This is a genomic window from Pseudovibrio sp. Ad5, assembly GCF_001623095.1.
In the GTDB taxonomy this organism is placed as follows: Bacteria; Pseudomonadota; Alphaproteobacteria; order Rhizobiales; family Stappiaceae; genus Pseudovibrio.
This window is the reverse complement of record NZ_LMCH01000061.1, coordinates 114,735-170,957: the sequence shown is the minus strand read 5'-3', so window position 1 is coordinate 170,957 and position 56,223 is coordinate 114,735. Positions and strand designations below refer to the sequence as shown.

Genomic DNA, 56,223 nt, shown 5'->3' with positions numbered 1-56,223 from the left:
CTCATGGCGCTTGAAACAGATAAAAACGCAATTGTCCTCCTGTTACCATCGGACCATCTGGTCGCTGATGACAAGGAGTTCTTGTGTGCTGTCGATGCCGCTCATGCAGCTGCTGAAGCTGGTCAGATCGTCACATTTGGTATTGAGCCAAGCGAACCCAACACCGGATACGGCTATATCAAACTCTGCGAGGGGGCAGCATCTGTCCGCAAAGTTGATGCCTTTGTCGAGAAACCGGATCTGGCAACGGCTGAAGAGTTCCTCAAAGACGGCAACTACCTTTGGAATGCTGGCATCTTCATGTACTCCGCAGCTGCCATGCGCGATGCTTTCTTAAAACACGCGCCTGACATCTGGGAGCAAGTTGCTAAGGCCTCCAAAAACGCACGACGCGATCTGGACTTCCTGCGGCTTGAAGAAGAATCCTTCGCTCAGGTGCGCAACATCTCCTTCGACTATGCGATTATGGAAAATGAAGAGAACGTCGCCTGTGTTCCAACTGATCCGGGGTGGAGCGATCTTGGCTCATGGCCTGCCATTTGGGAGTCTATGGCGAAGAATGATGAGGGTAACTCGGCTTTGGGCGAAGCGATCTTCGAACAGTCCAAAAATTGCCTCGTTTATTCTGAAGATGCCCTCGTCAGTGTTGTAGGGCTTGAAGACGTAGTGGTTGTCAACACCAAGGACGCGCTTCTGGTTGCCGCAAAAGATAAGGCACAGGACGTGAAGAAGGTGGTGGAACAGCTGGACAAGGCCAATAGGCCGGAAACCGTACAGCACCGCCGTGTATACCGTCCATGGGGCTGGAGCGAGCGCATTTCAGAAGGCGAGCGCTTCCGCGTCCAGTCCATGATGATTGAGCCCGGCAAGGGGCTGACCTTGCAGCGCCACATCCACCGTGCAGAGCACTGGGTTGTTGTAAGTGGCACGCTGGAAGTGACCATTGATGGAAAAGATGAGCTGATTTCAGAAAATCAGTCCGTGTTTGTCCCGCTTGGCGCAAGGCACAAACTACAAAACCCGGGTAAAATCCCGGTTCGTATGATCGAAGTCCAGTCCGGCGCATACATCGCCGAGGATGATATCCTGCGAGTATAACGTGAGTTTGAAAACCGTTGGGTGAGAAACGTCTCACAACCAAACGGAGTTTGATAAAAGCGTCACGTCTCTGCATTACCAGTGACCTGAAGCTTGTCTAGGAGAAATTATGTCAGTTAAGCCGGTTTCACAGCTAACGCCAAACACCTTGGCCTATGAAACGACACCGTTGGTCAAGCCGACCGGTTTTCGCGAGTACGATGCACGCTGGCTCTTTGAAAAAGAGATCAACCTGAAGGGCATTCAGGCGCTGGGCGAGGGACTTGGAACCCTCATTCATGAACTTGGCGTACGTCCTGAGATCGTTACTGGTCACGACTTCCGCGGCTACTCCGCATCCATCAAGATGGCACTGATCACCGGCCTGATGTCTGCAGGCATCAAAGTGCACGACATCGGCCTCGCCATGTCTCCAATGGCCTATTACGCGCAGTTCGATCTGGATGTCCCATGCGTTGCCATGGTCACCGCGTCTCACAACGACAACGGCTGGACTGGTGTGAAGATGGGTGCAAACCGTCCACTGACGTTTGGTCCGGAAGAAATGGGCCGCCTGAAAGAGATTGTGTTGGAAGGGGCCAGTGACCTACGCGGTGGCGGAGCTTACGAATACCATCCTGATTTGACCGATCGCTACATCGCAGACCTCACAGAACGCGAAAAGTTCAAGCGTCCAATCAAAGCTGTCGTCGCATGTGGCAACGGCACCGCAGGTGCGTTTGCTCCGCGTATTCTCGAAGCGCTGGGCGTAGATGTTATTCCGCTGGATTGCGAGTTGGATCATACCTTCCCGAACTACAACCCGAACCCGGAAGACATGAAGATGCTTCATGCGATCCGTGACAAAGTGCTGGAAACCGGTGCTGAAGTCGGTCTGGGTTTTGATGGTGATGGTGACCGCTGTGGTGTGGTCGACAACGAAGGCGAAGAGATCTTCGCTGATAAAGTCGGCGTCATGCTGGCTCGCGATATCTCCGCTCTTCATCCGGAAAGCCAATTTGTGGTTGATGTAAAATCAACCGGCCTGTACCACACCGATCCGGTCCTCAAGGCCAATGGTGCAAAGACTGATTACTTCAAAACAGGCCACTCCTACATCAAACGCCGTGTAACTGAGCTTGGTGCTGTTGCTGGTTTTGAAAAGTCCGGCCACTACTTCTTCAATCCGCCAATCGGTCGTGGATATGATGACGGTGTTGTCTCTGCGATTGCCATTCTGGATATGATGGACCGCAATCCGGATAAGAGCATGGCTGACCTGCGCCGTGATCTGCCAAAGACCTGGGGCTCCCCAACCATGGCCGCCAAATGCGCGGACGAGATCAAGTACGATGTAGTTGATCGTGTGGTTGCGCGCTTCAAATCCATGCATGCTGACGGCGCGAAGGTATCTGGTCAGGATATAGCTGATCTGATCACCGTGAATGGTGTCCGTGTTGTGTGTGAAGATGGAACATGGGGCCTTGTCCGTGCATCCTCCAACAAACCAGAACTGGTTGTTGTTGTTGAAAGCCCGGTCTCAGAAGTGCGCCTGCACGAGATGTTCAAAGCAATGGATGCAGTTCTTCGCGAGAACCCAGAGGTTGGTGACTACAACCAGACACTGGCAGAACTCGCTTAAGATACCACCTTAAAAAACAGACTAAAAAACGCCGACCTGTATGGGGCGGCGTTTTTTGCTTTAGGCGCTCTGCTTACCTTGGGCAGGTTAGTAACCAGCGAAGTGGAGCAGGTCCACGATGTATTTGCGCATTGCAGGGCCATGTGGTGCGGGTAGGCCAACAAGAGCATCGTAAAGGCGGACCTCACTATCACACAGCTGTTTATCGGTTGGATCAGCAGCGAAAATGCGGCTTAGGGAATCCATTGGATACACCTTCATCAGCGTATCAAATGCCGGGTTCGCAGGCAGATACAAATCTGCATCAGTCGGCTTATCCGCAGGCTTGCCAATCACACGCACTTTCTTCTGCGCAGGCTCAGCGGTGTAATGGATCACGAGCCCATCGTCCTTGGCTTTAACCTGAGCATCCGCGAGCAACTGGAACAGCGCGAGCCCTTCCTGCGTACTTTCGCTCTCCACCACGGCGTAGCTGTCCAGAAACGCACCAGTGGAACCGGAAAAAAACTGAGCACAAACCAGCTCACCTTTGCTTTTCTTCAGTTTTAAGGTGAGAGCACGTTTGGCCTTGAGGACGGTGATGATCTTATCGTCATCAGCATATTTTAGCAGTGGGCGATAAACCTGAAGTGCGCGGTAAAGCAAGTCATGCAGACGCTTAGCCAGCCCGCGCTCATCTGCCCCTGATTGAATCTCTTTCTCAATCTGGCTCTGCAGGTCCTTGTAAAGATTCGGAAATTCAATCTTGATCACAGGCAGGGAAGGGATATCCGGTGCAAGAGTATCTAGGAGAACCTGCTGACCTTTGCCATCAGCTGCATGGCTTTCCTGTGTGAGGGATCCGCCAAAATCAAAGTAAAGCAGGGTCGCGACAATCGCGACAACAATCATAGGAACGCCAACGAACTCCGCAAGCTTACCAATCATCTCATTTTGCCTTCAAGTTACAGTCGGGAAGTGATCCGCACTGTATATTATAAATTATCAAAAATGACAATTTATAATTTTAAAGGCTTAATTCGGATTCCAAATCAAAGCGTTACAGATGATTTCTAAAGAGATCTTTCTCCTGCTTTACCAAGTCACCAATGAAATCAGAAACCGCTTTAATACGGCGCAGGTGCCGTGCGCTTTCATGGGTGACAAGGTAATAGCTGCGCGAAATACGACGTTTGGGAAGCACTGGAACGAAATCATCATTGCCATCTGCAATGAATCCGTGAAGGATTCCGATCCCGCTACCAGCTCGTACTGCTTCAGTCTGGCCAAGTGCACTGGCACATTCCAGGCGAGACTGCCAGTCCTTGGAAAATTCTGCGGAGTAGTTGAGCGAAGAGGCAAAGATCAAATCGTCCACATAGCCAATCAGGCGATGTTCTTTCAGCTCTTCCTCGTTCTCCGGCAGCCCGTAGCGTTCGGCATAAGCGCGAGATGCATAAAGACCCAATGAGTAGTCAGTCAACTTGCGGCTCACCAGACGTCCGTGTTCAGGTTGGCCAACCGTAACTGCCAGATCAGCTTCGCGCTTGGAAAGAGAGAAAGCCCGGTGCAGCGGCACCAACTGGAGCGTAAGGTCAGGATAGCGCTCATTCAGTGCACCCAGACGCGGCGCCAGAAAAGCCACCCCGAAGCCATCGGGTGCACCAATGCGCACAGCACCGGAAAGCTCCACATCCGTCCCACCGATCTCGGCGCGGGCGGAAAGCATCTCCGTTTCCATCGATTCAGCAAACTCAAAGAACCGCTCACCTTCGCTGGTCAGCGCACACCCCGTGGTGCGCCGATCAATGAGCTTGGCCTGCAGAGCAGTTTCAAGCGCGGAAAGGCGGCGGGCAACCGTTGCATGGTTGAGGCCAAGCCGCTGTGCAGCGCCCAAAATCTGTCCGGAGCGCGCCACAGCAAGAAACACTCTTGCATCATCCCAGTTCATGATTTTTGATAGCTCCCAGTCCACATGCTGCACGGATCGTACTTTAATTTTTGCACAACGGTTTCGGATATTATCTCATTGATATGCGAAAAATATAGTTCATGCTAGGGGCATAAAGAAATTCGCTCGCAGACCTGTAAAACGCATGTGTTTGCGGGCCGCAAGAATAGACCTGGAGAGGGAGGACCTCATGGAAGAGATCGGTCATTTTATCAATGGTAAGCGCGTTGCTGGCAAGTCCGGCCGCACTGCAGACGTTTTCAACCCTGCAACCGGTGAAGTAACTGCAAAGGTTGCTTTGGCAACTGCAGCAGAAATGCAGGAAGCTGTCGCCGTCGCTGAAAAAGCGCAGCCAGCATGGGCTGCAACCAACCCACAGCGCCGCGCTCGCGTAATGATGAAGTTCGTGACTTTGCTTCACCGCGACATGGACAAGCTGGCATCCAAGCTGTCTGCTGAGCACGGTAAAACACACCCGGACGCTAAAGGCGACGTGATCCGTGGTCTGGAAGTTGCAGAATTCTGCATCGGCGCACCACACATGATGAAGGGTGAGTTCACCGAGGGCGCAGGTCCTGGCATCGACATGTACTCCATGCGTCAGCCACTGGGCGTTGTTGCTGGCATCACGCCATTCAACTTCCCGGCAATGATCCCGATGTGGAAGTTCTGTGTTGCGATCGCAGCTGGTAACTCCTTCATCCTCAAGCCATCCGAGCGCAACCCGTCAGTGCCAATGATGCTGGCTGAGCTGATGCAGGAAGCTGGCCTGCCAGACGGCGTTTTGAACGTCGTGAACGGTGACAAAGAATCCGTAGACGCAATCCTTGATGATCCAATCATTCAGGCTGTTGGCTTCGTTGGTTCCACCGCGATTGCTGAGTACGTTTACACCCGTGGTACAGCTTCCGGTAAGCGCGTTCAGTGCTTCGGCGGCGCGAAAAACCACATGCTCATCATGCCGGATGCTGATCTGGATCAGGCTGCTGACGCTCTGGTTGGCGCAGGCTTCGGTGCTGCTGGCGAACGCTGCATGGCGATCTCCGTTGCTGTTCCTGTTGGTCAGGAAACTGCAGACCGCCTCATCGAGAAACTCATCCCACGCGTTGAAGCTCTCAAAGTTGGCCCTTACACTGCAGGCGACGACGTTGACTTCGGTCCGGTCATCACCCCACAGGCACGTGAGCGTATCCTCGGTCTGGTGAACTCCGGTGTTGAGCAGGGTGCAAAGCTTGTTGTTGACGGACGTGACTTCAAACTGCAGGGCTATGAAAACGGTAACTTCGTTGGCCCTTGCCTGTTCGACAACGCAACCAAAGACATGGACATCTACAAAGAAGAAATCTTTGGTCCGGTTCTGACTGTTGTACGTGCAGAAACCTATGAAGAAGCTCTGAGCCTACCAATGGATCATGAGTACGGCAACGGCACTGCAATCTACACCCGTGATGGTGACACTGCACGTGACTTTGCAAGCCGCATCAACATCGGCATGGTCGGCATCAACGTTCCAATTCCTGTGCCGCTCGCATACCACACCTTTGGTGGCTGGAAGCGTTCTGGCTTTGGCGATCTGAACCAGCACGGCCCAGATGGCTTCAAGTTCTACACCCGCACCAAGACAGTGACATCCCGCTGGCCTTCAGGTGTGAAGGAAGGTGCAGAATTCTCTATCCCAACAATGGGCTAAACCTTCGGATTGACAGTTTGAAAGGCGCTCTTTGGAGCGCCTTTTTTATTCGTTGCTACCAAGAGGATAGGCGCAAGGTGCGGCACCAACCGCGCGGCAGGGTTCATAATAGACAGTGTTGCTGGTGCTTCCGTCATCCCACGTCAGTTGCACTGCAAGGGCTTGCACTGTCCCACCAGGGAACTCCATGACGTACGGCTTATGAATGCTCTGTGCTTCTACGCGGAAGGGGTATTCAGGATCGCAATCAGGAATAGGAAAGCTCTTATCCAGATCCTTGGAGTCAATCGAATACTTAATTTCTTTCAGCCTGCAGCGCAGTGACATGATGGGGGCAAAGTTGATGATCTGCTTGTTGTCCAGAGTCTGGAAGGTGATCCAGCCCTCAGGCTCCAGATCACTTGCCATCGTCTTGAAAATGTCCAATGGCGGAATCACATCATCCCGTTCTGCAGTAAATCCGGCTTTTTCAGAGGCAAAGGATGAGGAGGCAAGGCCCAGGCCCCAAATTGCCGCCAGACACAGGCGGCGAAAAGAGCAAAACATGGCAGGTTCTCTCCTTTTTGTTGTTATTCAGCAATATCAACTCGTTAGTTCGATGTAGGCTGAGAGCTATAAGAGAACTCGGGGACCCTAGCGGAAAGCAGTTAATATTCCCGAAAACTCGGGGATCCATGAGCCATTTTGATTTTTATCGTGGCAGCTCTTCGGTAAAACCCCGTAAACCTCGGCGAAGCAACGCTCTGCGGGGCACCTATGATCTCTCAATATGCGCACCTGTGCGCTTATGTCCCATACAAATTGGGGGGTCTTCGCCTCTGAGTTTGTTGCGATTTATTAAAAAACTGGAGTAATTCTAACGAGCGTGTTGCAATCACAGACCGGACGGGTCGATTCCATTGCGCAAGCAAGTCTAGGCAATTGAAGAGTTTTTTCGGAAATTGTCTTTATGAATTACAGGCAGATGCCCCGGCGAAGAGGGAACCGGACAAGCGGAATGACTGAAAACCTAGCAAACGTAACAGAGCTATCTGATGCAGACGTCGCGGAGGCAAATGCCCCCGCTAAGAAACGTGGACGCAAAAAATCCGTGGGTCAGGTTTGGCTGCAGGATGCGGTTCGCCCGGAAATGAAACTGGTGAAACGCGGTGCAATGTTACAAGGCCTCTCGGAACTCCTTTGGATTCCGCAGGCAGCATTATTGGCATTGGCAATCGCTGGCCTGATCGATCCACACGGACCGGGCCTTGATCCATTCTATGCAACAGCCTCTATACTTATCTTAGCCGTGATCCGCCATTTTCTGCGCATCAGGGGCGGTGAGATCGCAGTTCGCGCAGCCTCTAAGGCGCGCCACAGACTGGAAACCAGTCTGCTGAGCAATCTAACCAACCTGTCACCGGCAACCGAACTGCCTGCAAGTGGTAAAATCGCGTCCATCGCGGTGGAGCACATTCAGGCAATCGGCCCTTACCTTGGCCGTTTTCTCCCAATTCAGGCGCGCCTTTCACTCGTCCCTCTCGTCTTGATTGCGTCTGTCGCCTATGTCAGCTGGTTCGCAGCGCTGTGTCTGCTGATCTTTGGCCCGCTGGTGCCGGTCTTCATGGCAATCGTTGGTATCCGCGCCAAGAAAGCCAGCGACCGTCAGCTAGGTGTTCTTGCCGATATGGGTGGGCTGCTGCTGGACCGCCTCAGAGGCATGGAAACCCTGCGTCTGTTTGGTGCGGTGAAACGCTCTGAGGACGATATCCGCAAACTGGGTGGTGACTTCCGCACATCCACCATGCGTGTTCTGCGTATTGCCTTCCTCTCCAGCACTGCGCTGGAACTGTTCAGTGCCGCTGCAATCGCCATCACCGCAATCTATGTCGGCTTCTCTCTCCTTGGAGACTGGAGTTTCGGCACATATGGCTCACCGCTCACACTGGCCGGTGGCCTGTTCGTTCTGATGATCGTTCCTGAATATTTCGCACCACTTCGTGCATTTGCTGCAGCGTATCATGATCGCGCCGCAGGCCTTGCAGCAGCAGATCATATCGTTGAACTGCAAAAACAGCTGGAGGACGACGGTCAGGCAGATATCATCGGAACTGGCCTCGATGTTGTGCCACTGCCAGCAACCGGCGCACTGACGATCCGAAACCTGAGTGTTTCACGCGGCCATCGCAAGATCCTCGCTGACGTCAACTTGTCTCTGGGAGAGCCGGAACTGGTCGTTGTCAAAGGCCCAAGTGGAACCGGTAAATCAACCCTGATGGATTGCATTCTCGGCTTTTTGCCAGCTGATCAGGGCCAGATTGCTTATGGCGGACTGCCGCTCACCTCATACGGCTTGACCAACTGGCAACAGTCTATCTCCGTCCTTTCGCAAAATCCTGAGCTGTTCCACGGCACGTTGCGGGCAAACCTGCGCCGCGCTGATCAGTCAGCAGACGATGCGACACTCACACAAGCTTTGAAGCTTGCTGCAGTTGATGAGTTGCTCGCCAAAATCCCGGGAGGCCTCTCAGGCCAGATCGGTGAAGACGGCAAGGGCTTGTCATTAGGGGAGCGTCGCCGCTTTGCGTTGGCACGTGCTGCCCTGCGTGAGGATGCTAGACTGATCATTGCAGATGAACCAACTGCCGATCTCGACGGTGCAACCGCGCAAAAGGTTGTCGCGGCTCTTAAAAAGCTGGCACACAACAAGCCAGTTCTGGTCGCAACTCACGATCCGCGCGTTGTCGGCTCAGCCGACCGCGTGTTGACCCTGAAAGAAGGTGTGCTGGTTGAGCTGAATGAACGTGAAGGAGAAGAACAATGAGATCGTCCCTTCGCATCATCTGGCTTTTGCAAACAGAAGAACCGCTCGCATTCTGGGGCGGCTTATTTCTGGCATTCCTACCAGCCGCTGCTGGCATCGCCTTGCTCGCCGTCTCTGGTTACTTTATCACCGCAACAGCAATCGCTGGCCTGTCTGCAGGCGCAATCGCATTCAACACATCTTCTGCGGCAAGCAGCATCCGTCTTTATGCCTCCATGCGCATCTTCGGTAGATACATCGAGCGCGTGATCACACACGATGCGACCTTCCGTTTTCTGGCAAACCTGCGCTCCGGCGTATTCCGTGGTCTTGTAGCCCGTGAAAGCAACGGCACACTGAGCCAACGCTCCGCAACGGCACTCTCCCGCGTGGTGAGTGATGTGGACCAGCTTGATGGCTTGTTCCTGCGTCTCGTTGTACCTCTTGCCTCAGCAACCATAATCACTGGCCTGACACTGGTTATCCTCTGGCAGTACTCCCCAATGGCATCCATTGCTTTGGGCGCTGTTCAGGCAGCAGGCCTCACTGTTCTGGCAAAATCTGGTGGTCACCGCCAAAAGGCACAGGCACGCAAGCTCAATGCAGCCCGTGACGCCCTGCGCGTTCGTGTGTCAGATCTGGTGCGGGGACGTCGTGACCTTTCCGTCTTCGGCGGTCTTGAACAGCAGCGTGTTGCTGCACTCAAAGCAGTGAACCAGCTGGATGATGTGCAAGAGCAGAACGAACTGACAGACATGCGAAATCAGGCTGTGGTGAGCACCATGAGCCAGGTGATGGTCGCTGTCACGTTCCTGTTCGCCGCCTATTCCTATCAGCAAGGCCAAATGGAACTGAAGCATATAGCTCTGTTCGCGTTTGTAGCTCTTGCTCTGCCAGAACTGCTCATCTCTCTCGCCAACAGCGCAGGCAGCTGGAGCAAAATGTCTGGGGCTGCTGATCGCGTCCGCTCCCTGCTCACAGTAGGGCAGGACAGCGAAGCACTTCAGAACGCCCGCAGTAATTCTGAAACGCCCTCTTTTGAGGTTGGCAAAGACGCATTGAACCTGAAAGACATCCACTTCGCCTACACACCAAAGGCAGCTGCTATTCTGGACGGTGTAGACCTCGCTCTACCAACTGGCAGCCGTACAGTCGTGATCGGCCCAAGCGGTGCTGGTAAGTCTACGCTCGCAGCTATTGTTGCACGCCTGCAAACTCCGCAATCTGGTGCAATCCAGATTGGCGGCGTCGAGCTGAACGGTATGGCAGAAGATAAATTGCGTGCTGCTCTGACAGTTGTCGGTCAACGCACGCAAATCTTCCATAGCACCATCGCGGAGAACCTGCGCGTTGCCCGTGAAGACACAACTGATGCAGAGCTTTGGGAAGCACTGGCCCACGCTGGTTTGAAGGAGCTTGTCGAAGGCAGACAGGAAAAACTGGAAACCCGTCTGGGCGAAGGTGGTCTGGGTCTGTCTGGTGGTGAAGGTCGTCGTCTGGCATTGGCCCGTGCCTACTTGCGTAATCCGGAAATCTGGATTGCGGATGAGCTGACGGAAGGACTGGACCACGCAACTGCAGACAAAGTACTCGCATCCTTCCGCGTCATGACCAAAGGTAAAACAGTCCTCATGGTCTCCCACCGTGCCAGCGAGCTGGAAGGTGCTGACCGCGTTCTGGTGCTTGAAGACGGCAAGCTGGGGGAAGTCACCCTGCCATTGTCTGAGGAGATCAAAGGTCGCCTCCGCGACGATTGATCCGGGAAACCGAGTTTAAAAGAAAAGCGCAGCCTCAGAAATGAAGCTGCGCTTTTTTGTTCTCTCAAAGATTGCGGAACGGATCAGATAAACAGCATCAAGCTGCGATCTGACGCCCCGGTGTTTCGTGATCAGAACCACCGTTGTTGTAAAGGCCGCCGAAGCGATTGGAGAGGAAGTCATCCAGGTTGATGCTCTCCTGCTTCACAAAGCCTTTGGCGTTCAAACTACCATCCATGAGCAGATCCAGCGTGGCACAGATGCTGGCTGCCGTAGTGATCTGAATACCGCTCCAGTGCTTGCCCATGATCTCGCGGTCATTGACCACGTGAGAGTAGGACTTCTGCTGGAACCGACCATCTTTCATGCCTGTGGCGGTGATGAAGATGAGCACGCGGTCCTGCATGGTGACCGGAATGGAATCTTCCATCACTTCTTTCAGCAAATCACGCTTGTTGATGAAACCCAGATCCTTCAGCAGCAGCTCCATGATGTCCCGGTGCCCCGGATAACGGATGGAGAGATAACGCAGGCTCTGCACCTTGTCCTTCAGCGTCTCAGAAAGAGAGCCTAAGCCACCAGAGGTGTTGAAGGCTTCATAATCAACGCCATCCAGAGAGAAATGCTGCAGACCGGCCAAAGCTGGCACCTTGGTCAACTCACCGTTCTCGATGGCGAGGCATGGATTGCAGTACTCGTTGATCAGGCCATCGGTGGACCATGTCAGATTGTACTTAAGCTTGTTGGTCGGATAGCGGGGCAGGGCGCCCACACGCAGATGCAAGTCTTCAAGACTGTCAAACTGCTTTGCAAGATCATATCCGGCAATGGATACAAAACCGGGTGCGAGGCCGCATTGCGGAGCAAACGCCTTGTTGGCGCCTTCTGCAATCTTCTCCACTTCAGCAGTGCTGGCCACATCTTCGGTCAGGTCAAGATAGTGACAGTCTGCATCTTTTGCGGCCTGCGCAATCACCGGCGTCAGGAAAAACGGTGCAGCTGAAATAACTGCGTCGCATCCTTTAAGAGCTTCTGTGAGTTTTCCCAGATCACTCACATCCAGTGCTTCTGTTGTCACATGCGGCACGTCCAGCGCACTCAGCGCTTCCACACTCTGGTCCAGTACCTTGATCTGATAATCACCTGAACCTTGTAACAATGCAGCGATCATCCCACCGATCTTACCTGCACCCACAACAGCAACATGATGTCGGCTCATAAGCCCCTCCAAGCTTGTTTCGATTGACGAGAAGTCTACGTGAAAACACTGCCGGAGTTTATGGGGCAACTTGACGAAATGACGTTTTATTTCGTGTAAATGACGGTAACTATGTCATATTGACATTAAAATTGTAAATATGACGATTTTTACGTGCGGTGCTCACACGATTCGTGTTTGAGAAAACATGCGAGGAGTGCCAATTAAATCGAATGGGTGAAGTATACGAATGCGCAGGAGCTGTTATTTCTCAAGGCTATAGGTATTTTGAGGCATGAAAGGCCGTTGCCTCTCAAACTTCTTCGTCAGCACGATAGAGGACCGCGTGCGCTCAACACCTGGAATGGCGGCAATTTCGTCCAGCACGGCATCCAGCTCTTCCAGACGGTCAGGCTCCACAATCAGGCAGAGGTCAAATTCACCAGAAATCGTCAGACAGCTGCGGATTTCAGGGTAGGACTCCAACTGCGCAATCAGTTCGCGTGAGCGTTGCTGCGCTACGGAAAGCATCACAAGAGCTTGAACCCGCTTCTGGTCTTCTTGGTCTCCCAAAATCGCCGTATAGCCGATAATGATGCCTTTGCGCTCAAGCCGGGCAATGCGCTCTTGAACCGTTGAACGGGCAACGTCCAGCCGGCGTGCAATAGAAGACACCGGTTCCCGAGCGTTTCCCTGCAAGATGGCAATTAGCTTGCGGTCCAGCTCATCCTTAATCTCGGCCATAGAAAGTCCTTTGAATTTTGCGGCAATATAACAGGCATCTCGTTAATTTGGCAGTAGGATCAGGCAAAACTAACAGTTTACTGGCTGAGAGCTGAGTGAACCTGCTGAGATTAATAGGGTATTTACCCCGTCATTTTGAGTTTTGCCCAGTCTTGCATAAATCGCAAAAAGGCCGTTGCACTCCAAAATATGTGACGTTATAAAGTAACAAATCGAATGTAATATTATAACAAAGTGGTTGTGGGACGTATGAAGCATCTCTTAGGTTCACTAAGCATTCTCGGTCTTCTTGCCGGAAGCGTATCCTTTCCTGCTCTGGCTCAGGCCGAGGTCAATGTGGTGGCATCTATCAAGCCAATTCACTCTCTTGTAGCAAGCGTGATGGAAGGCGTGGGCACGCCTGATCTGGTGGTGGAAGGGGCAGGCTCTCCGCACACTTACAGCTTGCGTCCGTCAACAGCTCGCAAGATCGCCAACGCAGATGTGGTTTTCTGGGTAGGTCCTCAGTTGGAAAGTTTCCTTGAAACCCCGCTTGAGAACCTTGCCGACGGCGCAACCATCGTGACACTGAAAGATGCCCATGGTCTCACGCTCCTGAACTTCCGTGAAGGTGGCAACTTTGAAGGTCACGACCACGGTGATCATGCTGGCGAAACCGCTGAAGAGCATGCCAAGCACGCTGGTGAAACTGCAGAAGAACATGCAGAACACACCGACGAAGGACATGAAGATCACACCGACCACGATCATGAGAAGCACGAAGAACACGCTGATCATGAAAAGCATGAGGAACATGCTGACCATGAGGCGCACGATGAGCGTGGTGATGAAGCCGTAGACATGCACATCTGGCTGGATCCGCAAAATGCGATCGCCATGCTGCATGAGATTGAAGAAACTCTCTCCAAGGCCGACCCTGCAAACGCTGCCAAGTATGCAGCCAATGCAAAGGCGGAAGCAGAGGAGATCACCAAAGTCTCCGAGACGCTGAAGGCTGATCTGAAAAGCAACCGGACCAAGCCTTTCGTGGTGTTCCACGATGCCTACCGTTATTTTGAAGAGGCCTATAACCTTAATGCGGTTGGCTCAGTCACAGTCAGCCCGGAAGTGCTGCCGGGAGCAAAGCGTTTGTCTGAAGTTCGCCAGAAACTGGAGGGGCTGGGCGTCAGCTGTGTCTTCTCTGAAGTTCAGTTCAATCCGCGCATGGTTGCAGTGCTGAAAGAGGGAACAGGCGTCAACTCTGCAGAACTCGACCCTCTTGGATCAACGCTGGATTCAGGCCCACAGCTATACACCAAGCTGCTTAAGCAAATGGGTGGTGCCTTCAACACCTGCCTTTCCGGCAACTCATAATTCTAAGAGATAACAAGAACAATAGGTCAGAACAGGCAGTGCAATGTGAACGAGCACTGTCTGTTTTGTATACCCCCAACTCAGCCACAGGCGGCCAGCGCAACTGCAAAGACCTCACCAGTTTTAGCAAGTGCCAGTTTTAGCAAGTGCCAGTTTTAGCAAGTGAATGTGCTAGAAAGAAACGTGCGAAGGCAGTTTGCCTGCCCCATGCTTAAGGCAGATTACATCGTGCCGTTTTCTTCAAGCCTGTGGCTCCATCTTTCCAAAATACCCTCAAGCGCGTCCCGGTCTTCTGGATCCAGAATCTTGAGCATCTCTGCTTCCATCTCAAAGTGCGCGGCGGCTGCTTCCTCCACCAGAGAGCGGCCTTTGTCCGTTAAATGGATCATCAGAGCCCGGCGATCTTCCGGATTGGGATTACGGCGCACCAACCCCAGCTTTTCCAGCTTATCGAGGCGACTGGTCATGGTGCCAGAAGTCAACATGCTGGATTTGGTCAGCTCGGTCGGGCGCAGTGCGTAAGGCTCACCGCTTCGCCGCAGCGTTGCCAGAACATCAAAATCACCCGTTGCCAGACCAAACTTCGCAAAGTTTGCAGAAAGATCTTTGTTGATCTGCATGTTGAGGCGCATCATCCGGGCCAGCACATACATCGGGCTGGCATCCACCTCAGGATATTCGCTCTTCCACTGGCGCACGACGCGCGCAACGTGATCAGTCATGGTCACTCTCAATAATCTGGCTTGCAGCATTACAGAGGTATATTGCAGAGGAATTACTTGAGATCAAGATACTTGACGGATCTGCGTATATATCCTAAGCATCAGATTGAATTAATTTGAGATCAAGATAATTGAGGTCGAAATATATGCTTGTTCAGCTGCGCACGGCGCTTACGCCCGCCATTTGGGGCACCACCTACGCCGTTACAACGTTGCTCTTGCCAGCAGAAGACCCTGTCTGGATGGTGGTCTACCGCCTGTTGCCCGCAGGCTTGTTGTTATTGGCGTTTGCTCCGGGCTTGCTTAAAGGTCCTTGGGTCAAGAGAGCGATGACCATCGGCCTGACCAATCTCTCCATGATCTTCTTTGTGTTCATCGCCGCTTTCCGCCTTCCAAGCGGAATGGCCGGAACTCTTATGGCAACACTGCCCTTGCAGATCATCTTTTACATCTGGATTCTGGACGGCAAGACGCCGGTTGCCCGCCAGCTCATTGCATCTCTCATCGGTTTGTTCGGTGTTGGCATGCTGCTGCTGGGCGCTGTTGAACTGGACTGGATCGGCATTGGTGCGGCAATGGCCGCCTGCCTGAGCACCTTCACAGGCGTTTACCTCAGCGGCAAATGGGGCAGACCAGATGTCAGCATGGTAACGTACACAGGCTGGCACGTCACATTAGGCGGCCTCTATGCCGTACCAATCGCACTTGTTTTGGAAGGCGCAGCTCCTGTGCCGGACCTGAACATGGCACTGGCATTCTTCTGGATCGGCATTTTGGGAATGGGTCTGGCTTCGGTCAACTGGCTGAAGGGGATCGTACAGCTCAACCCAACAACCATTGGCTTCCTGTCTCTGGTCAATCCGGTATCCGCGGTTTTGTGCGGTCAACTGTTGGTTGGGGAGCAGTTTGGCTTACGCCAGTGGGTCGGCATTCTCATCGTATTGGGAAGTATCGTGTTTGCGCTGAAGACACCCAGCGCTGCAAAGGCCGCGGCACAAACCAAAGATGCGGCTGCAACCAGTTAGAGCGCATTCCCGAAAGGGGACTCTGATTTTCAGATAAGAATAAGCGCTCCAAACTGAAAAACTAAGGATTAGCGCAGGTAAGCGATATAAGCATCCTGCGCTTTTTGCATGGCCTCAACCTTGTCGTTGACGTCTCCTTTGCACACAACACCATTGTGATGCAGCTCCCACCGCCATGGCTTACGGGCTTCATCATCACCTTCGCGATGAACCCGCATGCTCATCTCGGTATTGAGAACGCCTGTCCCTACAGTGTGATCCGGAACATTTCTCCAAAGCTGTCGCCACTGAAACTTCTTGGACATAGTTATCTAACACCCGATGTTCTTACTATGTTCTCATTGTGAAATGATTCCATTAAAATTCTCCTAACGGATGTTAAGGATTAAATCTGAGAGGGCATGAAAACAGCCCAAACACGGGGTTGGGCTGCTCATTTTTTGATGAAATTTTCTGTTCCCAAACACCACGTCTTAAGCGATGTCTTGCATGGAAAACCAGATTATCTGCTCGGTTTTGGTGGCGCCTTGACCTTACCGTCTGGGGAGACCGTACCTTTGGAACCGCCTTCCAGATCGAAGCGGTAGGCGTCTCTGTTCACGGCATCCTCTTCGGCTGTTTCCAGCTTAGTCTCAAGCTGATCAACAACTGCCTCACTGGAGATCTCAAAGCCCTTGCCCTTGATCGGCTCGGAGAACGGTTCGGTATAAAGATCAGACCCCCATTGAGGCTTCAAACCGTGGTTGGCAGCACCCAGGTTTACCTCAACAGCAGAGTGGTGCTCATCGCCAACCAGATATCCGGTCGCCAGCCATCTGCCCAGTTCCTTCACCTGGTTCTCGGCATTGTCACCTTCCAGCCCCAGTTCCTTCATCACCCCTTTACCCAGCAGGCGAATGCCGGTGAGGAAGCGGTCTGTGGTACCGGACGGACCAGCAACGGTTGGTTTGTTGTGCAGGTCCGCATCCTTGGCAAAGCCTGTGCCGTCTTTAACATCCCAAACAGAAAAACCGGGCTGGTGTTCAACAATAACCTTGTCCTTCGGCATCTCACCGGCTTTGACAGGTTTGTTTTCTTTGAACTGGTAGTCTTCTCTGTCGTGCCGATTACGCGGGTTGGTCTTCGCAAAATTAATCTCGCGTTCTGTCAGGCGTTTGTTCGCTTCCAGATCAGCAGCCGTTGCCCACGCACCATCGCCGCCTTTCTTGCCGCGCTCACGATACTTCCGCTGGTTCGCTGTCAGGCTCTGACCTGCCAGTGCATCATTCTGCGGAACGGGTCCGTCAACTTGGTCACTGCCCGGCACTTCGCCGTAGAGCTCTGGGTTCTCCGAGGCGTTTTGCTTGTTCTCGTTCCGATAAGTGTAAAGCTTCAACTCATCTGGAGCAGTGCTGTCCGGTCCAGCGCCACGAGGGCGGCCAAACTTGAAGCTGTGCAAGTAATCGATGTCGATGATGTCTTTCATCTTCTCCTGAAGTTCGGGGGAGTGATAGATCTTCTCCATGGCCTTTCGGAAAGCGGGGGAGTTGGACAAATCGAAATAGGCCGTGCCTTTTTCGCGGATTGTCACGTCGCTATCTTCTTTGCCCTTCTTGGCACCGTCGACAATCTTGGTAAAACCACCAGCACCCAGCTGACCGACAACACCGTATTTCGGATTGTCGCCCGTATAAGCCTGCATGGCATCCATCATACCTTTGAGCTCGTCGTCACCTTCAAGCCGCGTGAACACGGTCACAATGCTCTTGATCAGACTGTCAGCTGTCTTGTGTGCTGCCGGACTATCAGAAGCAATCTGCGCCATCGATGCTTCAACGGCTTTGTTGTCAGCAACGCTCAGCACATCAGCCTTGGGCATGCTGGCTTCTATTTGCTCAGCCTGCTGCACACTATCAGGAAAATCGATACCAAGATGCTGACATACGCGTTTCGCCCAGCTCAGCTCGTCTTGATTTCCTGAACTCTCAGGTTGTTGTTGTGCACCACCCAGCATCGACACACTCCTCAGACAGATGACCATTTATTCTCATCTCACGACAATGTCTGGGCCGTGTTGCATGGGGTTTAAAATAATCGATAAAATGTTGAGAGGGGCGTTCACAAAGATCACAATGGTTATATCGGCATTGTTATGTTGCAAGTGGTTTGATTAAAACGCCGCTGATCACCGTTTAAAGGTGGTTCTCCAGCACCTTCAGCAAAACTGAAGGCACTGGAGAGACATTTAGAGATTATACGCGAGAAACAACCATTTAGCGCTACAGGCTTAACAGATGACGGTGTCTCACGATGTTGTTATTGTGCAAGATACTGCGGAGCTGACTTAAGGTAACCCCCATAGGCTTGCGCATTGGGATAAGAGAACTGCTCCGCAACAGGATTACTGCGCTTGCGTTTGGCCGCTCCAATATCTTCCAGCAGTTCGTCAAAATGCTTGAAGTGGAATGGAGCTGAGCACAATCCGCCATAAACCTGAGCTGCAGGTCGGTCATCGCGCCGCCAATCCAGCATCTCATCAATATTCTGACGCATCTGTCCATCCGTTGGTTGCTTCTCCAGCTGCCCATCCGCATAGCGCACCAGCCAGTTGGCAATCATCTCTGCAGAAAGCACCGTGCAGAAGCTGGAATTGAAGCCCACAAACCCCATTTCTGGCAGGTCAGGGTTTACAGAAAGACGGTAGGTCCGATACTGCCCGTCCTCTTCAATCAGCTTGTCACGAAACTCTTTTGCCAGATACGGAATGCCCAGCTTCCACCCCACAGCAAGCACCGAAACATCACAGCCCACTTTATCGCCGCTTGTCAGTACTGCCTGACCATCTTCATAATGATCAATCGTGCCTTGAACCGGCTTGATAACGCCGCTCTTGAACCCTTCAAATAGCCCGGGAGTGACAATGGGAATAGAGCAGGAAATGTCCTTCTCAATCGGCACTTTCGGCACCATATCCCACTTCTTCAGCCCCAACTGAAGTTTCAATAACATCTCAAGACCACGGAAATTCGCCCAAATCAACGGTTTCGCAATCGCAGCCATTGCCTTTTGCAGCGGATTTCTGCCCCAGCTGTTGAACTGCAACTCCTGTGCCCGCATGTAAAGCAGCCGTTTGAAGTTGATGCCACCCACAAAATACGGCACCCGCCACACTGGCTCACGATACACCAATGTCACCTGAGACGCCCCGTTTTTCGCCGCGTTCACCGCCACATCTGTTGCTGACTTGGACCCGCCCAGCACCACCACCCGTTTGCCCTTAGCAACGGAAGGGTCGGTATAGTCGGATGAGTGCATGACATGTCCGCCCTGCGCTTCAAAGCTGTCCTGTCCCGGATGGCTGATAATGTTCTTTTCAGAAAACTGTCCCGTTGAGATGACGACAAAATCGAAGTCTTCTTTGCGAACCTGCCCCGCAGCATCGAGCGTAAGTGTCCATCCTGGCTGGCCGTCCTCCCGGCGGTCCATGGAAAGGACCGACGTATTCAGCTGAAACAACCGATGCAGCTTGTGCTTGCGAGCATAGGAATGCAGATAAGCATGCACTTGCGGCCCCTTGGGCCATTCCGGATACTCCTTGGGCATAGGATGATCCGTATAACAATACAGATCTTTTGGAGACTGGGTCTGCACCCCCGGATAGGATCTGGAAAGCTCCCAGACCCCGCCAAAATCGTGGGTGCGCTCATAGCCGAACACCCGGTGCCCACGTTCGTCAAAGGCTTTGGCAGCCGCAAGACCGCTCACGCCGCCGCCAATGACGGCAACTTTCTTCTTCTTCACCATGTCAGCCACCTTTATTCCGCTGGTGGCGGTAAGAAGTCGACTTCATGCAAGGTAGAGATGCGCACAAGCTCTTCTGGATCTGTTACGCCGTCCAGGGCCTCAAACAGATCATAAAGCTTGCGGGAAGGGGCCACGCCAAACACACAGGTTGCTTCATCGCCGGAGCGGTTGAAGATCCCATGCGCAATTCCGCGTGGCATTCTGATTGTGTCTCCCGGTCCGGCTTTGTGGCAAGCTTCCCCAAACTCCACCTCAAGGGCACCAGTCAAAACTGTGATCCACTCATCCTGTGTTGGATGAATGTGCGGTGGCACAAAGGTCCCGTCCGGAATAGTTGCATGCCAGATAAACACGTTCTCGGTCAGCACTTTAGGTGTGTATGTATGGCCAACAACATTCCAGCTGGTGTTGTCATTAAGGCCTTCCCCCACAAGCGTCACACCTTGCGAAGCACCTTCTGGCATCAAGACTTGATCAGACATAATTTCCCTCCTCATCAATAGAATAAAGTGGCTGCTTAGCTCTGATTATTTATTTTGAAAAATTATCAATCTATCTCCGCAATACCTTCGTCATGAATACATAGAAATACTAGGAAATCAGGCGGCGTTGGTCAGGTTTATCTCGCATCTGCGAGATAAATAGTTACCTGGTCTGGATAGATTCTTTTTTAAACTTAAAACAATGATATCTGCGAAGGGAGATAGTTCAAGCTTAAAATGTTGTGGGGCTCTACAAACTATCGATTTTGGAGGATGAAATCAAAAATGTAGAACGCATAGGGAAGGACGTAACCAGCGGGATTTGCTGGGATTCGTCTGAGAAGGTTTCGGTTTTTACAATGTGCGATAAAATTATGCAGAGCCCTCACAACATTGGAAAGACTCTGCAAAATACTCGTAGCAGCTGTTAGATGCGTGTCATCTCGTTCACAGTAAACGCGTCAACGGCGCCCTCTGTTGCCACCATGTAAGCAGCCAGATGCGGGGCATTCATGTGCTCCTGCCACAGCTCACGGGTCTCCCAGTTCTCATAGAACATGAAGTGACCAGAATTTTCATTATCCACGTGCAGGTCATATTGCAGGCAACCAGCTTCAGCGCGCGTTACCGCAATCAGCTTCTCAAGCTCTGCCTTCACAAGATCTTCTTTGCCCTTAGCGGCATGGATATTGGCGACGATGGTCAAGGTCATAGGAGCAATCCTCTCTTTGTTTTGCTGGCAGAGAACCTATATAGTCGCTATATTAATAACAAGTACGCACAATTTTGGCCTATAGGTACAAGAAGTATACTAAGGCGTGCTCCCGAAAAGTGGTTCCGGTTTTCGGATAAGAGTACGTGCAAAAAAGGCTTAGAGCCTGTTGCTTGAATGCATATGAAAGCAACCTGCTCTCAGGAGATAATATGAGTGATAAAAACCAACGCTTCGAGCAATACAATTGCAGTCAGGGATGTCCGGTAGAAGCTGCACTGGAGCTGATTGGCGGCAAATGGAAGGGCGTTATTCTCTACCATCTGATGGAAGGGACACAGCGCTTTGGCGAGTTGAAAAAACAAGTCGGAACAGTCACTCAGCGTATGTTGACCAAACAATTGAGAGAGCTGGAAACCGACGGTCTGGTCTCCCGCAAAGTCTTCGCTGTGGTTCCGCCTCACGTAGAATACTCACTCACACCAAAGGGCGAAACTCTACGCCCCATTATCATCGCACTGCGCGATTGGGGCATCGATCATGCTGTACGGGAAAAGGAAGAGGCCTGAACGACGAAGAAAGAGCATATCAACCAGAATGAACATGGCGTTCAAGCCGGGATACGCTCAAAACATAAGACATAATATGGCGTAGGGGTAATCTGGCTTCTTTAATGGCCCTCACCAAACGGCCATGAAAATGGCCAGAAAAACGGCCCAAGCCCAACCGTGCAGAAAAACAGGAAGTAAGCACCAACCATGCGCACCAGATCCAGCTTATAAAGCGCCAGCGCCGCCTCATAAAACACGTAGGCACTAAACACCATAAACCCAACCCCAAGCAGCACTTGCACGCCCAGGATCACCAACTCCTGAAAAGACCGCGAAGCCTCCGGTTGTGTCACACCACCACCCATATCTCAGCCTTTCTCCATTCCAAACACACCCAAAACCCTACCAGATCCCACAATCACTCACACCCCACAATGTTGTGTGTGGGGAGGATATGACCCGGTGATGTTTGATAAGGACGGCAGCCCAAAAGTGATGCCCCATTCATTCCGTCATAGCAGTCCATTCCTACGTTTCTGGTGGGGCTGACTTGCCAATTTGGTGCAGAAAGGGCAAAAGACTGCGACTTGAGGCAGTTTGAGACCGTCGTGAATGACTGAAGCAACAAAAAAACTCTATAATATCAACCAATCCGTCTTTGCAGTCGCGCCGATGCTTGACTGGACGGACAGGCATTGCCGTGCGTTTCATCGTGTTCTTTCAAAGAACTCGCTGCTTTATACCGAGATGGTCACCACTGGCGCCTTGATCCATGGCGACAGGGACCGTCATCTTCGGTTTTCTAAAGATGAGCAACCAGTTGCCTGCCAGTTGGGAGGCTCTGATCCCCAAGCACTGGCCGAGTGTGCCAAGATGGTGGAAGACTGGGGCTATGATGAGGTCAACCTCAACGTGGGCTGCCCGTCTGACCGGGTACAGTCCGGCAAATTTGGTGCCTGCCTCATGCTGGAACCTGAATTGGTAGCAGAGGGCATTGCCGCCATGAAGGATGTGGTGTCTATTCCCGTCACCACCAAATGCCGCATTGGGGTGGATGATCAGGAACCGGAGGAAGCGCTGAATGCGCTGGCAGATAAAGTCATCGCAGCTGGCACGGACGCACTGTGGGTGCATGCCCGCAAGGCCTGGCTGAAAGGCCTGAGCCCGAAGGAAAACCGCGATGTGCCACCGCTGGATTACGACCTTGTCTACCGGCTGAAGCAGCGCTTGCCGAACGTGTTTATCGGCGTAAACGGCGGTGTAGCCACATTGGAAGAGACCTCAGCGCATTTGGAAAAGCTGGACGGCGTCATGATGGGCCGCGCAGCCTATCAAAACCCTATGCTGCTGGCTGAAGTGGACCGCGTGGTCTACGGCGAAGCCATCGACACAATCTCGCCGGTTGAAGCGATGGACATCTACCGCAGCTATATCGAGGATGAGTTGACGGCTGGCACAAAGCTGGCGTCAATCACCCGCCATATTTTAGGAACATACCAAGGCGTTCCCGGTGCTCGTCATTTCCGCCGTATCATGACGGTGGATGCAAACAAGACAGGCGCTGGCATTGAGGTGCTGGAAGATGCACTGGCCGCCGTATCACACCATCAAAGTGTAATGCGCGAAGCACGCGAGCAAAAAGAGGCCGCATTGATTTAAAGCGCACTCCCGAAAAGTGGCTACCGGTTTTCGGACAAGAGTGCGCTTGAGGGATGCGTATTCCCGAAGAATGGACGCTAGTTTTCGGACAAGGGTACGTGTAGAAAAATTCGTTTGGAATTGAGGAGGGGGCAGCATGGACATGATTTCAGCGTCTATGCTGGGTTTCGGAGCGGCATTGGTTGCCTCCGGCGCACTAGCAGGTTTTCTGGCAGGATTGTTTGGTATCGGAGGCGGCGCAATCCTTGTGCCGGTTCTCGTGACCATTTTAACAGAAGTGGGCGTTGATCCTGACGTCGTGGTCCACATCTCGGTAGCATCCTCTCTGGGAGTGATCGTACCAACGTCTCTACGGTCTTTCTTCGCACATAAAAAGAAGGGCGCCGTGGATCTGTCTTTGCTGAAAAGCTGGATCATTCCGGTGCCTATTGGCGTGCTGCTGGCATCTTATGTTGCTGCGCTCGTTTCAGGGGATACGCTCAAGGGCATCTTTGCAGTGATCGCGTTCGTGGTCGCCATGCGCATGCTGTTCAACCGTGAAAGCTGGAAGCTGGGCAACGATATTCCGGGCAATCCGGTGCGTGCGCTCATTGGCGTGCTGATCGGCTTCTTCTCAACGCTCATGGGCATCGGCGGCGGCGTTATGAACAACACCTTCATGACCTTGTTTGGTCGCCCAATCCATCAGGCTGTTGCAACATCCTCCGGTGTTGGAGTGTTGATTTCAATTCCGGCTGTCTTCGGCATGGTTGCCGCAGGGTGGGGCGCACCCAATCTGCCGCCGTTCTCTGTTGGCTACATCAACCTGCTGGCCGTGGCGCTGATCATTCCAATCACAATCTATGTGGCCCCACTGGGCGCGCACTTCGCACACAATCTGCCAAAGCGCAAGCTAGAGGTCGCGTTCGGTGTCTTCCTGCTCATCGCTTGCGCCCGGTTTACCTTCAGCCTGCTGTAAGCCAGCCCCTCTTAGAAACAAGAAAAGCCGCTGACAGTGATGTCAGCGGCTTTCTTTTATCTGATATCAGATGATTGTTTAGCGGGCCTTCAGGATCAGCTGATTGCCTTCTACGCGCCAACTGGCAAACGTGTTCAGGGCGCTCATGCCCAACAGGCTGGTGGAGAGCATCTCCTCCTGCGCCACAAAGGCAGGCACATCGTTTAGGTCCCAGTCTCCAATCTGCATGTCCTGCAAGCGCACACGGGCCACAAAACCCATGCCGTTGGCAGTCGAAACCGGTGTTGTGAAGGACAGGTTTTGCGTATCGATGCCAACCCGGCGGGCATCGCCATAAGACAGAGTGATATGGGAGGCACCTGTATCCACCAGCATATCGACAGAGGTGCCATCCACCTGCGCATCAATGAAAAACTGATGGTTGATGCCGCGAGAAATCACCAGTTCGCCGCTTGCTGTTTGCGAGATGGAGCCGGGGAACAGCTCGGACATCACACGGTCACGAACGGTCATCAGCTCATAACGGTACGAGTAGCCGATAATCAGCAGCAGAGCCAAACCACCCCAGAAGATGACTGCGCCAAAAACTTCGCGGAATTTTGGACGGCGGATGAGCACGCCCATCCCAATCACAATCCCCATGGCGAGCAGGGCAACGAGGCGCGGCCCGTCCTCCTGAAACTTATCGCCCAAAAACTCAGGTGTTCCAAGGTAACCAGTCGCAACGCCAATCACCATTGCGCCAATAAGGATGACAAGGCCTATCGTCCAGCGCATTGCACATCCTCCTGTGTTACTGTGAGAAATCTGGCTTTCCGGGCAGGGAGCTTTGCCAGCACATCATGTTGAGCTTGCGTGGAGAGGGAACCCCATCCGGAAATCTCACTCAAAAGGCGCCAACAGCTCACGCACATCCTCCGGTCTTCATCCAGCTTACACAGTTTTAAACAAGGGCTGGCGGGTGGTTCTAAAGTGACTGACAAAATAAAGTCCTACAAAATCGCTGGGGCTCCAACGCGCGTCTTAAGGGCGCGTTGAAACTGATCCGGGTGTGCTCACCACAATCTTGGCTGTGTGGCCAAGGAACTCGGTAAAGCTGCGTCCGGCATTGCCAAGGCGCCCGCCAATACCTTGTTTGTTTCTGTTCTGCTTGCCCTGTTCAAGCGCTTTGACGAGTTGAGGGCCAAACTGAGCAAGCTGCGCATACTTGTCATGGTTGATCGAATCTTGTGACTCAACCTCTGTCAGATCAATAACAACAATGCCAAGTTTGGTCAGCCTTTCATCGTCTTCCACATCACCAACACGCGCTTTACCACCCGCAAGCCTGCGAGAGAAGCGCAGTGCCCGGTCATCACGCGAGACCAGAACGAAAACAGGGTTTGCTCTGTACCCAAGAGAGGTAATCATTGTTTCGAAAACATCAATATCGATGTCAGGAGATGCCATGACAACGGTGACTTTTTTATTCTTCAAAAGCCCTTTGCCCTGAAGCTCCATTTGCCTCAAGGTCTCCAGAAGCAGCAGGTTTCCAAGAGAATGAGCCACAATCGTGATACGCTGCGCATTGGAATTGGTCAGATCAATGAGGACTTTCTCCAGTCCATCTCGCGCAATGGCAACACTGTTGGTGTCATAAATATAGTCTGTGAGATAACCCGCTGAGGCCCAGGTGAACAAAATGGGCAAGCGGTTTGCTTTTGCATCAGCTGCCATTTGCGCCAGTCTGAAAACACCTTCAGAAAAGCGGGTGTTGTACCCATGAATAAACAGCACTGCCTCACGCTCTTTCCCGGTGCGGGTTGCAAGCTCGCGGTTTATCTCTTTCTGAAAGGCGGCATTGCCATCAATGTAAGAGGCTTGGCGCACCACAAAATCAGTGTTCGGGTCGCCTGGAAGGGACGAAGGCCATGCAATCCGACCCGGTTTATGGGTTGGCGGAATGGAGATGGTTGCCGACCCAAAGTCCACGCCTTCAGAGCGTTCTGAAGAGTAAAGTTGGTGAGGAACGTCAGAGCGTGCGCGTGTGGTGGCGATGAGCATGCTGACTTCTCTGGTCCCCGGCGCTTCCTCTAAAGAAACGCGCAAGGCATCTGGTCCGGGCCGGGAGGCACAACCAGCAAGGACGGCAGCGGCCAGTGCAACAGTGGCAGCGCGTTTTAATGCAGACAGTGCGCAAGCAAAAGAAAGCTTCATGATTTCTCCGAGCCCGTAAGGTTCAATCAGTAAGACAAACGTGTTCTAGGCAATCAATGCGCGTAGAATAAAGCTAAAATGCTAGCAAAAGATTGCACAATGATGGTTTCTTAAAAGCGCCGCTCCGGTTTTCAGGCAAGAACATGCAGCAGGCTCTAAAGAGCAAGGACGCCCAGCAGGAAGCCCAGTGAACCAACTTGTTGCGCAGCCCCCAAAACATCACCAGTGATGCCCTTGATTTTTGCCAGAGACAGTTTTGCTAAGGCACCCACCACCACAAAGCTGAATGCTGCCCCAAACGCCACCTGCCAGAAGCTGAGGTAGAACAAGCTTATGATCAGCAGTGGCAAGGCAAAGCCCGCAGCCCAGGAGACGGCACTGTTCTGGGGGATGCCAAAGCGGGTGGATAGTCCGCCATGATAAGCAGGTGGCATCGTGTTCCAGATCCAGATCATCCCAACCCGGCCAGTCGTTTCCGCTGCCAGATAGCCAAGCGCCGCGCCCATGCCGCCAAATCTCTCCAGCAACATGGAAAGCAGCAGCCAGCGCAGGCTCAGGGAAAGCACAAGTGCCACTGTGCCGAAAGCCCCGATACGGCTGTCTTTCATGATCTCAAGCCGCCGCTCAGCCGTATGACCTCCAAAGAACCCGTCAACCACATCAGAAAGGCCGTCTTCATGCAGGCAGCCCTGCACAGCCGCCGCCACAGCCACCGCCAGCAACGCAATAATGGCAGGCGACAGAGCGCTCTGGGAGAGTATGAGCAACACCAGCATGCTTGGCAGTGAAATGACAACACCCGCCAGCGGAATGCTGCGTGCGCGCGTACGAAAATCCGGTGCTGTGTTCAAATCATCCCAGCTCCCAAGTTTCGGCGGGGGAATGCGGGAGAAGAAGCGCACCAGTTCCGCCACCTCGGCCAAAATGGAGGAAGGTGTGGGAAGAGAATCTTCTGAATGTTTGTCGTCGGACATGATGGGTTCTCACAGAAATGAAACAGGCATGAAATACCGCTGGATTCAGTTAGAACAACAATTTGTAGTTTGCAAAGCCGTGGAAACCACAAATAGTTGATAAGTCTCATTTGTATTCTGCTTCCGGTGGCTTATAGATCTGCGCAATCAACAAAGCGCAAAAATTCATTTTGCGGGTCAATTAATGCGTATCTCCGAAAACTGGAAACCGGTTTTCGGATCAAAGATACGCGGAAACAAAAGCTAAAGTAGTTCAACCGATCCAACCTGAATAAGAACTGCTTTAAGTTCGGAGAAGCGTATGTCTCTTGCAACGTCTGCACTGCCATTCGATGATATCAGAAACCTGGTGGGCGCAATGCCCGGTCCAAGCCTTGAAGCGATTGAGGCGGTGAAGAAACGCGATGCGCAGTTGACGAAGCCTCAAGGCTCTTTGGGCCGTCTGGAAGAGTTGGTGGAATGGCTGGCAGCCTGGCAGGGCATGCCAATGCCAAAAGTCACCCGCCCACTGGTTGCTGTGTTTGCCGCAAACCATGGCGTTGCCGACAAAGGCGTTTCTGCTTTCCCGAAAGAAGTGACCGCACAGATGGTCTCCAACTTTGCAGCGGGCGGCGCAGCCGTAAACCAGCTTTGCATTGCGTATGACCTTGGCCTCAAAGTGTTTGAACTGGCGCTCGAAATGCCAACCCCGGACATCTCTGAGGAAGACGCCTTTGAAGAATCCGAGTGCGCAGCAACCATGGCCTTCGGCATGGAAGCGATCTCCGGTGGGACGGATCTGCTCTGCCTTGGCGAAATGGGCATCGCAAACACCACTGTAGCTGCTGCCATCTTCTACGCGCTGTTCGGCGGCACTGCAGAAGAGTGGGTTGGCCCAGGCACTGGTGTTCAGGGTGATGCGCTGAAAAACAAGATTGCTGTTGTTGAGCAAGCTGTGCAGCGGATCGGCGGACCGGGCAAAGTTGAGCCTCTGGAAGTTCTGCGCCGGATCGGTGGCCGCGAAATCGCAGCAATGGCGGGTGTTATTCTTGCAGCGCGCATGCAGCAGGTTCCTGTCGTTGTTGATGGCTTCGTCACCTCCGCCGCAGCTGCCATTCTTTACAAGATGGACAAGACTGCGCTGGAGCACTGTGTGTTCTCTCATGCCTCCGCAGAGCCTGCACACCGCCGCGCCCTGACCGAGATGGGTGGCAAGCCTCTTCTGGATCTGGGCATGCGTTTGGGTGAAGGCTCCGGTGCAGCCATCGCAGCTGGCATCATCAAAGCAGCAGCAGCAACGCATGCAGGCATGGCGACCTTCGCTGATGCAGGCGTTGCAGCTCAGGACTAATTTGAGAATAGCCCCTCCGCCGAGGAGGGGAATAAATTGAAAAAAAAAGGCCGCCTCACTCAGACGAGTTGAGGCGGCCTTTTTCAATTTCAGCAAATAACGCAGGAAAAACGCTTTCCTTTCAAACCAACGCACATAGCAACGCAAACGTGGGTTTGATGAGCTGCGCTAATCGACAAAGCGCCACGTATCCGCGCCATCAAAGTGGCGCACACGGATGTCTTTCACATCCTCAGCAGGCACCAGCCGTGTGTTCACCGCCATTTTATCCCCGTCAGGATCAACCGGCGCCCAGTGCGTGGTGTTCCCGCACGTTTTGCAGGTATGGAACTCAAGGCCCTTGTCGCCCCACAAATACGTAAAGGTCGCGTCCGGCTCTTTCTCAATACTCACGTTCTTGGGTGAACCATGCGCCCAGATGGTGCCGTAGCGACGACAGGCAGAGCAATTACACTCCGTCAGCCACTCTGGTTTTTCACGAAATTCAAACTTAACTGCACCGCAATGGCATGAGCCACGTAACATGTGTTTCTCCCCGTAAATGAATAGGTAAATGAATAGAAGTGTCGATCCGCAAACCCAAAGCAAAGCAGGGTGCAGGATCACGATGAAAAGGGAATGGGTTAATCCAGAAACTGCCCCGTATCAGCACCGTCAAAATGTCGGATAGGGATATCTTTCACATCCTCAATCGGCACTAGGCGTGTGTTGACTGCCATACGGTCATAGTCCTCGTCCAGATCGGACCAGTGAGTGGTGTTTCCGCAGGTTTTACAGGTATGGAACGCGATCATCTTATCACCCCAAATATAGGTGAATGTCGCATCAGGAGCTTTTTCAATGCTCACATTCCTGGGTGATCCGTGCGCCCAAACAGTGCCGTAACGACGACAGGCAGAGCAATTGCACTCTGTCAGCCATTCTGGATTTTCACGAAATTCAAATTGAACTGCACCGCAATGGCATGAACCACGAAGCATACATCCCCCCAATATGCGCACCTAGAACAAATTAGGAACGTATACCCTTAGCCTGCACGAAGCAAGGGCTCTCTATCCTTGCGTGTACTCGGGTCTGGAGTGGGGATCGGGTCGATATGGCTCAGCACGCGCTTGGCTGGCAGCGAGATTGTCGCCTGCGTTCCTTCACGCAATTTGGAGGCCAGCTTGAACTCGCCCTCATGCATATGCGCCAGCGCTTGCACAATGGAAAGGCCAAGGCCGGTGCCTTGCTCCGCATCCTGAATGGCCTGCGTGCCCTGACCAAAAGCCTGCAGCACCACAGGGATCTCTTCCTCAGGAATACCAGTACCTGTATCGCTTACACTGATGTACTGACCGCCTGAATTGTCGATGCCCACATGAATTGAGATTTCTCCCTCAGGAGGCGTAAACTTCACGGCATTGGTCAAAAGGTTCAGCACCATTTGGCGCAGGGCTTTTTCATCGGCCCAGACTTTGCTCAGACCACTCTCGTAGATCTCATGAATCTCGATGTTCTTCGCCGCTGCCCGCATATGCATCATGTGCTTGCAGGCCGCTGCCACGTCACGCAGACAGACTGGTTCCTCCTGCAACTCATAGCGGCCTGCCTCAATGCGCGACAGGTCCAGAATCTCATTGATCAGATTGAGCAGATGCTCACCAGACTGATTGATATCCTTGGAGTAATCCAGATAGGTTTTATTATGCATCTGGCCAAGAACTTCGTCTTTCATCACCTCAGAGAACCCGAGAATCGCATTCAGAGGTGTGCGTAATTCGTGACTCATTGTCGCAAGAAAACGTGTTTTAGCCAGGTTCGCTTCCTCAGCACGCCGCCGCGCTTCCTGAGAAATTGCATTCACCTGTTCCATCTCGGAGATCAGATGGTCCTTCTCTGCACGGTATTCCAGCAAGGTCAAAGCAGAGTTATGCAACTGTTTGCTGAGGATATAAAAGAACAGCTGCGCCCCAATCGCCATCATCCCCATCGCATAATGAGGCATGCTGTCATACTGCCAGAAACTGAAGATCAGTGCGCCCGTAATCGGGGCCGTGGCAGCCAGCAAAGCGCCGGGGAGAGGGGACGACAACATGGTCGCCATGGCAATGACAATCAGCATGGTCGCAAACTGGAAAACGCCAAACCCGTAATCCGTGTTGAACTGCAGGTTTCCGATGAAAAAGATAGCCCAAACAATGCCATAGAGCATATCACCAGCAAAAAGTTCTCTGCGAATTGAGCGCAGATCACCTTCCTGAGCTAAGCTTTTTTCCATCCGTTTTGTAGAAAGAAGAATAAGGGAGTGAGCGATCAGCATGGCGGCTAGCCAGCCTCCGGCCACTTCCACAGGAAGCCATACACTTGAGATGGTCGCAGCCACAATGGCGATCATCGGCATGGCGTAGGCCACGGACAATCTGTTCTTCACGAACATCAAAATAAGATCAGCATCAAAACTGGGTCTCACGCCCTCAACGGTGCCAAGACGTTCGCGAGCATCCGTTACGGTACGTGCAACCTCGCGCCGGCGATTTGCTCGGGCACGATTAATAGTTGTTTTGTCCTTACTATTCTGCGACGATCCGTTGTTCATGTATTCTCGGCCTCTGTGTGCCAATAGATTGACGGGATACTTGCTCTTTTGACCAGAATGAACATGATCTCTTAAGATTGCTCTGATTCATAAGGTTAATGTTGAGTTTACAGGGTCTAAAAAATGCTAGGTTTTTGCCCCATTTTGGGACAGATTCTCTTTTAGATTGTAGGGGCAACAGCTCGTGGTTGTTGGGAGGCACCGTTGAAACTTTATAGCCATAGGCAAGCACCTAACCCTTTTCGCGTCACTCTGTTCCTTGCTGAGAAGGGCGTTAAGGTTAACACTGCCTACGTAGATTTCATGCATGGCGAATTGAAGGCAGATGAGTTTAAAGCGATCAATCCGTTTCAGCGATTGCCCGTGCTCGTGCTGGAGGATGGAACAGCGATATCCGAAAGCTGTGCCATCTGTCGCTACATAGAAGAAATGAACCCACTCAAGCCTTTGCTGGGCCAGACGGCCAAGGAAAGAGCGCTGATTGAGATGTGGAACCGGCGCGCTGATCTGAGGCTGTTAAGTCAGATTTCTCAGGTATTCCGCCACACCAATCCGGCCATGGCTCCGCTGGAGCAGCCGCAGATCAAGGAATGGGGAGAGGCGAACAGACCTAAAGTTCTGGAGACACTGGCCATTTTTGATAGGCAACTGGCAGACAATCAGTTTGTTGCCGGTGACCGGTATTCAATCGCTGACATCACATTGTTCGCAGCAATCAACTTTGCTCGCGTAATTAAGCTGCAAGTCCCTGAGGAACTTGGTAATCTACGCAGATGGTATGCAAAGATGACAGAGCGCCCGGGTGTGCAGGCAGCCCTTCAGGTGATGAAAGAGACCTCCAGCGCTTAAGAGAGCGCATTGCCGCGTGCAGGGTTTGTGTAGAGCAGCCCATCCGCCAGCCATTGCCACACGAGCCAAGGCCCGTTGTTGTGCTGTCCTCAACAGCACGTATCGCCATATGCGGTCAGGCACCGGGAACGCGCGTCCACGCCTCTGGTAAACCGTTTACAGACCCGTCAGGAGATCGTCTGCGCGACTGGATGGGCATAGGTGAAGAGGTTTTCTACGACCCCGCCAAACTTGCAATTATCCCCATGGGCCTGTGTTTTCCGGGATTGGACACAAAAGGGGGCGACAAGCCGCCGAGGCCGGAATGCAAGAAGACTTGGCATCAAGAAATATTCAGCAATATGCCACAGATTGAAACACTGCTGGCAATAGGTGGCTACGCACAGGCCTACCACATGCCCGAGCTGACCAAAAAACGCCTCTGGGAAACAATTGCTGATTTTCGATCAATCTGGGACAGGACAGTCGAGCGCCACGCCCAGGGCCTCGGCCCTTGCGTTCTCCCGCTCCCTCATCCGTCCTGGCGCAACAATGCCCACATAAAAAAGCATCCCTGGTTCGAAAATGAGCTGCTTCCGCTCCTGAAAGAAGAAGTAAGCCGTCTTTTGAGCTGATTTGAGAGATTCTTTTTTTATGTGCCTATAAATATGAGAACGGTTTTCTTTGGCTCCCGCTAAAATCCATCTTGATGAAAATAAATTTCATGAATTTAATTATACGTAGAACGAAAACCTATATTCCTGCATAAATCTTGCTGTTTGAAGCTGGAATAACATTTCACATGACCTTATGCTTCCTGCAATGATTTTGCGCCAAACAATAATTCCGGTGGGAGATAGGGGTATAATATGATCGATAGGATCGACCGTCGCATTCTGTCCATTCTACAAGAAGACAGCACCATTCCCGTAGCTGAGATCGGTCGCCGCGTCGGCTTATCAACCACCCCATGCTGGCGCCGTATCCAGAAGATGGAAGAAGACGGCGTCATCACCCGCCGCGTTGCAGTGCTTGACCCAAAGAAGGTCAACGCCAAAGTGACCGCTTTCGTCGCCATCACCACCAACGAACACACCGACGACTGGCTCCGCAAATTTGCAGATGTCATCCGAGAGTTCCCGGAAGTGGTGGAATTCTACCGTATGGCCGGACAGGTAGACTACCTGCTGCGCGTTGCCGTGCCAGACATTGATGCCTACGACGATTTCTATAAGCGGCTGATTGCAAAGGTAAATATCGCAGACGTGTCCACGTCCTTTGCGATGGAGCAGATCAAGTACACAACTGAACTGCCACTGTCTTACATCATCGCCGAAAAGCCAAAAGCGAACATGTCATAGGACTTGTTCGGCAAAGCTGAGAATTAAAAAGCCCCGGTCATCTGATCGGGGCTTTGTGTTTTCTTACTTCTTGTCGGCGTTGTTCAGCCGGGCAATCAGGCTGGAGGTATCCCAGCGATTACCGCCCATGCCTTGAACCTCTGAGTAGAACTGATCGACCAGTGCTGTCACCGGCAGGCGTGCGCCAACCTCGTCAGCTGCCTCAAGACAGATCTTCAGGTCCTTGCGCATCCAGTCCACCGCAAAGCCATGCTCAAACTCTCCCTCACGCATAGTCTCCCAGCGGTTCTCCATCTGCCAGGACTGAGCAGCCCCGCCGCGCACTGCTGAAATAGCTTTCTCAACATCAAGGCCGGACTTCTGCGCAAAATGAATTGCCTCAGACAGACCCTGCACCAGACCAGCAATGCAAATCTGATTGACCATCTTGGTCTGCTGACCAGCGCCAACGGGACCCATCAAACCGGCAAACTTTGCAAAGCAATCGATGAACGGTTTTGCGCGATTGAAGATGTCTTCCTCACCGCCAATCATAACGGTCAGAACGCCATTCTCAGCACCTGCCTGCCCACCTGAGACGGGCGCGTCAAGGAAGGAAAATCCCCCCGCACGCGCTGCCTCATCCAGCTCGCGAGCCACCTGAGCCGAAGCTGTGGTGTGGTCCACGAAGATAGCGCCAGCTTTCATGCCGTGAAAGGCGCCGTTCTCGCCAGTCGTGACAGAGCGCAAATCGTTGTCGTTGCCAACACAAGCAAAAACAACGTCACAACCCTCAACGGCCTCCTGAGGGGTCAGAGCGAAGGAGCCATCGTATTCTTTGGCCCATGCCTCTGCTTTGGCTGTTGTCCGGTTGTAAACGGTAACGTCATGCCCACCACGTGAGGCCAGAAAACCCGCCATTGGGTATCCCATAACACCCAAACCAATAAACGCGACCTTTGCCATCGGACTATCCTTATAATCTTGAATCAGAGCGCAGCAACACTACCAGCTTCACCAGCAGATACCACGTAAATTCACGAGCGCGCGTTCCGTTTTATTGTATTCAATCCAACGACAAGAATTCGCTCCACCAAAGATGCGGGAGCGCGATGCGTGAGCGTTACTGAACGCAACGTGCTCTAGGTGTGCCAATGAAAAAGGCGCAGGCTTTTGGACCCGCGCTTTCAAGTATTCATCTCTGCCTATTGGCTTATCTTTTTAGGTGACGCGTCAAACGAGCCTCAATGCGATCCCATGCCCGGCGCAATGTCTCCACCATCACCAGATAAGCAATCGCTGCCCAAACATACGCCTGGAAATCATAGGTCCGTGAGAACGCGCGACGCGTTTCACCCATCAGATCGTAGATGGTGATGATCGCTACAATCGCGGAGCCTTTGATCATCAAAATAATCTCGTTACCATAAGGGCGCAGAGAGACGATCAGAGCCTGCGGTAGAATAATTTTCCAGAAAGTCACCCACTTCGGAAGACCAAGCGCAGACGCAGCTTCCCACTGTCCTCTCGCAATGTTCTCAATGGAACCGCGCAGGATTTCGACCTGATAAGCGGCTGTGTTCAGCGTGAACGCTAGAACAGCACAGTTCCACGCATCACGGAAGAACCACCATAGATCAACGGATTCCAGTGGCTCACGGAACGTACCCGCGCCATAATAAATCAGGAACACCTGCGCCAGCAGCGGCGTGCCGCGGAAGAAATAGACGTAGCCATACGCAATGCCGCCCAGAACACGGTTCTTGCTCATCCGCATGAAGGTCATCGGAATGGAGAGCAGAACGCCCAGCAGCATGGAAACGCCAACAAGCTTCAGCGTAATGATGAAGCCTGAAACAAATTTCTCACCATATTTGGTCAGGAACTTCGCATTGTGGGTGAGGGAAACAGGCAGCAGACCTTCACCGCCAAACACCAATGCAACGCTGTTTGAATTCAGCAGGAACCATACAATGCCCAGTCCGCTGACGATCCAAAGTGTCAACCAGGTGGTGCCGACAATACGCGTTGGCGTCCACGGACGGGATGTTGGAGATGGAGGAGGGGCTTTCGCCTGAATGGCCTGAGATTGAACGTAGCTTCCCGGAGCGCCGATAGATGTATCACTCATCTGGAGATCTCCCCGCGTTTAGCCCATGCATCAAGGCGGGAAATGCCACCGGAAGAGATCACAGCCAGAACGAGATAAATCACGCAAGCAACCGAAAAGAACAGGAACGGTTCTTTGGTGGTCCGCGCTGCCATATTGGAATAGCGAATAATGTCCGCCAGACCGATAATGGAGACCAGAGAGGTCTCTTTCAGCAAGATGAGCCATAGATTGCTCAGCGCAGGCAAGGACAAGCGGACGAGCTGCGGCAGGATAACCAGACGCATGGTCTGCACGTATCCCAGACCGAGCGCATTCGCGCCTTCATACTGGCCTTTGTTGATTGCGCGGAAGGCAGAAAGGAAAGCTTCGGAAGCGTAGGAAGAGAACACCAGCGACAAGGCAATCATGCCTGCGATAAAGGCGTTCACCTCAAAGTAGATATCCCCAAACAGCGAGAGCACTTGCTGAATGAGGATCTGGCCGCCGTAATAGACGAGAAAGAGCGTAAGGAGCTCTGGAAGCCCCCGGAAAATTGTTGTGTAAACGTTGGCTGCAGCGCGCAGAGAAGGTTCTTGAGACTTCTTCGCAAGCGCCAGCAGAAAACCCAAAAGCAAGCCAATGGGAAGGCTTGCCAACGCAAGGGAGACGGTCATAACAACGCCAAGTGCTATCTCGTCGCCCCAGCCCATGTCCCCAAAGGACAAGAGTGTGAAAATTTCACTATTTACTATGCCAAGACCGATCTCGGCAGCCCAGTTGGGCAAGAATGCAAAAAATTCATTCATTACGGGGATTGCCCCTATTCTTTTTAGAACGGCGGGAAACAAGTCCCGCCGTCAGAGTGTATTGCAGCTTGACGCCATCACTCTCCGTAGGCGTCAAAGTCGAAATATTTGTCGTTGATCTCTTTGTACTTTCCATTCTCGCGTAAAGCAATAACCGCTTTGGAGAATAGGTCTGCCAAGTCTTGGTCGTTCTTACGAACGCCTACACCAACGCCTTCACCATGTATCTCTGGAATAGGTGACATGGTACCGAGCAGTTTACAGCAATTGCCTTCCTCTGACTTCAACCAGTCAGAAAGAACAACTACGTCATCAACTGCAGCGTCAAGTCTACCACTTTCCAAATCGAGTTTATATTCATCAGCAGTAGGGTACAGAGACACTTCTGATTTAGTCAAAATGTCTTCAGCAAACACTGCGTGTGTCGCGCCAACCTGCGCGCCGACAAGAGCACCAGACATTCCTTCAATGGAGGCCTCAGTGATCTTGCTATCGTTTGGTACTGCCACTCCCGGAGGGGTCTGGTAGTACTTTTCAGAGAACTGAATGCGCTGCTTCCGTTCTGGTGTGATGGACATAGATGCCATGATCGTGTCGTACTTGCCTGCAACGAGGCCAGGGATCAATCCGTCCCAGTCAACCGGCATCCATTCACATTCAACCTTCAGTTCGGCGCAAAGCGCGTTGCCCAGTTCAATCTCAAAGCCAACCAGCTTGCCATCGGCAGTGGTGTAGGCAAATGGAGGGTATGAGGCTTCAGTACCAATTCGGACTTTGGTCCATTCTTTTGCCTGAACCTGAGTTGAAGCAAGAAGTGCGAGTGTTGCAACAGTGGCAAAGCGCATAAAGCCCATTTGTATTCCCCTTTGTAAATTCTTGGCAGGGGTCATCAAGATGGCTCCCTGCACAGCCGGGGCGCATATTTAAATGGAAGAAATAAGATTTCAACCTATTTGAGTAGGGGTGTCAGCAGAAAATAGCCAATTCATTCCATCTTGAGAGGAGTAAGTTTCCATTCTGATCAGTTTTGGGCATGGTTGTTCCACAAAACGGTGATGCATCACAGAAACTTTCCCCAGCTTCGAATCTTTCTTGGCTCGTTTCAGCTGTTACTCGCCAAACGCATCCTGAGAGAAATACTTGTCATTGATCGTCTTATAGGTGCCGTTTTCACGAATTGCGAGAATAGCCTGAGAGAAGCGATCTGCCAGCTCTTCCTGACCTTTACGAACGCCAACACCGATGCCCTGACCGTGTAACTCAGGCTGGATTGGCAAAGAGCCGATGATTTTACAGCAAGAACCTGCTTCAGAATCCACCCAGCTCTGCAAAACACCCAAATCATCAATCACGGCATCCAGACGACCGTTTTCGATATCCAACTTGTACTCTTCAGAGGTCGGATACAGCGACACATCAGCGTCGGAGTAAATCTCTTCCGCCACAACAGAGTGCGTGGTGCCGCCCTGTGCCCCAATCAGCAGGCCTTCCAGAGCATCTGGAGTGATATCGGAAACGGGAGAATCCTTAGGCACTGCAATGGTTGATGGCGTGTTGTAATAGCTGCGAGAGAACGAAATGCGCTCTAGCCGCTCTTCCGTGATGGACATGCTGGCGATGATCGCATCGTATTTGCCAGCGACCAGACCTGGGATCATGCCATCCCACTCCTGCGTGCCCCATTCACACTCAACCTTCAACTCAGCGCAAAGTGCATTGCCAATCTCAACATCAAAGCCAGTCAGAACACCATCTGATCCTGTGAAGTTGAATGGAGGGTAAGCACCTTCTGTCGCAATACGCAGTTTGGTGATCTCATCTGCCTGAAGGGCTGAAACAGCAGTGAAGCTCATAAGTGTGGCAAGCGCCATACGGGCAAAAGACATCCGTGTATCCTTATTCTTTTTGGCAGAGTGGCCATTTTGGTTGTGCTCTGCATTTGTTGCCAAGGACACTATAAAAAATGCGCAGGACTTCAACTGAAATAACGGAGGTATCGGAAGAAAAATGTGCCATGTGCCGTTATTGTGAAGTGATATCCGTTAATTCGACGGGTTGTGTGGAAGAAATATTTCTCCCGCTTTCTGAGCTAAGTGAGAAAACTATGTCCCTTCACACTCAAAAGAGCGGGTTTAAGCTTTCCCGGAATCAATTACAATTTGCCATTTTGAGAGACTAAATGAGCCATTCTGCCAAACTGGTGACTTTGACTGGTCAAATTAGCAAAATAAAACCCTCGGGTGCAAAAATACCCGAGGGTCTCAAAAACCGTCAGCTGATAAGTCAGCTAAGTGTCAGGTTACTCTTATTCGCCGTAAACGTCGAACTTGAAGTACTTGTCGTTGATTTCTTTGTATTTGCCGTTAGCACGCAGAGCAGCGATACCCTTGGTGAACAGAGCAGCAAGGTCTTCGTCGCCTTTACGAACGCCGATGCCTGCGCCTTTACCGTGGATCTCTTCAACGGACTGCATAGTGCCAAGGATCTTACAGCAAGAACCCTTGTCAGAGCTGATCCACTGTTCCAGAGCCATCACGTCGTCAACCACAGCGTCAACACGGCCATTTTCCAGATCCAGCTTGTACTCTTCAGAAGTTGGGTAAAGAGCAACGTCGGAGCCGTTCAGGATCTCTTCAGCGAACTGAGAGTGCGTGGTGCTACCCTGTGCGCCAAGACGAACGCCTTTGAGGCCTTCTGGAGAGGCTTCGCTCAGCTCGGAATCTTTGCGTACTGCGATGCCTGGAGGAGTGTTGTAGTACTTCTCAGAGAAGGAAATCTTTTCCATACGCTCTGGAGTGATGGACATGGAAGCAAGGATGGTGTCGTACTTGCCAGCAACCAGACCAGGGATGATACCGTCCCAGTCCTGAGTAACCCATGTACATTCAAGCTTCAGCTCGTCACAAAGAGCATTGCCAATCTCAATGTCGAAGCCAGTCAGTGTTCCGTCAGCGGTGGTATAGTTGAATGGAGGATAGGCGCCTTCGGTGCCCATGCGAACCTTTGTCCATTCTTTTGCTTCCGCGCCAGAAACTGCTGCCAACGCAATTGCTGCTACTGCTGCCAAACGCATAATACGCATATTATGTCCCCGAATTAATTATCTTGGCAGGGTTTCTTTAGGTAGGCCCCTGCATAACCGGAGCTTATGTTTCACTAAAAGTATCCGTAGATCAACCTATATACTGGGCATATTAGGCTAATTAATAGCAAAATGACGATGCTTCGCGGTAATATCTTGCAATATTTCGCAGCTTTGAGGGCAAACTTGTTAAAATTGCAACCAGTGATCTAGGCGTGGAAAAATGGCTCGCACGCGATTCTGAAAATGCGAGCCAGCAGAGTTACCTAAGGCCAATTTCATCAAAGCTGATGAACGGAACAAGATCACCCTTGCGAACAGAAGTCATATCTTCTGTCAACTCAATGAAACCATCGCCGAAAGTTAGAGAAGATAACAAGGCTGATCCGTCACTGTGATACTTGGTCAGTTTAAGAGTGCCATCTTCAACCACCCGGCGCCCGCGCAAAAACTCACGGCGTCCGGCTTTGCGGCCAGAAATCTCAAAATCCGCAGCGATGTATTGGCGCGGCGCTTCAATGAAGTCAGCCCCGGCAAGCGCTTCAATCAACGGGCGCGCAAGGAATGCGAAGGCGACAGTTGCGGCCACAGGATTGCCCGGAAGGCCGATAAAGACGCAATCAGGCAGTTCGCCCACCATGAACGGGCGTCCAGGCTTAACAGCTAAGTGCCAGAAGGTGGTCTTGCCAAGCTTGGAGAGCGTTGCAGAGACAAAATCCTTATCACCACCCCCAGCACCGCCAGAGGTCAGGATCACATCACATTCTTTGGAGGCAGCTTCTAACGCAGTTTCCACAACATCACGTTGATCTGCCAAAATGCCGAGATCAACCAGTTTAACCGGCAAATTGGCAAGCATACCGCGCAGCAGGAAGTGGTTCGCGTCGAAGATTTGCCCGTCCTGCCGCGTTGTTCCCGGACGGATCAGTTCATTGCCCGTTGAAAAAACACCAACCTTCAGCTGGCGGTATGTTTGCAGTTGGCCAATACCGATAGAGGCAGCCGCAGCAATCTCCTGCGGGCGCAGCACAGTACCTGCTTTCACTATAGGTGCGTCTTTGGTCTGGTCTTCACCTTTGCGACGGATATTACAGCCAGTCGGATAGTTACGAGAAAGCTGAACCAAACGTATTCCATCGCTTTCACTCTCAGAGCAATCTTCTTGAGGAACAACAAAATCGGCTCCTGCAGGAACCGGTGCTCCCGTAAAAATCCGCGCAGCTTCTCCCGGTTTCAGCGCGGCTTCCGGCATGGAGCCAGCAAAGACTTCCATGACCACCGGAAAGGATGTCTGCTCGGACGCACTTTGAGCGATCGCGTAACCATCCATTGCAGAGTTATCAAGCGGAGGAAGGTCGCAGATTGCAATGATGTCGTTGGCAAGAACACGGCCATACGCCTCGTAAAGCGATGTTTCTTTTGCAGTGACTTTGCAGTGACCTAAACCTCGCAAATGAGAAAGGGCTTCGTCAAAGCTCAGACTGGGCGTTTTCGTGTTCATGTCTATTCCGGAAACTTGAGTGCGCGTGTTTCTTTATTTACCAGAGTCACGCCTTAGGATTTGGCAAAAATCAAAGATCTCACAGGCATCTGATCGTTTTGACGACTATTGCACCTGTAATTGAGCAAGATGCTCAAGTGCGACAGGAACATCTTCTGGCGTGTTGATGTTAAAGAAGGGATCAACAGTATTCTGAAGTTTGAATTCCACGATGACTGGCGGATGGTTTTCAAAAAAGCCTTTGATGCTACGACCACCCTTCAAAAGGTACTCTTTCAAAGGGTCTGCTAAGGCCACAGGCCACAAGCCAAATGCAAAGTGGTTGCGCCCACCGCTGGAGCAAATGATTGGGGCGCCTGCATTCGTTTTTCTGCTGGCAGCAAGCGTCTCCACCAGGTCCGTTGGAAAAAACGGCGTATCAACTGCCACAGTCACAACATCGGATGTGTCAGGAGCGTTTTGTCTTACCCAGCTCAATGAACTGTGAACACCAGCCAATGGCCCTAGATGACCTTCAAGCTCATCTGAAAGCATCGGCAGTCCCAAACTTTCGTGAAGGTCACTTGGCTCATTCACGCTTAAAACACTCTGTGCGACTTGCCCATGCAAGCGGGAAGCAACATGTTCCAGCAAAGCCGTGCCATTCAGGTCAAGTAATGCTTTATCAGAGCCGCCCATGCGTTGGGACTTCCCACCGCAGAGGATACAACCGATCACTTTGTTTCGCTTCTCTGTTTCAACAGACATACCTGATTTCCCACTTAGGCCTAGAGCGCGTTCCGTTTGATTGGATTCAATTAAACGAGAAGAATTCGCTCCACCAAAGATGTTAGAGCACGCCGCGTGAATGTTAATGAACGTGACGTGTTCTAACACACAAATCATCAGCGCTACTTGTGAAGCAGGATAGGGCAGGGTGCAAAGTGGCATCCAGTCGCAAACCACAAGAAAACGCTCCTAAAGGCAGTGGGAGGAGAGGTGCCTTTAAGAGCGTCTGGGAGCGGTGGTCATGCCACCTTGGGGAACAAGTATTGGGACTACATGAGTGCAAGGCGGCTGGTCAGCTGACTTTCGCTCATGTTCATTGAGAGCAGAAGCAGCAACTCCATCACTTCCTCGCTACAGGTGCGGTCAGGATGGGCAAGGAGATTGCCGAAAAACTTGGGATACTGACTATCTGCTTCCTCACGAAGATCGCAGAAATGCATCCAGCAATTATGAAAGAGCCTGAAATCCTGCTCTTCATTGGAGAGTACGGTCAGATCAGAATGCCGCTTATCTTCAAGCACACACTCAAACGTTCGCTTCACTAAGGGCCAAGGGCCTTCCAAAAGCTGAAAAACATGATTGTCTGTCAGGATCAAAGCGCCGGTAACACCTGCCATCGAATTGACGCGCCGAATACGGGTCAACGACCGCTCGACTTCCTCATCGAGGCTATAGCGAAGCGCAGGCCAATGAATGCGGCTGCGATAACATAATTGCGTAACACTCATTGTCAGATCCTCCGGTTCATGAAAGCCTGACAGTAAATTCTTCTAAAAATGTAAAATACAGCGTTTAAAACACTGATACTTCTCGTTTTTTGCGAAAAAAGAAAAGGCGGAGCTCATGGCCCCACCTTCCCAAAATCATGTAAGTCATTCAGACTTAGAGCGTATCGCCGCGAAGTGGTTCCGATTTTCAGATAACGCTACGCCCCAGTCAAAATCAAAGCGTAATGCGGTACATGGCAAAACCGTCTTTGCCTTCACCCGCAGCCTCAATCTGAACGCCCTTAACGCCTTTCATGTGCTTTTCAGCAGCAGGTCCGGTCTCAAACAGAACAGTCGTGTCAGCTACAGGTGTGAACTTCCAGTTCGCATCAGCAGACGGGTTGATCGTTCCCTGATCTACAATGTAGCGAACAATCACATCGCGGTTGGTGTCTGGACCAACAAAGATGATCACATCATCGTTGATGCCAGGGAAATTACCGCCACCGCCAGCGCGATAGTTATTGGTTGCAACAACAAACTTCTGATCCATATCGATTGGCTTGCCTTCGAATTGAAGGTTCACGATACGGTTAGAATCTGGATGCGCGACATTGCCTTTACCGTCATACTTAGAAGGCTGTGTCAGGTCGATTTCGTAGGTCACACCGTCAATCACATCAAAGTTGTAAGAACGGAACTCAGCGTCCAGCAGCACCTGGTCTTTCTTACCTGCTTCGATCTGGTTGAACATACCAGCAGAACGCTCAAGCCATTCCTTCACGTCTTTACCGGTGATCAGCACTGCACGTGTTGTGTTCGGGTAAAGGTAAAGGTCAGCAACGTTCTTAATTGCGATATCACCAGCAGCAACGTCAGTATAGTAATCCGCACCACCGCGACCACCTGCTTTGAACGGAGCTGCAGCAGAAAGTACTGGCAGACCAGCCCACTCGGTGTCCTTAAGCATTTCCTTGGTGTACCAGGTTTGTGCCTTGGAAACGATCTGAACAGACGGATCATCAGCCACCAGTGCGAAGTAGGAATGCAGCGGAGCAGAGGATTTGCCCACAGCGCGGCGCACATAAGAAAGTGTCTTTTGGTGATCATCCTCAACCGCTGCCAGCACTTCTTCATCGCTGGAAACAAGAGGAATACGCTTACGACCTTCTTTCTTATAGATAGACGGTACGTCTGTGGTGAAGTTTGCAATGCGCCAGCCGTTGTTGCCGTCGCGCTCAATCATCAGATCGATGACACCAAGGTGAGAACCCCAGAAACCACCCATAGCAGCTGGTTTTCCTTGCAGCGTGCCTTTGACAGCATCAACGCCAGGAATGCCTTCATAGCTAGGACCCGGGAAGACATCGTGCTGGTGACCCGTAAACAGAGCATCAATGCCTTCAACACCAGCGATGTGTAGTGCAGTGTTTGCAGCGCCGTCTTCATGTTCGCCACCAGCGATACCACCATGGCACAACGCGATGATGAGGTCGCAGCCTTGTTCCTTCATTTCTGGAACCCATGCACGCGCAGCATCCACCATGTCACGAGTGTTCGCTTTGCCAACCAGGTGACGGGAGTCCCAATTCATGACCATTGGAGGAACGAAGCCAACAAAGCCCACTTTAATCGTGTGCTCGATGCCAGCACCGTCTTTGATCTTCTTCTCAACAATTGTGTACGGCTTCAGGAAGAGATCATCCTTACGGCCATTGGAAGCCAGGGTGGTGCCTTTGGACACGTTGGAGGAAACAACAGGGAAGTTTGCTCCGGAAAGAACCTTCATCATGAAGTCCAAACCGTAGTTGAACTCATGGTTACCCAATGTACCAGCGTCGTAACCCAGCACGTTCATGCCTTTGATGACCGGGTGCACATCACCTTCGCGCATGCCGCGCTCGTAAGCAATGTAATCCCCCATTGGGTTGCCCTGCAGAAAGTCACCATTGTCAACCAACATGGTGTTGGTTGCTTCAGAGCGCAGCTTTTTGATGATAGTTGCTGTGCGAGCAAGGCCAGCTGTGTCCATTGGGCGGTCAGCATAATAATCATATGGAGCGACGTGGACGTGGAGGTCGGTTGTTTCCATCAAACGCAAATGCGCTGTGTTCTCTTTTGCAAGAACAGAATATGGATGCACCATTGCAATGGCACCGGTAGCGGCCATGCCTCCCAGCACGCTACGACGATTCATCAAAATAGGATTAGACACGATTGCCTCCTAGCCCGTGGAAAATGCAGAACATAATTGTCAGCATGAATTTTGCCCGCCCCTCAAGCTTCTGGTCGCAGCAGCAAGAGGGTTCTTAGACCCCTAAATACCATGCATTCCCCTCAGTTTGTGGGCCTAATGTATCAGGAGCATGAAACAGGTTCTCCAATGCGTAAGGCAGATCCCCTAGGTGGCGCGCTAATCCTCAGAAGACGTTAGGTTTTATCTGCAACGAAAGATTTTGCGCCAACCGCAAATATCTGTGAATTTGTGTTGGTGAGCTCAACTTTGCGTGAACTTCGCTCAACTGATGGCGCCCAGTTTTGGCAAAACGGGTTGCGAATGCGCAAAGGACAAATAACGTCTTTGATGAATTCTGTATTGCTCTATTCATCTTGAGACGTATACCAAGATATAAAAGAACCATAGGCAAAAGCTTGTACATTCAGTTTGCAGGCATATTTACCTTCAAGATCATATTATCCCTCTCTGCAATGCAGAGCTTCACAGGGTGTGCACAATGGACAACGACAAATCTAAAGGATTGTGGGGGCGCCTCAAAGGCGGGTTCACATCAGGCAAGAACCATAAGGATACTGAAGAGGCTATGGCTGGGTTGACGCAGGAGCGCGTTCTCGAAGTGCTCAAACAGGTTAAATCGCCTGATGGCAAGAGCAATATTGTTGATCAGGATCTGGTTGCAGACCTGTTTGTATCAGATGGTCGTGTCGTCTTTTCTATCAGAGTACCTGCAGAGCGAGCTTCAGAACTTGAAGGGCTTCGTCAGGCCGCCGAGAAGGTTGTGTCGGTGCTTCCTGGTGCTGAAACGGTCCTCGTTGCACTTACAGCAGAAAAACAACCTGGTTCTCCATCTACGCCACCACCTGCTGCACGCAAAGCCCCGCCGAAAGGTGCCCCAATGCCAGCAAAGCAGGAAGTGCCTGGCGTAAAACACATTATTGCTGTTGCATCAGGTAAAGGTGGGGTTGGTAAATCAACAACATCAGCCAATCTCGCACTTGCTCTTTCTGCAATGGGCTTGAAGGTTGGTTTGCTGGATGCTGATATCTACGGCCCATCCATTCCAAAGCTTATGGGAGCATCTGGGCAGCCGGAAGTTCTTGAAAATCGTATTATGAAGCCTCTGGAAGCCCATGGCATCAAGTTGATGTCTATTGGTTTTCTTGTAGAAGAAGAAACAGCCATGATCTGGCGCGGCCCAATGGTGGTATCTGCCCTCAATCAGATGTTGCGCGAAGTTGACTGGGGTGAGCTGGATGCACTTATCGTTGACCTCCCACCTGGAACGGGTGACGTGCAATTGACTATGGCTCAAAAAGTACCTCTTACAGGTGCACTGGTCGTTTCAACACCACAGGACCTTGCGCTTCTGGATGCACGTCGTGGTATTGCTATGTTTGAGAAAGTCGCGATCCCTGTATTGGGTATCGTAGAAAATATGAGTCACTTTGTTTGTCCAGATTGCGGTGGCACGCATGAGATCTTTGGTCATGGTGGTGCAAAAGCAGAAGCTGAGAAGATGAAAGTCCCGTTCTTAGGTGAAGTGCCTTTGACGATGGAAATCAGAGAGCAATCTGATACAGGCACCCCAATCACAGTGAGTAATCCAGATAGCCCAATCTCAAAGGCATACGGCATCATTGCTGCTGGCCTGTGGCAGGGCGTCCTTCAACCCACTGGAGATGCAGCAAGGTCCGCACCCAAAATCGTTGTTGGTTGATCAGGATTAATCTGTTTCTTTGAAAAAGTTTCGCTTAGACGGCAGGTAGTCATTTCGTTGACATCTGCCGTTTCTGTTTGCAGTGCTCTGTTCTACGAAATGCAATTATGAAAGGCAGAGTTCATCAAGTTCCGCCTTTATCCATTCAATGAATGCCTTGGACTTATGCTTTTGAAATGAACTTTCCAACCCAACCAACATATAATGAGCAGTTGCGGGAATTTCAAAATCGAATGGGTTGGTTAACAGACCTAGTCGAGCGTCATGCGCGCATAAAACTTTTCGACCCAGAATAACACCAGCCCCCTCAATAGCAGCATCCTGAGCGTGATCAATTTGAGAAAAGTGCATTCCTTTCTCTGCCCAAGAGGCTCTGGAAACTCCTGCAGTCTTCAACCATTCCTTCCATCCCGGTGCGTTCAAGAAGGTCGCCATGCTGTCTTCATGAAGCAAGGTAAATTTCTTTAAGTCGGTGGGCTCACGCATCTCTTTCGCCAGCCGAGGTGCGCACATGGGCGTAAGAAAATCCTCAGCAAGAAAATCAATATGCAAACCCGGATATGGTCCTCGCCCGAAGCGAAGCCCGAGATCAACATCGTCCTTGTAAAAAATCCACAAGCTTCAAATTGGCAGAGATGCGCAGTTCAATTGCAGGATAAGCCTCCATGAAACGATAAATCCGAGGTGCAATAACTTTGGACGCCGTTCCTGGGCCCGTGGATATAACGAGGACTTTATCCTGATCTAATCCTTTAATGCGAGCGACAGCCTCGCTGAAGTTTTCTAACCCAGCTTCAACGCCTGGCAACAGCCGGTGTCCAGCTGAAGTAAGCTCAATCGCTCGGTTCAGACGTGTAAATAACTGGGCCTGCAGCTGATCTTCAAGCATTTTGATCTGATAACTCAAGGCCGACGGCGTTAGCCCAAGCTCATTGGCCGCCTTAGCAAAGCTCATGTGACGCGCCACGCATTCAAAGGCTTTGAACGAGTTGAGAGGAGGAAGAGAGTAACGCATTTCACCTCAAAAAAACTGATCCGATTGCTTGAAATTACTCGTTTGTCAGTATCTTCGACACAAGACTATTGTTCAACAAAATGCGATAAGGAGCATAAGGCAATGAGCTATCTGGCGAAAGAAGCCTTCCAAGATGAAAACGAAACAACTGAACTGCTAATGCATCGACTTTTAATGCAAGGCCGCTACGCACGATCACACGCATTTCACCTCTTCTGGCGAGGTTTTTGGAAAGACTCGAAGCTGCAGAGAAAGGGGAATTAACGATTTAAACTGAAGAAATAAAACTATGCACTGTGAAAACTGACAACTATCAGACAAAGTAAACGAATAGTAAATGCATTATTATAAATTTTACTTAATGAAAAAATTATTTAAATCAATAAGTTAATGGCATTATGTGCGTGTTGAATTTGTAGTGTTAAACATGCGCTGCTGATAATAGTGCTTATGCCCAACAAACTTAAATTGCTCCGCAAATTTGATTCATAAATTGGCAAGAAATGAAGGCCTAGGTTGCAGCTAGTCCCGATGAGGAGTGGGGCTTCTAGGGTTCAATACGGAGTTTAAAACAATGTTCGCTAAATTTCTCAAAGACGAGTCCGGCGCAACTGCAATTGAGTATGGTATTCTTGCTGCATTAATTTCTGTTGCAATTATCACAGTCGTGGGAACGCTTGGAGATCAGCTCGGTAATGCTTTCCAGACGGTGTCCGATGAATTGACTGCTGAAGGAATCGTACAATAAATCGTTGAAACTAAGCCCACCGACAACGCTGGTGGGCTTAGCCAATCTTAGTTTTCACCCGCCCGTCATACTCATATGACGCGTTCCAGTTGCAGACTTGTTATCACGATCGATAATAAAGTCATGCCCCTTTGGCTTTCGTGCAATCGCTGATTCAATCGCTTCCGAAAGCACTTCATTTCCTTCAGATGCTCGTAGTGCCGCACGCAGGTCTTTTTGATCTTCCTGGCCAAGGCACATGAACAACTGCCCAGTACAGGTCACACGAACGCGGTTACAGCTTTCACAGAAGTTGTGCGTCATCGGGGTAATGAAACCAAGACGCCCACCAGTCTCTTCAATCTGCATATAGCGGGCAGGGCCGCCGGTCTTATATGGAATATCTGTCAGTGTGTACTTGGCGGAGAGTGCTTTACGCACGTCGCTCAGCGGCAGATACTGCTCATTCCGGTCCCCATCAATTTCACCAAGCGGCATTGTCTCGATAAATGTCAGGTCGTGCCCGCGCTCATGTGCCCACTCCAGCATCGGAATGAGTTCATCCTCGTTGAAATTCTTAAGTGCAACAGCATTCAATTTGATCTGAAGACCGGCTTCCTGAGCGGCCTTGATGCCATCGAAAACCTTTTGAATCTCACCCCACCGGGTTACATCTTTGAATTTTTGCGCATCTAAGGTGTCGAGAGAAACGTTGATGCGACGAATACCTGCTTCATATAGCTCTTCAGCATAGCGTTCGAGCTGAGTACCGTTCGTAGTAATGGTGAGCTCATCAAGCGCACCGCTGTCCAAATGTCGCTTCAGGCCTCGGATGAAGCTCATGATGTTCTTGCGAACCAAAGGTTCCCCACCAGTGAGGCGGATTTTGCGAACGCCTTTTTCAATAAAAACGGCGCATAGGCGATCCAGTTCTTCCAGTGAAAGAACGTCTTTCTTGGGAAGGAAAGTCATGTGCTCGGACATGCAATAGACACAGCGCAAATCACAACGATCAGTCACAGAGACGCGAAGATACGTCACGGCGCGGCCGAACGGGTCAATCAATGCTGGGTGGGCACCCTGCTGTTTGTCCTCGGCATACTGCCCCATGGAAACCTCCACTCACGTATCTCTTTTGATGACGAATTTAACAATTCTAATGTAGTACGCAATGAGTTAGCGTCAATCCATCAGTAAGGAGTTCCAGTGGATTTAACTAGAAATATATCTTAGAACCACAGGTATAATTCCTAAATCATCAATACTGAGTTCCATGAACTTGGGCAAGGATAAAAAAATATGTCGGATACACGCTGGCCTACGCAAATCCACCTAAAAAACCAAGGCAAAAATCTTGAAATTACTTTTGATGATGGCCTTGAAGTCTCGTTTACCTCGGAGTTTCTGCGAGTAATGTCTCCATCAGCAGAAGTGCAAGGGCATACTCCAGATCAACGAAAAGTGATCGCGGGGAAGCAGGACACAACGATTATTGGTGTAGATCCAGTTGGAAACTATGCAGTAAAGCTGACATTTGATGACCTGCATGATACCGGAATTTTTACGTGGACCTATTTTCAGGAAATGAACGATCAAAAAGAATTTTTATGGAATCGATATCTGAGTGAACTGCAGGACCGTGGATTGAGTAGAGACCTCAGCAAGTAGGGCTGGCACAAAACCAGCCCCATGCATTCTAGCGAAGCACGACCACTTTCGTGCCTATATTGACATTGTCATATAGATGGATGACGTCTTCATTTGCCATTCTGATGCAACCAGATGAGACTGCCGAACCGATCGTCCATGGTTCATTGGAACCGTGAATGCGATAGATGGTGCTGCCAATATACATAGCGCGTGCGCCAAGCGGGTTATCAAGGCCACCCTTCATGAAGCTAGGCAGGTTACGTCCTTTCCGGCGTTCACGATCAATCATGACCTTTGGCGGTGTCCAGCTTGGCCACTCAGCTTTGCGGGTAATTCGGTGAGTTCCTGACCATTGGAAGCCCTGACGACCGACGCCAACGCCATACACCATCGCGGTACCATTTCCGCGAATATGGTAGAGGCGTCGATCTTTTGTGCTGATCACAATGGTGTTCGGACCGTATGAGCCGTTGTACCTGACCTGCTTACGTTTGATTGGAGATTTTCCGTGGTGAGCAGAACCATAGGAAACCCATTTTTTGGATGCATGATCAAAGAACTTGCCAGATGCTGCGGCATCTGCCTGAGTTCCGGTAAATAGTGCTGCGAAGCAAAGAGCAACACTCGCGATAAGTATGCGCATTGATACCCCCTAGGATATTGTTGTTTGTTTTATCTCGTTTGCATGAGGGAATTTATGCAGCGAGTAGGGAGACGCTCGCAGCTTAGAATGTCAAATATATTAATTGTTGAAGTAATTCAGACTACAACTGCTGCTATATACTTCTTATGGAAAAGGAAATTACTAGAGAGTCATTCGAAGATGATTTACATTCATATCGAGCTTGATTTGCATCTATCTAAAACGCAACTTAATATAATGAAAGAAGCTTGAATTTAGCTAATTTGAATTGTGATTGAATCAAATTGTCATGAATGCAGGCAACGAAAAAAGGGCGCTCCTAAGAACGCCCTCCAATCTCGGTATTATCTCACCAGCCCAGTTAGCTCAGGTTCAGCTCTTTAAAGAAGTCATTGCCTTTGTCGTCCACCACGATAAAGGCAGGGAAGTCTTCAACTTCGATTTTCCAAACGGCTTCCATACCCAGCTCTTCATATTCAACCACTTCAACACTCTTGATGCAGTCTTGAGCAAGGCGGGCAGCTGGGCCTCCGATAGAGCCGAGGTAGAAGCCACCGTGAGCCTGACATGCACGGCGAACACCCGCTGAGCGGTTGCCCTTGGCAAGCATCACCATGGAGCCTCCAGCGGCCTGAAACTGGTCCACATAAGCATCCATACGGCCAGCAGTGGTTGGGCCAAATGAACCAGAAGGCATACCTTCTGGCGTCTTAGCAGGACCTGCATAGTAAACCGGATGGTTCTTGATGTAGTCAGGGAGCGGCTCACCGGCCTCGAGACGATCACGGAGCTTGGAATGGGCCAGATCGCGGGCCACGATCAACGGACCGCTCAACGAAAGCCGTGTTTTAGTTGGATGCTTGGTCAGTTCGCCAAGGATCTCGCTCATTGAGCGCGTGAGGTCAACCTTTACAACATCATCAGAAAGATCGGTGTCGGTAACTTCCGGCATGTAGACTTCAGGATTCCGCTCCAGGTCCTCCAGGAAGATGCCTTCCTTGGTGATCTTGCCAGTCGCCTGACGGTCTGCTGAACAAGATACGCCAATGCCGATTGGTAGGGATGCGCCATGGCGCGGCAGACGGATCACGCGCACGTCGTGGCAGAAGTATTTGCCACCAAACTGTGCGCCAACACCGCTGGACTGTGTCAGCTTATGAATTTCAGCTTCCATTTCCAGATCACGGAATGCGTGACCGCCTTCGGAGCCTTCTGTCGGCAGCTCATCTAGGTAACGGGCAGAAGCCATTTTTACGGATTTCAGATTCAACTCTGCAGATGTGCCGCCGATGACGATTGCGAGGTGATATGGCGGGCATGCCGCAGTGCCAAGAGTGAGAATTTTTTCCTTCAGGAACTCAATCATGCGATCTTTGGTCAGCAGGCTCGGAGTACCTTGGAACAAGAAGGTCTTGTTAGCAGACCCACCGCCTTTTGCCATGAACAAGAACTTGTACGCGTCATCACCTTCAGCATAAAGTTCGATCTGAGCTGGCATGTTGTTCTTGGTGTTCTTTTCCTCGAACATGGAGATCGGCGCAAGTTGGGAATAGCGCAGGTTCTTTTTGAAATAAGCGTCACGTGCGCCTTCACCGAGCGCTGCTTCGTCATGTCCGTTAGTCCAGACTTTGCGGCCTTTCTTACCCATCACAATTGCAGTGCCAGTGTCCTGACACATTGGCAATACGCCAGCAGCTGAAATATTCGCGTTCTTCATCAGGTCAAAAGCGACGAATTTATCGTTTGCAGTTGCTTCAGGGTCGTCGAGAATTTTACGGAGCTGCTCCAGATGGGAAGGGCGCAGGAAATGGTTGATGTCTTTAAACGCTTCTTCGGCAAGCAAGCGAAGACCCTCTTGCTCCACCTTCAAGATTTTCTCACCGTCAAACTCAACTTCGCTCACGTACTCGGAGGTCAGTTTGCGATAAGGAGTTTTGTCTTTACCCAATGGAAAAAGAGAGGTGTGAACGTACTCGGGAGCAAGTGTTTCGGACATCTTGGCACTCTCTGGCTATTTTGGTGTACCGCTGTACACTGTTGAATTTGCTGAGCGCCGTTTTATAGAGAAAAAGCCGAGGGGCAAAGCCCCTCAGCCTTCAAAACTTGTCAAATTTGTTAGATTACGCCGAATTGTCGAGAGACTTGGTGGAAAATGCAAGGCTCTCTTTGGCGCAATCCATCAACGAGTGGCGTATAGGTCGAGTTTCACAGTCACCTTATTGCTGACAGTGCTGTCTGGCACACCATCACCAATCTTGAAGTCACTGCGAGATAACGTTGCTTCACCAACTGCGTGAGCGGTTTTACCTTCAATGGTCAGCGTAAAGGGCAAGAAAATAGCGATTTTTGCGCCTTTAAGCTCCAGCGTACCTGCAGCCTCATAGAGATCACCACCTGCAGGAACAACGTTATCTAAGCGAAATACTGCATCAGGGAAGCTGGAGATATCCAACCACTGTGGGGTTGTGATTGCACCTGCTGCCTGTGCATCTTCTGTTTTTACGCTTCCAGTGATGATTGTTGCTTGAATCTGGGCTTTGTCGAGTTCTTCTTTGTCGAAGATGATCTTAGCATTCCAGGTGGCAAAAGTGCCCGTAACGGTGTTTCCGTTATTGATGACCTCAAAGCCAAGCGTGCTCTTATTGCGATCCACTGACCATTCATTTGCAAAGGCAGATGAAGCAGCTCCTACCAAGATGAAGGTCAGAAATACACCGGCTTTAAAGAACATTTCGGTCAATCGTTTCATGGTTTTCTCCAGATCCTCAAATTAGGCTTTTGAGGACAAAATACGCTGTAAGACTTTATCCTTGGATATGAAGTAGTGCTTAAGGGCAGCTCCAACATGTGCAAGGATCACTGCGATAAACGCATACGCAGCCCAGCCATGCACTGCGGTGAAGAACGCAGATACATCTGCTTTTTGCCCCAAAAACTCAGGAGTTGGTAGATGCGGAATCTGAAAGAGGTTAAAGAAAACTGTCGGCAGTCCAAGCGGGCTGGACGAAACCAGCAACCATCCTGTCAGCGGCATCAGCAACATCAGGGCATATAAGCTGATGTGACCCAAATGCGCAGCAAGCTTTTCCCAAACCGGCATTTCGGCAGGTAAGTCAGGTGTGATACCAGTGATTTTCCAAAGGATGCGCAATGATACCAGTGCCAAAACGACAAAACCAATGGACTTATGAAGCTGATAAAGAGAGTAAGTTGCAGGTTCGAAAATCGGTAGCGTGACCATATAGAGGCCAAATCCCAACATACCAATGATAAGCGTTGCTATGGTCCAGTGTAATGCAATTGCCACGATGCCATAGGCTGATCGAGTGTTCCTGATCATGGAAAAGGCCTTTTGATCGAGGGAAGGGACATTGCTGCCCCTTCTCAAAGTTCGACCAGACCCGTCAGAGCGTTCTCAGCATCCGACAGGCCGGAAACATTACTTAACAGTCGCTTCGAAGCTGATGTTGATGTTCACTTCGTCTGATACGTAAGGAACAGCCATCGCCATGCCAAAGTCAGAACGTTTGATCGTGGTAGTCGCATCCAGACCAACAGCTTGTTTCTTCGCCATTGGATGCTCACCAAGCTGATTTACAACAACTTCAAGGACAGTTGGTTTGGTGATGCCACGGATGGTCAGATCACCAGTCACTTCCAGCTTCTTCTCACCAACCTGTTCAACCTTGGTGGACTTGAATGTTGCTGATGGGAACTTAGCAACATCAAACAGGTCAGCGCTCTTCAGGTGGGTGTCACGAGCTTCCCAGAATGTGTTGAGAGAGTTGACGTCAATTTCAACGTCCACCTTAGAATTCGCCGGGTTTGCTTCGTCAATGATCAGAGTAGGGGACCAAGTAGCAAAACGGCCATCGGTGGTGGAATAGCCGAGGTGGTTGTAGTTAAAAGCGAGATTTGCATGGGACATATCAACGTCGTAAGCAACAGGTTCAGCAACCGCTGCTGTAGCGAGGAAAGAAGCTGCGACTGCGAGCATTCCAAAGCGAACTGATTTCATTGTAATCTCCAATTATGTTGAACTGTGAATTTCAATCTTGGGCATACAATTGGCAGATGTTCTGGGAATTGCAATTAAACGCATTGTTCATCCCAGGTGCACAATCACGAGGAAGTCAGCAATATCGCCAATTTTTGCAAACATTGTTGCGGAAATGAGTTGTCACTGTGGCAATATAATGGAGATTGTAAAACCAGCCGATACAACTGCAAAAATATAAGGGTTTTACATCATACTTTCGTGTGTGATCTGTCAGTTAGAAACTCTAGTAATAAAAATGGGGAAGGGAGGCACACGTATGCGCCTCCAATCGGGTGGCTATGGCTTGTAAGTAAAGAGGATGCCGTTTTTATCGCGTAGGAACTCAAACTTTTCCTTTTTCAGAGTGTCGCGCAGGTTCGGCAGAACGCTCTTTTCATCAGCGATAAGCATATAGCCACCAACGCGAAGGTGACTGAGCATACGCTGCAGAAGTTTGACGCGCACATTGTTCGGCAACTCGTGGAAGAAACGGTCAGCAACAATTACATCAAGATCTTGCGGGGGCGTGTAACCAAGTGCATCCACGTGAACAACCTCAATCGGGAGTTTCTCCGTGTCTACTCGTTCCTGCAATTGATCCAGACCTACTTTGGAGCTGTCGACAGCAATTACATTATAACCGCGCTTAGCAAGAAAGATCGCGTCGCGTCCTTGGCCTGCACCCAGATCGAGAATTGTGCCGGTGTCAAAGTCGAGGTTTGAGAACAGTGTTGTAAACTGCTTGGAGGTATGGCCGAAGTAACTTTCGTCCTTGGCGTAAATCTTATCGTATTTCTGCATAACTCAGCCTGAATGGATCATTAGCTAAAGGATATACAGGAACGCAGAAAATGAACAAGCCCAACCCGGCGGATACAGGTTGGGCTCTTTGGTTTAAGTAAAGCTTTGCTTCATGAAAAGGGTCGGTTGTCCGAGATAAGACCCATCCGTGGACTTCTCAAAGCCAACACGCTTAGCAAGGCTGACACTGGCTGTGTTCTCAGGGGCAATAATGCAATGAACCTCAGGAAACAGTCTGGAACTGCGCAGCCAGGATAGGCTCAGCTCAACAGCCTCCCGGGCATAACCTTTGCCATGAAACTTAGGCGAGATCACCCAGCCAGCTTCTGCAAACCCATCAAGGCTCGGAGTGATGTCTCGCTTAAAGTCAGAAAAACCAACGTCGCCAATAAGCTCTCCGCTGTTTTTCTCAATCACAGCCCAATACCCAAAACCAGAGAGGCTCCAGTGCCCGGCATACTTGAGGATGCGCCCCCACGTATCCGTTGGGCTGGAAGGCTTCCCCGAAATATAGCGAACCACATCAGAATCTGCCCACAAAGCGCAGCATGCCTCAAAATCTGAAGTTTGGTGAGCCCGCATGATAATGCGCTCGCCGTTAAGTGTTGGAGCAGCCGTACAGCGTTCTTCTTCGATAATCACGAAAGCAGTCCTCAAAAAGAAAAAGCCGAAGCGATGAACACTCCGGCTCCCACAAAATTAATATTGATCGTTAAAGGCCAAGCCCGCCAATGCAAGAGTACTTGATATTGATGTAGTCATCCACGCCGTATTTGGAGCCCTCGTTCCCCATTCCGCTTTCTTTATAACCGCCAAACGGAGCATATTCGGTCGTGATCACACCTTCGTTTACGCCAACAAGACCATATTCCAATGCTTCCATTACACGGAAGGTCTGGCCCAAATCTTGAGTGTAAAAGTAACAAGCGAGGCCATACTCTGTGTCATTCGCCATTTTGACCACGTCATCTTCACTCTCAAACTTGAAGACAGGGGCAAATGGACCAAAGGTCTCTTCCTTGGCAACCTTCATGTCTGGGGTCGCATTAAGCAGAAGTGTCGGTTCGAAGAACGTGCCACCCTGAGCATCTGGCTTGCCGCCTGTCACCACTGTACCGCCTTTAG

General features: G+C 51.2%; 57 protein-coding genes (2 of these 57 running past the window's edge). 17 read left to right on the top strand and 40 right to left on the bottom strand.

What is annotated here, in order from left to right:
• Together PsAD5_RS18810 and PsAD5_RS18805 are read left to right on the top strand one after the other, a co-directional pair.
• On the top strand, positions 1-1,098 hold the 3' portion of the coding sequence (locus PsAD5_RS18810; protein WP_063293192.1) for a mannose-1-phosphate guanylyltransferase/mannose-6-phosphate isomerase. 306 nt of this gene lie to the left of the window's left edge; the window shows 1,098 of its 1,404 coding nt (coding positions 307-1,404); the start codon falls outside the window, past its left edge; its stop codon occupies positions 1,096-1,098.
• A gap of 109 nt (positions 1,099-1,207) precedes the next feature.
• Complete coding sequence (locus tag PsAD5_RS18805) at positions 1,208-2,719, top strand: phosphomannomutase/phosphoglucomutase (protein ID WP_063293191.1); 1,512 nt, start codon at positions 1,208-1,210, stop codon at positions 2,717-2,719.
• 87 nt (positions 2,720-2,806) lie between these two features.
• Here PsAD5_RS18805 and PsAD5_RS18800 read toward each other — a convergent pair whose 3' ends face one another.
• Positions 2,807-3,646, bottom strand: coding sequence for a hypothetical protein (locus PsAD5_RS18800; protein ID WP_063293190.1), 840 nt, complete (start codon positions 3,644-3,646; stop codon positions 2,807-2,809).
• 112 nt (positions 3,647-3,758) lie between these two features.
• Positions 3,759-4,649, bottom strand: a complete 891-nt coding sequence (locus tag PsAD5_RS18795; protein WP_063288218.1) for a LysR family transcriptional regulator — start codon at positions 4,647-4,649, stop codon at positions 3,759-3,761.
• A gap of 190 nt (positions 4,650-4,839) precedes the next feature.
• Here PsAD5_RS18795 and PsAD5_RS18790 point away from each other — a divergent pair, with 190 nt between their 5' ends.
• Positions 4,840-6,339, top strand: coding sequence for a CoA-acylating methylmalonate-semialdehyde dehydrogenase (locus tag PsAD5_RS18790; RefSeq protein WP_057465938.1), 1,500 nt, complete (start codon positions 4,840-4,842; stop codon positions 6,337-6,339).
• A 45-nt stretch (positions 6,340-6,384) separates the two neighbouring features.
• Here PsAD5_RS18790 and PsAD5_RS18785 read toward each other — a convergent pair whose 3' ends face one another.
• Positions 6,385-6,885, bottom strand: a complete 501-nt coding sequence (locus PsAD5_RS18785) for a hypothetical protein (protein WP_208980737.1) — start codon at positions 6,883-6,885, stop codon at positions 6,385-6,387.
• Positions 6,886-7,336: 451 nt separating this feature from the next.
• On the opposite strand from PsAD5_RS18785, the gene cydD reads away from it, so the two are divergent.
• Positions 7,337-9,142 (top strand): thiol reductant ABC exporter subunit CydD, encoded by a 1,806-nt coding sequence (cydD, locus tag PsAD5_RS18780; protein ID WP_063293189.1) that lies wholly within the window; start codon positions 7,337-7,339, stop codon positions 9,140-9,142.
• Positions 9,139-10,878 (top strand): thiol reductant ABC exporter subunit CydC, encoded by a 1,740-nt coding sequence (gene cydC, locus PsAD5_RS18775; protein ID WP_063293188.1) that lies wholly within the window; start codon positions 9,139-9,141, stop codon positions 10,876-10,878. The genes cydD and cydC overlap by 4 nt, the downstream gene beginning before the upstream one ends.
• A 97-nt stretch (positions 10,879-10,975) precedes the next feature.
• On the opposite strand, the gene PsAD5_RS18770 is transcribed toward cydC, so the two are convergent.
• Positions 10,976-12,097 carry a saccharopine dehydrogenase family protein gene (locus PsAD5_RS18770; RefSeq protein WP_057465941.1) on the bottom strand — a complete coding sequence of 374 codons (1,122 nt, stop codon included), beginning with the start codon at positions 12,095-12,097 and terminating at the stop codon, positions 10,976-10,978.
• A 243-nt stretch (positions 12,098-12,340) separates the two neighbouring features.
• Positions 12,341-12,820, bottom strand: a complete 480-nt coding sequence (locus PsAD5_RS18765) for an Lrp/AsnC family transcriptional regulator (protein ID WP_057465942.1) — start codon at positions 12,818-12,820, stop codon at positions 12,341-12,343.
• 249 nt (positions 12,821-13,069) lie between these two features.
• On the opposite strand from PsAD5_RS18765, the gene PsAD5_RS18760 reads away from it, so the two are divergent.
• Positions 13,070-14,173: a zinc ABC transporter substrate-binding protein gene (locus tag PsAD5_RS18760; protein WP_063293187.1), complete on the top strand. Its 1,104-nt coding sequence runs from the start codon at positions 13,070-13,072 to the stop codon at positions 14,171-14,173.
• Positions 14,174-14,394: 221 nt separating this feature from the next.
• Here the strand turns inward: PsAD5_RS18760 and PsAD5_RS18755 are convergent, their stop codons facing one another.
• Positions 14,395-14,895 carry a MarR family winged helix-turn-helix transcriptional regulator gene (locus PsAD5_RS18755; protein ID WP_063293186.1) on the bottom strand — a complete coding sequence of 167 codons (501 nt, stop codon included), beginning with the start codon at positions 14,893-14,895 and terminating at the stop codon, positions 14,395-14,397.
• 146 nt (positions 14,896-15,041) lie between these two features.
• Between PsAD5_RS18755 and PsAD5_RS18750 the strand changes: the two genes are divergently transcribed.
• Positions 15,042-15,920, top strand: coding sequence for a DMT family transporter (locus tag PsAD5_RS18750; RefSeq protein WP_063293185.1), 879 nt, complete (start codon positions 15,042-15,044; stop codon positions 15,918-15,920).
• A gap of 68 nt (positions 15,921-15,988) precedes the next feature.
• Here the strand turns inward: PsAD5_RS18750 and PsAD5_RS18745 are convergent, their stop codons facing one another.
• The 5 genes from PsAD5_RS18745 to PsAD5_RS18725 all read right to left on the bottom strand — a co-directional run bounded on the left by PsAD5_RS18745 (position 15,989) and on the right by PsAD5_RS18725 (position 20,897).
• Positions 15,989-16,225: a hypothetical protein gene (locus PsAD5_RS18745; protein ID WP_057465945.1), complete on the bottom strand. Its 237-nt coding sequence runs from the start codon at positions 16,223-16,225 to the stop codon at positions 15,989-15,991.
• 197 nt (positions 16,226-16,422) lie between these two features.
• Positions 16,423-17,913: a hypothetical protein gene (locus PsAD5_RS18740; RefSeq protein WP_063293184.1), complete on the bottom strand. Its 1,491-nt coding sequence runs from the start codon at positions 17,911-17,913 to the stop codon at positions 16,423-16,425.
• A gap of 302 nt (positions 17,914-18,215) precedes the next feature.
• Positions 18,216-19,703, bottom strand: coding sequence for a flavin-containing monooxygenase (locus PsAD5_RS18735; RefSeq protein ID WP_063293329.1), 1,488 nt, complete (start codon positions 19,701-19,703; stop codon positions 18,216-18,218).
• Between the two features lie 11 nt (positions 19,704-19,714).
• Positions 19,715-20,185, bottom strand: a complete 471-nt coding sequence (locus PsAD5_RS18730) for a cupin domain-containing protein (RefSeq protein WP_084406004.1) — start codon at positions 20,183-20,185, stop codon at positions 19,715-19,717.
• Between the two features lie 427 nt (positions 20,186-20,612).
• Positions 20,613-20,897: a putative quinol monooxygenase gene (locus PsAD5_RS18725; RefSeq protein WP_057465947.1), complete on the bottom strand. Its 285-nt coding sequence runs from the start codon at positions 20,895-20,897 to the stop codon at positions 20,613-20,615.
• Positions 20,898-21,109: 212 nt separating this feature from the next.
• Here PsAD5_RS18725 and PsAD5_RS18720 point away from each other — a divergent pair, with 212 nt between their 5' ends.
• The gene (locus PsAD5_RS18720) at positions 21,110-21,466 is read left to right on the top strand and encodes a winged helix-turn-helix transcriptional regulator (protein WP_063293183.1); all 357 of its coding nucleotides are present in this window, start codon (positions 21,110-21,112) and stop codon (positions 21,464-21,466) included.
• Positions 21,467-21,567: 101 nt separating this feature from the next.
• On the opposite strand, the gene PsAD5_RS18715 is transcribed toward PsAD5_RS18720, so the two are convergent.
• Positions 21,568-21,813: a hypothetical protein gene (locus PsAD5_RS18715; protein ID WP_057465949.1), complete on the bottom strand. Its 246-nt coding sequence runs from the start codon at positions 21,811-21,813 to the stop codon at positions 21,568-21,570.
• A 247-nt stretch (positions 21,814-22,060) separates the two neighbouring features.
• On the opposite strand from PsAD5_RS18715, the gene dusA reads away from it, so the two are divergent.
• Positions 22,061-23,107, top strand: coding sequence for a tRNA dihydrouridine(20/20a) synthase DusA (gene dusA / locus PsAD5_RS18710; protein ID WP_063293182.1), 1,047 nt, complete (start codon positions 22,061-22,063; stop codon positions 23,105-23,107).
• Positions 23,108-23,243: 136 nt separating this feature from the next.
• Complete coding sequence (locus tag PsAD5_RS18705; RefSeq protein ID WP_057465977.1) at positions 23,244-24,065, top strand: sulfite exporter TauE/SafE family protein; 822 nt, start codon at positions 23,244-23,246, stop codon at positions 24,063-24,065.
• 78 nt (positions 24,066-24,143) lie between these two features.
• Here the strand turns inward: PsAD5_RS18705 and PsAD5_RS18700 are convergent, their stop codons facing one another.
• From PsAD5_RS18700 to PsAD5_RS18690, 4 genes are all read right to left on the bottom strand, one after another.
• Positions 24,144-24,842: a retropepsin-like aspartic protease family protein gene (locus PsAD5_RS18700; protein ID WP_057465978.1), complete on the bottom strand. Its 699-nt coding sequence runs from the start codon at positions 24,840-24,842 to the stop codon at positions 24,144-24,146.
• Positions 24,827-25,048 carry a DUF1289 domain-containing protein gene (locus PsAD5_RS27700; protein ID WP_206599745.1) on the bottom strand — a complete coding sequence of 74 codons (222 nt, stop codon included), beginning with the start codon at positions 25,046-25,048 and terminating at the stop codon, positions 24,827-24,829. The genes PsAD5_RS18700 and PsAD5_RS27700 overlap by 16 nt, the downstream gene beginning before the upstream one ends.
• Before the next feature lie 40 nt (positions 25,049-25,088).
• Entirely contained in the window at positions 25,089-26,261 is a 1,173-nt protein-coding gene (locus tag PsAD5_RS18695) for an alpha/beta hydrolase (RefSeq protein WP_063293181.1), read from the bottom strand.
• 155 nt (positions 26,262-26,416) lie between these two features.
• Entirely contained in the window at positions 26,417-27,235 is an 819-nt protein-coding gene (locus tag PsAD5_RS18690; protein WP_063293180.1) for an adenosylcobinamide-GDP ribazoletransferase, read from the bottom strand.
• Positions 27,236-27,536: 301 nt separating this feature from the next.
• On the opposite strand from PsAD5_RS18690, the gene cobT reads away from it, so the two are divergent.
• Positions 27,537-28,565 carry a nicotinate-nucleotide--dimethylbenzimidazole phosphoribosyltransferase gene (gene cobT / locus PsAD5_RS18685; RefSeq protein WP_063293179.1) on the top strand — a complete coding sequence of 343 codons (1,029 nt, stop codon included), beginning with the start codon at positions 27,537-27,539 and terminating at the stop codon, positions 28,563-28,565.
• A 168-nt stretch (positions 28,566-28,733) separates the two neighbouring features.
• Here cobT and PsAD5_RS28360 read toward each other — a convergent pair whose 3' ends face one another.
• From PsAD5_RS28360 to PsAD5_RS18670, 3 genes are all read right to left on the bottom strand, one after another.
• Positions 28,734-29,090, bottom strand: coding sequence for a GFA family protein (locus PsAD5_RS28360; protein WP_208860398.1), 357 nt, complete (start codon positions 29,088-29,090; stop codon positions 28,734-28,736).
• A 98-nt stretch (positions 29,091-29,188) separates the two neighbouring features.
• Positions 29,189-29,545, bottom strand: coding sequence for a GFA family protein (locus tag PsAD5_RS28355; RefSeq protein WP_208988701.1), 357 nt, complete (start codon positions 29,543-29,545; stop codon positions 29,189-29,191).
• A gap of 47 nt (positions 29,546-29,592) precedes the next feature.
• Positions 29,593-31,143: a sensor histidine kinase gene (locus PsAD5_RS18670; protein WP_275078135.1), complete on the bottom strand. Its 1,551-nt coding sequence runs from the start codon at positions 31,141-31,143 to the stop codon at positions 29,593-29,595.
• Between the two features lie 204 nt (positions 31,144-31,347).
• Between PsAD5_RS18670 and PsAD5_RS18665 the strand changes: the two genes are divergently transcribed.
• From PsAD5_RS18665 to PsAD5_RS18655, 3 genes are all read left to right on the top strand, one after another.
• Entirely contained in the window at positions 31,348-31,992 is a 645-nt protein-coding gene (locus PsAD5_RS18665) for a glutathione S-transferase (RefSeq protein WP_082826840.1), read from the top strand.
• Positions 31,993-32,072: 80 nt separating this feature from the next.
• Positions 32,073-32,606, top strand: coding sequence for a uracil-DNA glycosylase family protein (locus PsAD5_RS18660; RefSeq protein ID WP_084404723.1), 534 nt, complete (start codon positions 32,073-32,075; stop codon positions 32,604-32,606).
• A gap of 234 nt (positions 32,607-32,840) precedes the next feature.
• The gene (locus PsAD5_RS18655; RefSeq protein ID WP_057465982.1) at positions 32,841-33,332 is read left to right on the top strand and encodes an Lrp/AsnC family transcriptional regulator; all 492 of its coding nucleotides are present in this window, start codon (positions 32,841-32,843) and stop codon (positions 33,330-33,332) included.
• A gap of 63 nt (positions 33,333-33,395) precedes the next feature.
• Here the strand turns inward: PsAD5_RS18655 and PsAD5_RS18650 are convergent, their stop codons facing one another.
• The 10 genes from PsAD5_RS18650 to PsAD5_RS18605 all read right to left on the bottom strand — a co-directional run bounded on the left by PsAD5_RS18650 (position 33,396) and on the right by PsAD5_RS18605 (position 44,437).
• Complete coding sequence (locus PsAD5_RS18650; protein ID WP_063293176.1) at positions 33,396-34,277, bottom strand: NAD(P)-dependent oxidoreductase; 882 nt, start codon at positions 34,275-34,277, stop codon at positions 33,396-33,398.
• A gap of 247 nt (positions 34,278-34,524) precedes the next feature.
• The gene (locus tag PsAD5_RS18645) at positions 34,525-35,442 is read right to left on the bottom strand and encodes an ABC transporter permease (protein ID WP_063293175.1); all 918 of its coding nucleotides are present in this window, start codon (positions 35,440-35,442) and stop codon (positions 34,525-34,527) included.
• Positions 35,439-36,113: an ABC transporter permease gene (locus PsAD5_RS18640; protein WP_063293326.1), complete on the bottom strand. Its 675-nt coding sequence runs from the start codon at positions 36,111-36,113 to the stop codon at positions 35,439-35,441. Before PsAD5_RS18640 ends, PsAD5_RS18645 begins: the two co-directional genes overlap by 4 nt.
• 173 nt (positions 36,114-36,286) lie before the next feature.
• The gene (locus PsAD5_RS18635) at positions 36,287-37,063 is read right to left on the bottom strand and encodes a transporter substrate-binding domain-containing protein (RefSeq protein ID WP_057465986.1); all 777 of its coding nucleotides are present in this window, start codon (positions 37,061-37,063) and stop codon (positions 36,287-36,289) included.
• A 255-nt stretch (positions 37,064-37,318) separates the two neighbouring features.
• Entirely contained in the window at positions 37,319-38,095 is a 777-nt protein-coding gene (locus PsAD5_RS18630; RefSeq protein WP_063293325.1) for a transporter substrate-binding domain-containing protein, read from the bottom strand.
• A gap of 419 nt (positions 38,096-38,514) precedes the next feature.
• On the bottom strand, positions 38,515-39,291 hold the full coding sequence (locus tag PsAD5_RS18625) for a transporter substrate-binding domain-containing protein (protein WP_057465987.1): 777 nt from the start codon (positions 39,289-39,291) through the stop codon (positions 38,515-38,517).
• A gap of 262 nt (positions 39,292-39,553) precedes the next feature.
• Positions 39,554-40,792: a molybdopterin molybdotransferase MoeA gene (locus PsAD5_RS18620; RefSeq protein WP_063293174.1), complete on the bottom strand. Its 1,239-nt coding sequence runs from the start codon at positions 40,790-40,792 to the stop codon at positions 39,554-39,556.
• A 105-nt stretch (positions 40,793-40,897) separates the two neighbouring features.
• A complete protein-coding gene (mobA, locus tag PsAD5_RS18615; protein WP_084406002.1) occupies positions 40,898-41,539 on the bottom strand; it encodes a molybdenum cofactor guanylyltransferase MobA in 642 nt (213 codons plus the stop codon).
• Between the two features lie 290 nt (positions 41,540-41,829).
• Entirely contained in the window at positions 41,830-42,288 is a 459-nt protein-coding gene (locus PsAD5_RS18610) for a BLUF domain-containing protein (RefSeq protein ID WP_084404718.1), read from the bottom strand.
• A gap of 214 nt (positions 42,289-42,502) precedes the next feature.
• Positions 42,503-44,437 carry a bifunctional 2',3'-cyclic-nucleotide 2'-phosphodiesterase/3'-nucleotidase gene (locus tag PsAD5_RS18605; protein WP_084404414.1) on the bottom strand — a complete coding sequence of 645 codons (1,935 nt, stop codon included), beginning with the start codon at positions 44,435-44,437 and terminating at the stop codon, positions 42,503-42,505.
• Positions 44,438-45,089: 652 nt separating this feature from the next.
• Here PsAD5_RS18605 and apbC point away from each other — a divergent pair.
• Positions 45,090-46,223 carry an iron-sulfur cluster carrier protein ApbC gene (gene apbC / locus PsAD5_RS18600; RefSeq protein WP_063293322.1) on the top strand — a complete coding sequence of 378 codons (1,134 nt, stop codon included), beginning with the start codon at positions 45,090-45,092 and terminating at the stop codon, positions 46,221-46,223.
• Positions 46,224-46,328: 105 nt separating this feature from the next.
• Here the strand turns inward: apbC and PsAD5_RS28350 are convergent, their stop codons facing one another.
• Positions 46,329-46,775: a LysR substrate-binding domain-containing protein gene (locus PsAD5_RS28350; protein WP_244272102.1), complete on the bottom strand. Its 447-nt coding sequence runs from the start codon at positions 46,773-46,775 to the stop codon at positions 46,329-46,331.
• Between the two features lie 37 nt (positions 46,776-46,812).
• Positions 46,813-47,178, bottom strand: a complete 366-nt coding sequence (locus tag PsAD5_RS28345) for a LysR family transcriptional regulator (RefSeq protein WP_208981847.1) — start codon at positions 47,176-47,178, stop codon at positions 46,813-46,815.
• Positions 47,179-47,812: 634 nt separating this feature from the next.
• On the opposite strand from PsAD5_RS28345, the gene PsAD5_RS18590 reads away from it, so the two are divergent.
• Positions 47,813-47,986, top strand: a complete 174-nt coding sequence (locus PsAD5_RS18590; protein WP_063293172.1) for a Flp family type IVb pilin — start codon at positions 47,813-47,815, stop codon at positions 47,984-47,986.
• Between the two features lie 54 nt (positions 47,987-48,040).
• On the opposite strand, the gene moaA is transcribed toward PsAD5_RS18590, so the two are convergent.
• The gene (gene moaA / locus PsAD5_RS18585; protein WP_063293171.1) at positions 48,041-49,075 is read right to left on the bottom strand and encodes a GTP 3',8-cyclase MoaA; all 1,035 of its coding nucleotides are present in this window, start codon (positions 49,073-49,075) and stop codon (positions 48,041-48,043) included.
• 189 nt (positions 49,076-49,264) lie between these two features.
• On the opposite strand from moaA, the gene PsAD5_RS18580 reads away from it, so the two are divergent.
• Positions 49,265-49,633, top strand: coding sequence for a gamma-butyrobetaine hydroxylase-like domain-containing protein (locus PsAD5_RS18580; RefSeq protein WP_063293170.1), 369 nt, complete (start codon positions 49,265-49,267; stop codon positions 49,631-49,633).
• A 28-nt stretch (positions 49,634-49,661) separates the two neighbouring features.
• Here PsAD5_RS18580 and PsAD5_RS18575 read toward each other — a convergent pair whose 3' ends face one another.
• The 8 genes from PsAD5_RS18575 to PsAD5_RS18535 form a co-directional block, all read right to left on the bottom strand.
• On the bottom strand, positions 49,662-50,258 hold the full coding sequence (locus tag PsAD5_RS18575) for a L,D-transpeptidase (RefSeq protein ID WP_063293169.1): 597 nt from the start codon (positions 50,256-50,258) through the stop codon (positions 49,662-49,664).
• Positions 50,259-50,619: 361 nt separating this feature from the next.
• Positions 50,620-52,254, bottom strand: coding sequence for a fumarate hydratase (locus tag PsAD5_RS18565; RefSeq protein WP_063293167.1), 1,635 nt, complete (start codon positions 52,252-52,254; stop codon positions 50,620-50,622).
• 183 nt (positions 52,255-52,437) lie between these two features.
• Entirely contained in the window at positions 52,438-53,007 is a 570-nt protein-coding gene (locus PsAD5_RS18560; RefSeq protein ID WP_063293166.1) for a YceI family protein, read from the bottom strand.
• 21 nt (positions 53,008-53,028) lie between these two features.
• On the bottom strand, positions 53,029-53,598 hold the full coding sequence (locus PsAD5_RS18555; protein WP_063293165.1) for a cytochrome b: 570 nt from the start codon (positions 53,596-53,598) through the stop codon (positions 53,029-53,031).
• 99 nt (positions 53,599-53,697) lie between these two features.
• Entirely contained in the window at positions 53,698-54,276 is a 579-nt protein-coding gene (locus PsAD5_RS18550) for a YceI family protein (RefSeq protein WP_063293164.1), read from the bottom strand.
• Positions 54,277-54,594: 318 nt separating this feature from the next.
• Entirely contained in the window at positions 54,595-55,098 is a 504-nt protein-coding gene (locus tag PsAD5_RS18545; protein WP_063293163.1) for a class I SAM-dependent methyltransferase, read from the bottom strand.
• Between the two features lie 93 nt (positions 55,099-55,191).
• Positions 55,192-55,740 carry a GNAT family N-acetyltransferase gene (locus PsAD5_RS18540; RefSeq protein ID WP_063293162.1) on the bottom strand — a complete coding sequence of 183 codons (549 nt, stop codon included), beginning with the start codon at positions 55,738-55,740 and terminating at the stop codon, positions 55,192-55,194.
• Positions 55,741-55,810: 70 nt separating this feature from the next.
• Positions 55,811-56,223 carry the 3' portion of an NAD-dependent succinate-semialdehyde dehydrogenase gene (locus tag PsAD5_RS18535; RefSeq protein WP_063293161.1) on the bottom strand. The gene runs 1,063 nt beyond the window's last position, so 413 of the gene's 1,476 nt are visible here — the last part of the coding sequence; its start codon lies off the right edge, out of view; the stop codon is at positions 55,811-55,813.

Bases quoted from the DNA above. Each gene is read 5' to 3' on its own strand.
- PsAD5_RS18805 (WP_063293191.1), top strand. From the start codon at position 1,208: ATGTCAGTTAAGCCGGTTTCACAGCTAACGCCAAACACCTTGGCCTAT.
- PsAD5_RS18800 (WP_063293190.1), bottom strand. From the start codon at position 3,646: ATGATTGGTAAGCTTGCGGAGTTCGTTGGCGTTCCTATGATTGTTGTC.
- PsAD5_RS18795 (WP_063288218.1), bottom strand. From the start codon at position 4,649: ATGAACTGGGATGATGCAAGAGTGTTTCTTGCTGTGGCGCGCTCCGGA.
- PsAD5_RS18790 (WP_057465938.1), top strand. From the start codon at position 4,840: ATGGAAGAGATCGGTCATTTTATCAATGGTAAGCGCGTTGCTGGCAAG.
- PsAD5_RS18785 (WP_208980737.1), bottom strand. From the start codon at position 6,885: ATGTTTTGCTCTTTTCGCCGCCTGTGTCTGGCGGCAATTTGGGGCCTG.
- cydD (WP_063293189.1), top strand. From the start codon at position 7,337: ATGACTGAAAACCTAGCAAACGTAACAGAGCTATCTGATGCAGACGTC.
- cydC (WP_063293188.1), top strand. From the start codon at position 9,139: ATGAGATCGTCCCTTCGCATCATCTGGCTTTTGCAAACAGAAGAACCG.
- PsAD5_RS18770 (WP_057465941.1), bottom strand. From the start codon at position 12,097: ATGAGCCGACATCATGTTGCTGTTGTGGGTGCAGGTAAGATCGGTGGG.
- PsAD5_RS18765 (WP_057465942.1), bottom strand. From the start codon at position 12,820: ATGGCCGAGATTAAGGATGAGCTGGACCGCAAGCTAATTGCCATCTTG.
- PsAD5_RS18760 (WP_063293187.1), top strand. From the start codon at position 13,070: ATGAAGCATCTCTTAGGTTCACTAAGCATTCTCGGTCTTCTTGCCGGA.
- PsAD5_RS18755 (WP_063293186.1), bottom strand. From the start codon at position 14,895: ATGACTGATCACGTTGCGCGCGTCGTGCGCCAGTGGAAGAGCGAATAT.
- PsAD5_RS18750 (WP_063293185.1), top strand. From the start codon at position 15,042: ATGCTTGTTCAGCTGCGCACGGCGCTTACGCCCGCCATTTGGGGCACC.
- PsAD5_RS18745 (WP_057465945.1), bottom strand. From the start codon at position 16,225: ATGTCCAAGAAGTTTCAGTGGCGACAGCTTTGGAGAAATGTTCCGGAT.
- PsAD5_RS18740 (WP_063293184.1), bottom strand. From the start codon at position 17,913: ATGCTGGGTGGTGCACAACAACAACCTGAGAGTTCAGGAAATCAAGAC.
- PsAD5_RS18735 (WP_063293329.1), bottom strand. From the start codon at position 19,703: ATGGTGAAGAAGAAGAAAGTTGCCGTCATTGGCGGCGGCGTGAGCGGT.
- PsAD5_RS18730 (WP_084406004.1), bottom strand. From the start codon at position 20,185: ATGTCTGATCAAGTCTTGATGCCAGAAGGTGCTTCGCAAGGTGTGACG.
- PsAD5_RS18725 (WP_057465947.1), bottom strand. From the start codon at position 20,897: ATGACCTTGACCATCGTCGCCAATATCCATGCCGCTAAGGGCAAAGAA.
- PsAD5_RS18720 (WP_063293183.1), top strand. From the start codon at position 21,110: ATGAGTGATAAAAACCAACGCTTCGAGCAATACAATTGCAGTCAGGGA.
- PsAD5_RS18715 (WP_057465949.1), bottom strand. From the start codon at position 21,813: ATGGGTGGTGGTGTGACACAACCGGAGGCTTCGCGGTCTTTTCAGGAG.
- dusA (WP_063293182.1), top strand. From the start codon at position 22,061: ATGACTGAAGCAACAAAAAAACTCTATAATATCAACCAATCCGTCTTT.
- PsAD5_RS18705 (WP_057465977.1), top strand. From the start codon at position 23,244: ATGGACATGATTTCAGCGTCTATGCTGGGTTTCGGAGCGGCATTGGTT.
- PsAD5_RS18700 (WP_057465978.1), bottom strand. From the start codon at position 24,842: ATGCGCTGGACGATAGGCCTTGTCATCCTTATTGGCGCAATGGTGATT.
- PsAD5_RS18695 (WP_063293181.1), bottom strand. From the start codon at position 26,261: ATGAAGCTTTCTTTTGCTTGCGCACTGTCTGCATTAAAACGCGCTGCC.
- PsAD5_RS18690 (WP_063293180.1), bottom strand. From the start codon at position 27,235: ATGTCCGACGACAAACATTCAGAAGATTCTCTTCCCACACCTTCCTCC.
- cobT (WP_063293179.1), top strand. From the start codon at position 27,537: ATGTCTCTTGCAACGTCTGCACTGCCATTCGATGATATCAGAAACCTG.
- PsAD5_RS28360 (WP_208860398.1), bottom strand. From the start codon at position 29,090: ATGTTACGTGGCTCATGCCATTGCGGTGCAGTTAAGTTTGAATTTCGT.
- PsAD5_RS28355 (WP_208988701.1), bottom strand. From the start codon at position 29,545: ATGCTTCGTGGTTCATGCCATTGCGGTGCAGTTCAATTTGAATTTCGT.
- PsAD5_RS18670 (WP_275078135.1), bottom strand. From the start codon at position 31,143: ATGAACAACGGATCGTCGCAGAATAGTAAGGACAAAACAACTATTAAT.
- PsAD5_RS18655 (WP_057465982.1), top strand. From the start codon at position 32,841: ATGATCGATAGGATCGACCGTCGCATTCTGTCCATTCTACAAGAAGAC.
- PsAD5_RS18650 (WP_063293176.1), bottom strand. From the start codon at position 34,277: ATGGCAAAGGTCGCGTTTATTGGTTTGGGTGTTATGGGATACCCAATG.
- PsAD5_RS18645 (WP_063293175.1), bottom strand. From the start codon at position 35,442: ATGAGTGATACATCTATCGGCGCTCCGGGAAGCTACGTTCAATCTCAG.
- PsAD5_RS18640 (WP_063293326.1), bottom strand. From the start codon at position 36,113: ATGGGCTGGGGCGACGAGATAGCACTTGGCGTTGTTATGACCGTCTCC.
- PsAD5_RS18635 (WP_057465986.1), bottom strand. From the start codon at position 37,063: ATGGGCTTTATGCGCTTTGCCACTGTTGCAACACTCGCACTTCTTGCT.
- PsAD5_RS18630 (WP_063293325.1), bottom strand. From the start codon at position 38,095: ATGTCTTTTGCCCGTATGGCGCTTGCCACACTTATGAGCTTCACTGCT.
- PsAD5_RS18625 (WP_057465987.1), bottom strand. From the start codon at position 39,291: ATGCGTATTATGCGTTTGGCAGCAGTAGCAGCAATTGCGTTGGCAGCA.
- PsAD5_RS18620 (WP_063293174.1), bottom strand. From the start codon at position 40,792: ATGAACACGAAAACGCCCAGTCTGAGCTTTGACGAAGCCCTTTCTCAT.
- mobA (WP_084406002.1), bottom strand. From the start codon at position 41,539: ATGTCTGTTGAAACAGAGAAGCGAAACAAAGTGATCGGTTGTATCCTC.
- PsAD5_RS18610 (WP_084404718.1), bottom strand. From the start codon at position 42,288: ATGAGTGTTACGCAATTATGTTATCGCAGCCGCATTCATTGGCCTGCG.
- PsAD5_RS18605 (WP_084404414.1), bottom strand. From the start codon at position 44,437: ATGGCCGCTACCGGTGCCATTGCAATGGTGCATCCATATTCTGTTCTT.
- apbC (WP_063293322.1), top strand. From the start codon at position 45,090: ATGGCTGGGTTGACGCAGGAGCGCGTTCTCGAAGTGCTCAAACAGGTT.
- PsAD5_RS28345 (WP_208981847.1), bottom strand. From the start codon at position 47,178: ATGAGCTTTGCTAAGGCGGCCAATGAGCTTGGGCTAACGCCGTCGGCC.
- PsAD5_RS18590 (WP_063293172.1), top strand. From the start codon at position 47,813: ATGTTCGCTAAATTTCTCAAAGACGAGTCCGGCGCAACTGCAATTGAG.
- moaA (WP_063293171.1), bottom strand. From the start codon at position 49,075: ATGGGGCAGTATGCCGAGGACAAACAGCAGGGTGCCCACCCAGCATTG.
- PsAD5_RS18580 (WP_063293170.1), top strand. From the start codon at position 49,265: ATGTCGGATACACGCTGGCCTACGCAAATCCACCTAAAAAACCAAGGC.
- PsAD5_RS18575 (WP_063293169.1), bottom strand. From the start codon at position 50,258: ATGCGCATACTTATCGCGAGTGTTGCTCTTTGCTTCGCAGCACTATTT.
- PsAD5_RS18565 (WP_063293167.1), bottom strand. From the start codon at position 52,254: ATGTCCGAAACACTTGCTCCCGAGTACGTTCACACCTCTCTTTTTCCA.
- PsAD5_RS18560 (WP_063293166.1), bottom strand. From the start codon at position 53,007: ATGAAACGATTGACCGAAATGTTCTTTAAAGCCGGTGTATTTCTGACC.
- PsAD5_RS18555 (WP_063293165.1), bottom strand. From the start codon at position 53,598: ATGATCAGGAACACTCGATCAGCCTATGGCATCGTGGCAATTGCATTA.
- PsAD5_RS18550 (WP_063293164.1), bottom strand. From the start codon at position 54,276: ATGAAATCAGTTCGCTTTGGAATGCTCGCAGTCGCAGCTTCTTTCCTC.
- PsAD5_RS18545 (WP_063293163.1), bottom strand. From the start codon at position 55,098: ATGCAGAAATACGATAAGATTTACGCCAAGGACGAAAGTTACTTCGGC.